53 protein-coding genes (2 of these 53 cut by a window edge) are annotated in these 57,671 nt (G+C 60.1%); 29 read left to right on the top strand and 24 right to left on the bottom strand.

What is annotated here, in order from left to right:
• Both HKD21_RS07625 and HKD21_RS07630 read right to left on the bottom strand, forming a co-directional pair.
• Positions 1-283: the start of a hypothetical protein gene (locus HKD21_RS07625; RefSeq protein ID WP_194255236.1), read on the bottom strand. The gene continues 656 nt to the left of window position 1, outside the view; 283 of the gene's 939 nt are visible here — the first part of the coding sequence; its start codon is at positions 281-283; the stop codon falls past the left edge of the window.
• The gene (locus HKD21_RS07630) at positions 276-1,241 is read right to left on the bottom strand and encodes a diacylglycerol/lipid kinase family protein (RefSeq protein WP_228121160.1); all 966 of its coding nucleotides are present in this window, start codon (positions 1,239-1,241) and stop codon (positions 276-278) included. Before HKD21_RS07630 ends, HKD21_RS07625 begins: the two co-directional genes overlap by 8 nt.
• A gap of 120 nt (positions 1,242-1,361) precedes the next feature.
• Here HKD21_RS07630 and HKD21_RS07635 point away from each other — a divergent pair, with 120 nt between their 5' ends.
• From HKD21_RS07635 to HKD21_RS07660, 6 genes are read left to right on the top strand one after another with little or no spacing between them, the layout of a single operon-like run.
• Positions 1,362-2,300: a metallophosphoesterase family protein gene (locus HKD21_RS07635; RefSeq protein WP_194255114.1), complete on the top strand. Its 939-nt coding sequence runs from the start codon at positions 1,362-1,364 to the stop codon at positions 2,298-2,300.
• A complete protein-coding gene (locus HKD21_RS07640; protein WP_194255116.1) occupies positions 2,297-3,451 on the top strand; it encodes an LptF/LptG family permease in 1,155 nt (384 codons plus the stop codon). Before HKD21_RS07635 ends, HKD21_RS07640 begins: the two co-directional genes overlap by 4 nt.
• Positions 3,448-4,557 carry an LptF/LptG family permease gene (locus HKD21_RS07645; RefSeq protein WP_194255118.1) on the top strand — a complete coding sequence of 370 codons (1,110 nt, stop codon included), beginning with the start codon at positions 3,448-3,450 and terminating at the stop codon, positions 4,555-4,557. The genes HKD21_RS07640 and HKD21_RS07645 overlap by 4 nt, the downstream gene beginning before the upstream one ends.
• On the top strand, positions 4,554-5,369 hold the full coding sequence (locus HKD21_RS07650) for a sterol desaturase family protein (RefSeq protein WP_194255119.1): 816 nt from the start codon (positions 4,554-4,556) through the stop codon (positions 5,367-5,369). Before HKD21_RS07645 ends, HKD21_RS07650 begins: the two co-directional genes overlap by 4 nt.
• Positions 5,366-6,121, top strand: coding sequence for a nucleotidyltransferase family protein (locus HKD21_RS07655; RefSeq protein WP_194255120.1), 756 nt, complete (start codon positions 5,366-5,368; stop codon positions 6,119-6,121). Before HKD21_RS07650 ends, HKD21_RS07655 begins: the two co-directional genes overlap by 4 nt.
• Positions 6,118-7,188, top strand: a complete 1,071-nt coding sequence (locus HKD21_RS07660; protein WP_194255121.1) for a glycosyltransferase — start codon at positions 6,118-6,120, stop codon at positions 7,186-7,188. The genes HKD21_RS07655 and HKD21_RS07660 overlap by 4 nt, the downstream gene beginning before the upstream one ends.
• A 19-nt stretch (positions 7,189-7,207) precedes the next feature.
• Here HKD21_RS07660 and HKD21_RS07665 read toward each other — a convergent pair whose 3' ends face one another.
• The gene (locus HKD21_RS07665) at positions 7,208-8,098 is read right to left on the bottom strand and encodes a glucosamine inositolphosphorylceramide transferase family protein (protein ID WP_194255122.1); all 891 of its coding nucleotides are present in this window, start codon (positions 8,096-8,098) and stop codon (positions 7,208-7,210) included.
• Between the two features lie 83 nt (positions 8,099-8,181).
• On the opposite strand from HKD21_RS07665, the gene HKD21_RS07670 reads away from it, so the two are divergent.
• The 3 genes from HKD21_RS07670 to HKD21_RS07680 all read left to right on the top strand — a co-directional run bounded on the left by HKD21_RS07670 (position 8,182) and on the right by HKD21_RS07680 (position 10,484).
• On the top strand, positions 8,182-8,721 hold the full coding sequence (locus tag HKD21_RS07670) for an MmcB family DNA repair protein (RefSeq protein ID WP_194255123.1): 540 nt from the start codon (positions 8,182-8,184) through the stop codon (positions 8,719-8,721).
• Between the two features lie 9 nt (positions 8,722-8,730).
• Complete coding sequence (locus HKD21_RS07675; RefSeq protein WP_194255124.1) at positions 8,731-9,519, top strand: inositol monophosphatase family protein; 789 nt, start codon at positions 8,731-8,733, stop codon at positions 9,517-9,519.
• A gap of 86 nt (positions 9,520-9,605) precedes the next feature.
• Entirely contained in the window at positions 9,606-10,484 is an 879-nt protein-coding gene (locus HKD21_RS07680; protein ID WP_194255125.1) for a lipid-binding SYLF domain-containing protein, read from the top strand.
• A gap of 34 nt (positions 10,485-10,518) precedes the next feature.
• Here the strand turns inward: HKD21_RS07680 and mltG are convergent, their stop codons facing one another.
• The 7 genes from mltG to HKD21_RS07720 all read right to left on the bottom strand — a co-directional run bounded on the left by mltG (position 10,519) and on the right by HKD21_RS07720 (position 16,909).
• Complete coding sequence (gene mltG / locus HKD21_RS07685; protein WP_194255126.1) at positions 10,519-11,568, bottom strand: endolytic transglycosylase MltG; 1,050 nt, start codon at positions 11,566-11,568, stop codon at positions 10,519-10,521.
• Positions 11,569-11,585: 17 nt separating this feature from the next.
• Positions 11,586-12,872 carry a beta-ketoacyl-ACP synthase II gene (gene fabF, locus HKD21_RS07690; protein ID WP_194255127.1) on the bottom strand — a complete coding sequence of 429 codons (1,287 nt, stop codon included), beginning with the start codon at positions 12,870-12,872 and terminating at the stop codon, positions 11,586-11,588.
• A gap of 134 nt (positions 12,873-13,006) precedes the next feature.
• Positions 13,007-13,246, bottom strand: a complete 240-nt coding sequence (locus HKD21_RS07695; RefSeq protein ID WP_011253554.1) for an acyl carrier protein — start codon at positions 13,244-13,246, stop codon at positions 13,007-13,009.
• Positions 13,247-13,468: 222 nt separating this feature from the next.
• Positions 13,469-14,209 (bottom strand): 3-oxoacyl-[acyl-carrier-protein] reductase, encoded by a 741-nt coding sequence (fabG, locus tag HKD21_RS07705; RefSeq protein ID WP_194255129.1) that lies wholly within the window; start codon positions 14,207-14,209, stop codon positions 13,469-13,471.
• A 12-nt stretch (positions 14,210-14,221) separates the two neighbouring features.
• Positions 14,222-15,166 carry an ACP S-malonyltransferase gene (fabD, locus tag HKD21_RS07710; RefSeq protein WP_194255130.1) on the bottom strand — a complete coding sequence of 315 codons (945 nt, stop codon included), beginning with the start codon at positions 15,164-15,166 and terminating at the stop codon, positions 14,222-14,224.
• Positions 15,167-15,238: 72 nt separating this feature from the next.
• Entirely contained in the window at positions 15,239-15,985 is a 747-nt protein-coding gene (locus HKD21_RS07715; protein WP_194255131.1) for a hypothetical protein, read from the bottom strand.
• Between the two features lie 45 nt (positions 15,986-16,030).
• The gene (locus HKD21_RS07720) at positions 16,031-16,909 is read right to left on the bottom strand and encodes a class I SAM-dependent methyltransferase (RefSeq protein ID WP_194255132.1); all 879 of its coding nucleotides are present in this window, start codon (positions 16,907-16,909) and stop codon (positions 16,031-16,033) included.
• A gap of 255 nt (positions 16,910-17,164) precedes the next feature.
• On the opposite strand from HKD21_RS07720, the gene HKD21_RS07725 reads away from it, so the two are divergent.
• Positions 17,165-17,944 carry an acetoin reductase gene (locus tag HKD21_RS07725; protein WP_194255133.1) on the top strand — a complete coding sequence of 260 codons (780 nt, stop codon included), beginning with the start codon at positions 17,165-17,167 and terminating at the stop codon, positions 17,942-17,944.
• A 40-nt stretch (positions 17,945-17,984) separates the two neighbouring features.
• Here the strand turns inward: HKD21_RS07725 and HKD21_RS07730 are convergent, their stop codons facing one another.
• The 4 genes from HKD21_RS07730 to HKD21_RS07745 all read right to left on the bottom strand — a co-directional run bounded on the left by HKD21_RS07730 (position 17,985) and on the right by HKD21_RS07745 (position 22,511).
• Entirely contained in the window at positions 17,985-18,710 is a 726-nt protein-coding gene (locus HKD21_RS07730) for a glycine betaine ABC transporter substrate-binding protein (protein WP_194255134.1), read from the bottom strand.
• Between the two features lie 74 nt (positions 18,711-18,784).
• Complete coding sequence (locus HKD21_RS07735; protein ID WP_194255135.1) at positions 18,785-20,881, bottom strand: M13 family metallopeptidase; 2,097 nt, start codon at positions 20,879-20,881, stop codon at positions 18,785-18,787.
• Between the two features lie 71 nt (positions 20,882-20,952).
• Entirely contained in the window at positions 20,953-21,588 is a 636-nt protein-coding gene (locus tag HKD21_RS07740; protein ID WP_194255136.1) for a Dabb family protein, read from the bottom strand.
• 101 nt (positions 21,589-21,689) lie between these two features.
• Positions 21,690-22,511, bottom strand: coding sequence for an acyl-ACP desaturase (locus tag HKD21_RS07745; protein ID WP_194255137.1), 822 nt, complete (start codon positions 22,509-22,511; stop codon positions 21,690-21,692).
• A 103-nt stretch (positions 22,512-22,614) separates the two neighbouring features.
• Here HKD21_RS07745 and bioB point away from each other — a divergent pair, with 103 nt between their 5' ends.
• The 4 genes from bioB to HKD21_RS07765 all read left to right on the top strand — a co-directional run bounded on the left by bioB (position 22,615) and on the right by HKD21_RS07765 (position 27,330).
• Positions 22,615-23,655 (top strand): biotin synthase BioB, encoded by a 1,041-nt coding sequence (gene bioB, locus HKD21_RS07750; protein ID WP_194255138.1) that lies wholly within the window; start codon positions 22,615-22,617, stop codon positions 23,653-23,655.
• A 124-nt stretch (positions 23,656-23,779) separates the two neighbouring features.
• Positions 23,780-25,081, top strand: coding sequence for an Hsp70 family protein (locus HKD21_RS07755; protein WP_194255139.1), 1,302 nt, complete (start codon positions 23,780-23,782; stop codon positions 25,079-25,081).
• Between the two features lie 258 nt (positions 25,082-25,339).
• A complete protein-coding gene (locus HKD21_RS07760; protein WP_407646549.1) occupies positions 25,340-26,890 on the top strand; it encodes a carbohydrate porin in 1,551 nt (516 codons plus the stop codon).
• Positions 26,891-27,039: 149 nt separating this feature from the next.
• A complete protein-coding gene (locus HKD21_RS07765) occupies positions 27,040-27,330 on the top strand; it encodes a hypothetical protein (protein ID WP_194255140.1) in 291 nt (96 codons plus the stop codon).
• A gap of 4 nt (positions 27,331-27,334) precedes the next feature.
• On the opposite strand, the gene HKD21_RS07770 is transcribed toward HKD21_RS07765, so the two are convergent.
• The 5 genes from HKD21_RS07770 to HKD21_RS07790 are packed head-to-tail and all read right to left on the bottom strand — an operon-like array spanning position 27,335 to position 33,188.
• Complete coding sequence (locus HKD21_RS07770; RefSeq protein WP_194255141.1) at positions 27,335-28,150, bottom strand: hypothetical protein; 816 nt, start codon at positions 28,148-28,150, stop codon at positions 27,335-27,337.
• Positions 28,147-29,103 carry an MlaD family protein gene (locus HKD21_RS07775; protein ID WP_194255142.1) on the bottom strand — a complete coding sequence of 319 codons (957 nt, stop codon included), beginning with the start codon at positions 29,101-29,103 and terminating at the stop codon, positions 28,147-28,149. Before HKD21_RS07775 ends, HKD21_RS07770 begins: the two co-directional genes overlap by 4 nt.
• Positions 29,103-29,822, bottom strand: coding sequence for a P-loop NTPase family protein (locus HKD21_RS07780; protein WP_194255143.1), 720 nt, complete (start codon positions 29,820-29,822; stop codon positions 29,103-29,105). The genes HKD21_RS07775 and HKD21_RS07780 overlap by 1 nt, the downstream gene beginning before the upstream one ends.
• A complete protein-coding gene (locus tag HKD21_RS07785) occupies positions 29,815-30,639 on the bottom strand; it encodes an MlaE family ABC transporter permease (protein ID WP_194255144.1) in 825 nt (274 codons plus the stop codon). The genes HKD21_RS07780 and HKD21_RS07785 overlap by 8 nt, the downstream gene beginning before the upstream one ends.
• A complete protein-coding gene (locus HKD21_RS07790) occupies positions 30,636-33,188 on the bottom strand; it encodes a cache domain-containing protein (protein ID WP_228121165.1) in 2,553 nt (850 codons plus the stop codon). The genes HKD21_RS07785 and HKD21_RS07790 overlap by 4 nt, the downstream gene beginning before the upstream one ends.
• Between HKD21_RS07790 and ygfZ the strand changes: the two genes are divergently transcribed.
• Positions 33,187-33,996 (top strand): CAF17-like 4Fe-4S cluster assembly/insertion protein YgfZ, encoded by an 810-nt coding sequence (ygfZ, locus tag HKD21_RS07795; RefSeq protein ID WP_194255145.1) that lies wholly within the window; start codon positions 33,187-33,189, stop codon positions 33,994-33,996. The genes HKD21_RS07790 and ygfZ overlap by 2 nt on opposite strands.
• 12 nt (positions 33,997-34,008) lie before the next feature.
• Complete coding sequence (gene hisI, locus HKD21_RS07800; RefSeq protein ID WP_194255146.1) at positions 34,009-34,419, top strand: phosphoribosyl-AMP cyclohydrolase; 411 nt, start codon at positions 34,009-34,011, stop codon at positions 34,417-34,419.
• Here the strand turns inward: hisI and HKD21_RS07805 are convergent.
• Genes HKD21_RS07805 through HKD21_RS07815 form a run of 3 tightly spaced genes read right to left on the bottom strand, consistent with a single transcriptional unit; the run spans position 34,407 to position 37,134 of the window.
• Complete coding sequence (locus tag HKD21_RS07805; RefSeq protein ID WP_194255147.1) at positions 34,407-35,171, bottom strand: ribonuclease T2 family protein; 765 nt, start codon at positions 35,169-35,171, stop codon at positions 34,407-34,409. The two genes, hisI and HKD21_RS07805, sit on opposite strands and share 13 nt — an antisense overlap.
• A complete protein-coding gene (gene fghA / locus HKD21_RS07810) occupies positions 35,168-36,016 on the bottom strand; it encodes an S-formylglutathione hydrolase (RefSeq protein WP_194255148.1) in 849 nt (282 codons plus the stop codon). Before fghA ends, HKD21_RS07805 begins: the two co-directional genes overlap by 4 nt.
• A gap of 2 nt (positions 36,017-36,018) precedes the next feature.
• Entirely contained in the window at positions 36,019-37,134 is a 1,116-nt protein-coding gene (locus HKD21_RS07815; RefSeq protein WP_194255149.1) for an S-(hydroxymethyl)glutathione dehydrogenase/class III alcohol dehydrogenase, read from the bottom strand.
• Positions 37,135-37,317: 183 nt separating this feature from the next.
• Between HKD21_RS07815 and HKD21_RS07820 the strand changes: the two genes are divergently transcribed.
• From HKD21_RS07820 to HKD21_RS07840, 5 genes are all read left to right on the top strand, one after another.
• On the top strand, positions 37,318-38,193 hold the full coding sequence (locus HKD21_RS07820) for a bestrophin family protein (RefSeq protein ID WP_194255150.1): 876 nt from the start codon (positions 37,318-37,320) through the stop codon (positions 38,191-38,193).
• Positions 38,194-38,281: 88 nt separating this feature from the next.
• Positions 38,282-38,869: a CarD family transcriptional regulator gene (locus tag HKD21_RS07825; RefSeq protein WP_194255151.1), complete on the top strand. Its 588-nt coding sequence runs from the start codon at positions 38,282-38,284 to the stop codon at positions 38,867-38,869.
• Positions 38,870-39,042: 173 nt separating this feature from the next.
• Positions 39,043-39,843, top strand: coding sequence for an SDR family NAD(P)-dependent oxidoreductase (locus HKD21_RS07830; RefSeq protein ID WP_194255152.1), 801 nt, complete (start codon positions 39,043-39,045; stop codon positions 39,841-39,843).
• A gap of 5 nt (positions 39,844-39,848) precedes the next feature.
• Positions 39,849-40,229 (top strand): response regulator, encoded by a 381-nt coding sequence (locus HKD21_RS07835; protein WP_194255153.1) that lies wholly within the window; start codon positions 39,849-39,851, stop codon positions 40,227-40,229.
• A 9-nt stretch (positions 40,230-40,238) separates the two neighbouring features.
• Positions 40,239-41,882, top strand: a complete 1,644-nt coding sequence (locus HKD21_RS07840) for a tetratricopeptide repeat protein (RefSeq protein WP_194255154.1) — start codon at positions 40,239-40,241, stop codon at positions 41,880-41,882.
• Here the strand turns inward: HKD21_RS07840 and HKD21_RS07845 are convergent.
• Together HKD21_RS07845 and HKD21_RS07850 are read right to left on the bottom strand one after the other, a co-directional pair.
• Entirely contained in the window at positions 41,876-46,021 is a 4,146-nt protein-coding gene (locus HKD21_RS07845) for a translocation/assembly module TamB domain-containing protein (RefSeq protein WP_194255155.1), read from the bottom strand. The genes HKD21_RS07840 and HKD21_RS07845 overlap by 7 nt on opposite strands.
• Positions 46,021-48,123, bottom strand: coding sequence for an autotransporter assembly complex protein TamA (locus HKD21_RS07850; protein WP_194255239.1), 2,103 nt, complete (start codon positions 48,121-48,123; stop codon positions 46,021-46,023). The genes HKD21_RS07845 and HKD21_RS07850 overlap by 1 nt, the downstream gene beginning before the upstream one ends.
• Positions 48,124-48,390: 267 nt before the next feature.
• Here HKD21_RS07850 and HKD21_RS07855 point away from each other — a divergent pair, with 267 nt between their 5' ends.
• From HKD21_RS07855 to HKD21_RS07890, 8 genes are all read left to right on the top strand, one after another.
• Positions 48,391-49,347 carry a lysophospholipid acyltransferase family protein gene (locus tag HKD21_RS07855; protein WP_194255156.1) on the top strand — a complete coding sequence of 319 codons (957 nt, stop codon included), beginning with the start codon at positions 48,391-48,393 and terminating at the stop codon, positions 49,345-49,347.
• A gap of 272 nt (positions 49,348-49,619) precedes the next feature.
• Positions 49,620-51,020, top strand: coding sequence for a tRNA (N6-isopentenyl adenosine(37)-C2)-methylthiotransferase MiaB (miaB, locus tag HKD21_RS07860; RefSeq protein WP_194255157.1), 1,401 nt, complete (start codon positions 49,620-49,622; stop codon positions 51,018-51,020).
• Positions 51,014-52,192, top strand: coding sequence for a PhoH family protein (locus HKD21_RS07865; protein WP_194255158.1), 1,179 nt, complete (start codon positions 51,014-51,016; stop codon positions 52,190-52,192). The genes miaB and HKD21_RS07865 overlap by 7 nt, the downstream gene beginning before the upstream one ends.
• On the top strand, positions 52,161-52,667 hold the full coding sequence (ybeY, locus tag HKD21_RS07870) for an rRNA maturation RNase YbeY (protein WP_062030263.1): 507 nt from the start codon (positions 52,161-52,163) through the stop codon (positions 52,665-52,667). Before HKD21_RS07865 ends, ybeY begins: the two co-directional genes overlap by 32 nt.
• The gene (locus HKD21_RS07875) at positions 52,664-53,611 is read left to right on the top strand and encodes a hemolysin family protein (RefSeq protein WP_194255159.1); all 948 of its coding nucleotides are present in this window, start codon (positions 52,664-52,666) and stop codon (positions 53,609-53,611) included. The genes ybeY and HKD21_RS07875 overlap by 4 nt, the downstream gene beginning before the upstream one ends.
• Before the next feature lie 56 nt (positions 53,612-53,667).
• Complete coding sequence (locus tag HKD21_RS07880) at positions 53,668-54,303, top strand: DsbA family protein (protein ID WP_194255240.1); 636 nt, start codon at positions 53,668-53,670, stop codon at positions 54,301-54,303.
• Positions 54,304-54,939 (top strand): thioredoxin domain-containing protein, encoded by a 636-nt coding sequence (locus HKD21_RS07885; RefSeq protein ID WP_194255160.1) that lies wholly within the window; start codon positions 54,304-54,306, stop codon positions 54,937-54,939.
• 34 nt (positions 54,940-54,973) lie between these two features.
• Positions 54,974-57,671, top strand: partial view of an AAA family ATPase gene (locus tag HKD21_RS07890; protein WP_194255161.1) — the 5' portion only. 1,838 nt of this gene lie beyond the right edge of the window; only the first 2,698 of its 4,536 coding nucleotides appear in the window; its start codon is at positions 54,974-54,976; the stop codon falls past the right edge of the window.

Raw genomic sequence — 57,671 nt, forward strand, 5'->3', positions numbered from 1 at the left:
CGCGGTCCTGATACCGGAATTCCGAATACCGAACATTGGGCGGCAACACGAGATTTCCGGTCCGGGCAATCAGTCCACCTGAAAAGCCTGCGGCATTTTCGGTGACGATATAGAAGTCAAGAATGCCGTCCGGATCGGACTTACGTAGCAACGAGCCGTAAAACAGCACACCAAGCGGCAGGACAGGGCAGGCTTGGGCCAAAGCATCGGCGAAAGCGCTGATACCGGGGTCGAGAGGAGTGGTCAGTTCGCCAATCAGCCGCCTTTCGAGCGCATCAGGCATGGAGGAACCGGAAGCTGGGCGCACGCTCCAGTCTCAGCACACCGTCCGGCGCAGCGCTGAAAACCTCTCCGTCGAGAACAAAGTCGCTTTCCGTCACCAGAGTCATGTCATCCGTACGGCCACTGACGTAATCGGGATGACGACGCAACCAGCGCGGCGCACGACCACACAGGAGTGCCCATGTGGCTCGCAGGAGATTTTCGGGCTGCGCGCTGACATCAAGGTAGCGAAGACCCTCAACATTGGGTTCAGCGTCCCAGAACGGCCAGATCCCACGTGACAGACATGACAGCCCCGTTGCAAGAAACATGAAGCTCTGCCCGTCATAAACATGCCCGCCCGTTTCGATCCGGAGCGGATCTCCCCGGAGCCACGCTTCGCGGCTTTTGCGGAACATGAGGCTGACGAACGTAGTGAGAAGGGTGATCCCTACGGCCAGATCATGCGGCGCAAAACGCAGGACCGTTGGCGAATGGGCGATGCGAACGGCCCGTGCAAATCCGGCACATCCCCCGAAAAGCCCAAGTACAGGCATGCGGTCGGTTCCGGGCCAGGACAGGCGGATCGGTGTGCGGATGCTGGAGCGCAGGGCGCCTGCCTTCAGGCGACGGATGGCTTCCATACCCCGCAGGCCAAACCCAACGTCACTGGCAATCAGGTTCGTATTACCCGACGCCAGAACCACAATATCAGGCAGACGGTCTGCGGGATAGGCGCGCGCGATCGCAGTCAGGGCCGTACTGACCGTTCCGTCTCCGCCATCAATGATGATGGTGTCGATACCTCGTTCGTAGAGCTGGCGAACATGAGCAGTGGTCCCTTCCCGACTGTCGGAGGGAACGAAATCCTTCCCCAGAAGGGCCTGGGCCTCGACAGCAAAACTGGAACCGTTCCGGCGGTTTTTCCGGCTACGGGCATTATGGATCAAGGCTATGCGCACTGGGGAGGCAATCTTCATATGGCGTTCGGCTATGCGGGCGGGTCTAGCACGGCTATGATGGAACTGCCAGAACGGCACATCCCGGCAGTCCCGGGCGCCGCTTCATGGCGTGGATACTGACAAGGCCTCTTTCTGATCATGACCCCTGACCTGCCCGCAGATCCCCTCTCGTCGCGGCACACGTCCCCTGTCACAACGCCTCATGTTACATTGGCCCATATTTCAGACCCGCACCTGCCTCCACCGCCAGTTCACTGGCGTGCGGCGCTCAACAAACGCGTCCTGAGCCTGCTGTCGTGGAAAAAACACCGCCAGTACGTCCACCTCGCTCAGACCTGTGCAGCATTGGTGAAGGATATCGGACGCGCAGGCGTGGATACCATCCTCGTAAGCGGGGATCTGACCAATTTTGGAACCCCGGACGAATTTTCAGAGGCCGCCCGCTGGCTTGAAGCTCTCCCCGCCCCGGCCCTCGTGATTCCCGGCAATCATGACTGCATGGTCCGGCAACCGGCTTCAGCCGGGCTCGAGCAGTGGGAACGCTGGTCCGCGCGGCAATATCCGTATGTCCGTATCCAAAACGGAACTGCGATCGTAGGTGTCAATTCCGGCATTCCCACAGCCCCCTTCATGGCATACGGCCGCGTTGGGCGCAGACAGCGGGAGCGGCTCGAAGCCCTGCTGACGCGCCTTGGAGAAGAAGGGCTGTGCCGGGTCGTGATGATCCATCATCCGCCGAAGCGCGGCCTCGTTCCCTGGCGCAAATCCCTGCTGGATCACCGCGAGTTTGCGGCCCTTCTACGACGGGCCGGAGCGGAAATCGTCCTGCACGGCCATTCCCATGACGCGACGCTGACCCATATCGCCGGAACGGACATTCCACTGCTGGGCGTTGCGTCGGCCTCTCTGACCGATGACCGCCCTCATCGACAGGCCTGCTGGAATCATCTGACGATCCACCCATATGAGGGGGGCTGGCACATTGATCTGGCCCGTCACCGGTTGGATGGTTCGGTCAGCGAGCGCGCTTCATGGAAGCGGGCCGGATGGAAGCACACTGGAAGGACAGACGCGTGAAACAGCGGGCCAATATTCTGGACCGCTATCTGCTGACGCAGATGGCGCCGCCATTTGCGATCGCGCTTCTGGCGATGCTGGTCGCCCTGCTTCTCGAGCGCCTCCTATCGCTTTTCGACTATCTCGCATCCGCAGGGAGTTCCCTTGCGACCTGCATCGCGCTCCTGACGGATCTGCTGCCTCATTATTTCGGCATCGCCCTGCCTGCGGCCTTGTGCATCGCGGTCTTCCTGACTGTTCGAGGCATGAGCGACAACAACGAGATTGACGCCCTTCAGGCCGGCCGGGTCTCGCTCATGCGGATCAGCCGCCCCTTCATGATCGTCGGCCTGCTTCTCGGTGCTGCAAGCGTGTTCCTGTACGGCTATATCCAGCCCGTGGCCCGGTACGACTATCGCGCAGGCTTCTATTTTGCCGAACATACCGGCTGGGCGCCCCATCTTCAGGCCGGGATGTTCGCCTCCACCTCCAGTAAGGCCGTCATGACCGCAGACAGCGTGAGCCATGCCGGAACCCGCCTCAAACGCGTTTTCATTCGTGAAGTCAGTGCAAATGGGGTGGCCCACATTATCACGGCCCAAACTGGCGCGCTGACCATTTCGGAAAAAACGCGCAGCACGCGCCTCGATCTGTGGAACGGAGAAATCGTGGACGATCCGTTTCAGGCCACCCACCCCCACAAGCCGACCGTCACGCATTTCGAACATGTCGTTCGCGTCATTGACCGGCCGGATAAGGAAACCGCTTTCCGAACACGCGGAGCCGACGAGCGTGAACTGACTCTGCTCGAACTCGCCCATGATCTGCGTTACGGCCTGCCGGGCATCGAATACCGTACACTTCGGGCTGAAATGGATTTCCGCATGGCGCGCGCCATCGCCATTCCCTTCATTCCCCCGCTCGCAGTCGCACTCGCCATCAGCGCGCGACGCCGGAAATCCGTCTGGGGTCTGATCGCCGTCGCCGTCATCCTGATCAGCTTTGACCAGACCCTGATGTTCGGGCACAGCCTGGCCTCAACAGGTCGTCTGCCAATCTGGCTGGCGATATGGGTGCCGGAAGCCATATTCTGCATAGGCTGTCTGGCGGCACTGCTGCGTCGGTCCCGCGGCTCATGGCGCCGCCGCTTGCTGAAGCGGGTTGCAGCATGAGCGACTCCCAATTTTCCATGCCGCGCTTCGTGCTGGTCAGAGCGCTCAACCGGGCCCTGCTGGGACGGTTTATGCTCTGCGGTGTCGTACTCGTCTCCCTGCTGGAAATTCTGGCACTCATGGAGAAGACAACACCGATCCTGAACCGGCACCTTGGTCTCCGCGGGATTCTGACCTTCGCCTTCCTGCACCTTCCGGCACTGAGCATCGACATCATGCCGCTGGCCTTCATGGTCGGGGCGCTCTTCCTCCTCACGCAGATGACGCTGTCGAGCGAGATCTCGGCCCTGCGTGCCGCCGGACTTTCAACAATCGCGCTATACCGCCTGCTTCTGCCCGCAGTCCTGATTGTTGGTATCGGCGGAACCTGTGCCCAGTACTGGCTTGTTCCTCCTTGCGAAAATGCCCTTACCACATGGTGGAACCGAACGGACCCTCTGGCTGGGCAGGCCGGGCAGCCAGAAGACGATATCCTCTGGTTTCGCGCGGGGCCCACACTCGTCCGGATCGGGCAGATCGCCCAGGGAGGATACTTCCTGCGGGACGTGACAATCTATCATCGTGACTCCACGGGGCTGCTGACAGGCACCGAGCACACGAATACGCTGACCTACGCACAGGATCAGTGGCACCCGGATGGGGCGCAGGACCTCTCCCTTTCCGAAGACAAGTCCTTCGTGAACGTCACAACGGGCGACAACACCTTTATTATTCCCGCCACCCCATCCACCATCATGACGCTGTCCCAGAGCGGGGCTTTTGTCACGCCAGGTCAGATCAGCGCCATTCTGCACAGAGGGGCTGCTGCAAGCCTGCCAAGGGCCACGTACCGTATGGCCCTCTTTGGCGGCATGATTTTACCGTTTGAAATTGCAGTAATGCTTCTATTGACGCTTCCGGTGATCTATATCCCTCCCCGTGCAGGACTTCGAAATCCTCTTCCGGTGTACGTTCTTGGCGCCGGAATGGGGTTCGTCATCCTGCAGGGAATGATTTCCGCACTTGGAAACGCAGGCACGCTGCCAGCCCCGCTGGCTGTCAGCGTCGGGCCACTGCTTGGCGCCCTCCTGGGTTTGACCTGGCTCCTGCGGATGGAGGAACGATGAGCATTTTCACTGCACCGTGGCGCAACATGTCCGCCATCCGGACAGGCCGCAGCTTTGATCTGGGAAAGATGAACCTCTCCCAGCTCTGGTTCGCCTATCTGACCTATCCGACGATCCTGCTTTATTTCGCCCTGATCGCAGGCGCGGCCTGGGCAGCCCTGCATTTCTCGGCCTCCCTATGGGTTACACTCCTCCCCGTCCCCGTCGTGATCATGGTTTATCCGCTGGCCTGGTATGCGATCCATCGCTTCATTCTTCACGGACGCTGGCTCTATCGCAACCATTGGACGGCCTCTCTCTGGAAGCGCATCCATTTCGACCATCATCAGGACCCGCATCTGCTAGACGTTCTGTTCGGCTCACCGCTGAACACGGTGCCGACGATGGCCATCATCACGATGCCGATCGGCGGTCTGATCGCAGGCTGGAGTGGCGCGTTCTGCGCCCTTTCGACTGCGCTGATCATGACCTGCATCTATGAATTCTTCCACTGCATCCAGCATCTGGCCTACAAGCCGCGCTGGAAATGGGTGGCGGACATCAAGCAGTTACACGTCCTGCATCATTTCCATGACGAAGACGGCAATTACGGCATCACAAACTATGTGCCGGACCGCCTGTTCAGCAGCTTCTACCGTGAAGCCCGCGACCGGCCCCGCAGCAAACACGTCTTCAATCTCGGCTATGATATTGAAGAAGCACGCCGCTATCCGTGGGTTATGGACCTGACCGGCTCACCGCCGAAAGATCGTCCCGATGGAGCCCGTCCAGCCGCCCCCCGCAAAACGCCAGACCGTAACCACGCGGCATGAGTCTTCCGGTTCTGGTGCTCGCAGGCTCCCGTGACGGGGAGAATGATGTTCTCGCAAAGCTTGGACAGGTTTCTCACAAAGCGCTCCTTCCCGTTGGTGGCCAGCCCATGCTGGCCCGTGTGCTGGACACCATTGCCCGCACGCCCGGCCTCGGGCCCGTCACGATCAGCATCGAAAACCCCGACTGCATCAAGGATCTCGCAGGCGACGCCACGATCCTGCACTCAGCCCCCTCTCCCAGCGAAAGCGTTGCCGAAGCCATCGACAGGATCGGCACGCCCTGTCTGGTGACAACGGCCGATCATGCACTCCTCCGCCCGAAATGGATTGAGGAGTTTCTGGCCAAAGCACAGGGCTGCGATCTGGCCGCCGGTGTGGCGTTACGTGCGACGGTTGAACGCGACGTTCCCAGCACGAAACGCACCTATATCCACCTGTCAGATATGAGCTTTTCAGGCTGTAACCTATTCCTGATCGGCAGCCCAAAAGGGCGGAACGTCATCGCGCTGTGGAAGCGCCTTCAGCAGAACCGCAAGCGCCCGCTCCGGATGGCATTGACGCTCGGCCTCGGCACGCTGCTGCGCGCCATAACGCGTACGCTGGATTCCAACGCTCTTTACGGCCGCATCCAGAAGCTCACCGGTGCGAACGTCCGGCTGGTGAAGCTGTCTGACGGCCGTGCAGCGGTCGATGTGGACAAGCCTTCCGACCTGACGCTGGCTGAACAGATTCTGGCGCGGACGACCCCATGAAAATCGCCTACATCATCAATTCGCTCGAATGCGGCGGCGCACAGCTTCCCATTCCAGACATTGTTTCCGTCATGCGCGCCCGAGGCGGGGACGTGACTGTCTTCGCGCTGGCCAGCAAGGACGGATTGGCCATTCCGTTGCTGGAAGCCGCAGGAATACCCGTGCGAGTGCGCGAAGGCACAACGCGTGACCATATCGCGGCCTATCGCTGGCTGAGGGATGAAATGGAGGCGTTCCAGCCAGATCTGATCTGGACATCGCTAAGCCGCGCCACGCTTCTGGGACAACTGATCGCACTACGTCGCAAGACCCCGACGGTTCACTGGCAGCATTGCGGACGTCTGAAAAAGGCCAACGCGTTCCTTCTCAGACTCTGCCGTCCCTACACCACGCTCTGGGTCGCTGACTCCCAGTCCGTCATCACCTTCGCCGCAAAAGAGCTCGGCCTCAGCGATAATTTCGTGGCGTGGCCCATTTTCCGCGCTAATCCTGACGCGCCCATCGCAACACCCTGGAAAGAGGGCGAGGTCGTTCGCGTCGGCTCTCTGGGACGGCTCAATCCGGTCAAGGCCTATGATATCCTCTGCGAGGCCGTGTCCCTCCTGAAGGATCATCCGGACCTGCCGCCGTTTCGTCTTCAAATTGCAGGCGACGGCCCTCTTCACGCGGCGCTTCAAGCCCGCATCACGGCCGGAAATCTGCCGATCGACCTTCCAGGCTATACGTCAAAGCCGATGGATTTCCTGAAAACCCTGCACCTCTACGTCCAGTCGTCGCACTGGGAGGGCATGTGCGTAGCAGGACATGAAGCCATGACCTGCGGGTTGCCTGTTGTCGCGACCCCGGCGGGAGAACTGCCGTCCAGCATCCTCGACGGCGAAACGGGTCGCATCGTACCATTCGACAATGCCCCCGCTCTTGCAGCCGCTCTGGCGGATCTGATCGGCAGACCCGCCGATTTGGCAGCAATGGGCGAACGCTCCCGCAAGCGGGTTATGGAGCGCTTCGGCCCAGAAGCCTTCACCCGTAACGGCAATGCCGTGCTGGACCGTATTCCGGGCTTCTGAAGGCCCGGAATACGCACTTTCAGGCTCCGAAGACCCGCCGCTTCACATTCAGCAGGTCCCGCTTCGGGCCAAGTCCGATTTTCTTGACATCAATCAGCGTCACCTGTCCGGCTGCGGAGAGCGTGTGCATTCCGTCCCCAAAACGCCGACGCAGGGATGCTGGAATGGAAATCGTCAGCCCGGGCGTGACTTTCGGTAGTTCACGTTCCAGCCCCTCAATTTCCAGCAGCCGGATGCCGCGTCCATAAGTGCCCTGGCAGTCCTGCGTCGGCAGAATGATCTTTCCATCCACAACAACCGGCGTTCCTGCCGGACGCGCACCTGCACGGTCGTTCAGGAAAAGCCCAAGATTCTTCCATGAGCCCGTCAGCGTATCAGCCACGGAAATGTTCAAGAGACTTTGCCGCTCGACCTTACTGCCCGCAGGAGTCCAGAACATCCACCAGCGATCGGCATGCTGGAAAGGTGTGGCATCGATTGCGGCTTCGGGAAAATCGAAAGCCTCGACGCGCTCCCATCCCCGGGGAAATGACGTCGCACGATAGAGCGAAAGACGCCCCGAGGCGCTCGCTTCGGGCAACAGGTAAACTTCGCCCTCATGCTCGAACACAAAGGGGTAAGACAGGTGCCAAGGCTCTTCCAGAACGCTCTCACGGGATAGCAGCCGCCCCGTACCATCATAGATCAGAACTTCGATCATGCCTTTCGGATGACGATAATCGAACGCTTCGGCAAAGACATACAGCTTTCCGTCTCGCCACAGGCCGAAAGGGTCCGCCAGAAAACGATGGTCCCCGATGTCGGGCAGCGTCGTGATAGGAAAACCGTTCAGACTGGCCGCATCGACGATCTCCGCCAGAGGCGCATGAACGATGGCGCATCGCCAGTGATCCGTCCGCAGAAATGGCATGAGGCACTCCTCCCGCAAAAATACAGCTTCAAAAAATATCTGCCGGGGCAGACGTAGAGCGCAGATCGGGGCAGGATGGAACCATGAGTGAGGCCCTTTCCGCAATTCCCGCAGACATCTCCTGCGGTCTGCCCGAAACGCAACTGGCCATCCGGCGCGCCGTTCTCGGCCTGTGCCGGACGATGAACTGGGCGGCCATCAATGAATTTTCCCTTCCCGCCGCGGGTCGTCGCGCAGACGTGATGGCGCTTCTGCCCGACCACTCCCTGACCTGCATCGAGATCAAGTCCGGCCTGCGCGATTTTCAGACCGATCAGAAATGGCCCGAATACCGTGACTGGTCCGACCGCCTGTTTTTCGCCGTGGATGACGCTTTTCCCGTAGACCTCATTCCGCCGGACGTGGGTCTGATCGTCGTCAGCGTCAGCGCCGTCCCCCCTGCCCTGCGCGAAGGCGTTCTGGCAGAATGCACGATCATCCGGGAACCCGCCCTCCACAGACTCGCCCCTGCCCGGAGGCGGACACTGGTGCATCTGTTCGCAACAACCGCAGCCAGCCGTCTCATGGGCCTTGAAGACCCCGCCATCACCTCATCCCTCCGCGCTGCACGACGCGCTGAATAGGACTGTTCCATGACCTTTGATCCAATCGCCGTCCGCCTCGAAGCCGCCCGCAGCGTCGTTCGCGACGCAGCCCAGCTGGCCCTCTCCCTGCGCCCGGCCCCCGGCGGCCCGAGCGGGACTCTCAAGGGACGTCAGGACTATCTGACCGAAGCGGACGGCGCTGTCGAAGCCCTCGTCAGCCGCCGCATTCAGGAGCTTTTTCCCGAAGACGGTTTTCAGGGCGAAGAAAACGGTACGACCCGTCAGGGCCGCTTCCGCTGGGTCGTGGACCCGATCGACGGCACCTCGAACTATGCGCGTGGCCGGGACCGCTGGTGCGTCTCCCTCGGCCTTCTGGAAGGCGACGAACCCGTCGCGGGCGTGATCGAGGCCCCGGCGCTGGGTGAAGTCTTCACGGCCAGCAAAGGCAAGGGCGCGTTCCTGAACGGCAAGCCCATCAAGGCCTCTCCCATCACCAACACGCAGGAGGCCATGATCGAAATGGGCTGGTCCTCCCGCGTCCCTGCCGAAACGTTCAACGAAAAGATCGCCGCCATCATGGCTCTGGGTGCCATGCCACGCTCGGGCGGGTCCGGCGCGCTGGCTTTGGCGGATGTGGCCTGTGGTCGCTCCGACGGCTATCTGGAAATTGTCATCCAGCTCTGGGATGTCGCCGCCGCACTGGCCATTCTCGCAGAGTCCGGCGCGGCCGTCTCGCCCTTCCTCCAGACGGGCGGTCTGACGGGCGGGGCGACAATCCTTGCAGCGGCTCCGGGCGTCGCAAAGGACCTCTCAGCCGCCGTCAACGTGGAAATCTGACATCTCCTTTCCCGCACTCGTGATTTGGCCGCATTTGGCGCATAGTGCGGGAAACGTCTTTTCGATGACTGCAGAAGGTATCTTCCATGACCCTGTCCGGTCTCCTGCGTACGACCACGCTCGTCGCTTCGGGCTGTATTGCCCTGTCGGCCTGCTCCGACGCACCCCAGACCACGGCCAGCCAGCAGCAGCTCGTGGTCGATCGCGCCACGCTGGCTGTTCAGGATCTCTTCGCGGGTACCACGCCCCAGTCGCGCTCGCAGAAGCTTCTGGCAGAAGCAAAAGCCGTCATGGTCTGTCCGTCCGTGCTGAACATGTCCTTCGGCATCGGCGGCTCTGGCGGGCGCTGCCTGCTGCTCAGTCGTGATGCGCGCGGATCCTGGTCTGATCCGGCATTCTATCGTCTGAGCACGGCCTCGCTGGGATTACAGGTTGGCGTCCAGAGCGCGGAAACCATTCTGTTCATCATGTCCCAGCGCGGCATTCAGGCCATTCTGGACAGTCAGTTCAAGTTTGACGCCTCTGCCTCTGCGTCCTTTGCCAGCATCGGTACGGGTGTCGAAAACAGCACGGCCGGCGCACACAACACCGATATCTATGCTGCCCAGAAAAACGAAGGTCTTTATGCCGGCGCCGCTCTGGGTGGCTCGAAACTGACCGTCGATAGCGGCGCGAACCGTGCCTATTACAACCAGACGGTCGGTCCTGAAGACATCGTCGTGACGATGCGCGTCAACAATCCGTCCGCTGATCCGCTGCGCCGCGCCCTGATGTCAGTCGCCCAGACACCAGCCGCTTCCACGGCTTCGAGACGCGTGACGCAGGCCGCCACCACGGCCCGTAACACAGCCGCACAGGATGTGGTCGGCAACAGTCCTTACCCGACGACCTACGATGCCTCTCGCCCCTACTCGGCACAGGCTGCAGGCGTCCAGAGTCAGAGCCTTGCTCCGCTGAAGCACTGAAAAACCGTCCCGCTCTTTTTCAAAGGGCGGGACATCAGTTCGGGTTTTGCGACGCCCCGGACAGATGCGCGCGATAGGCGCGGATATTTTTATCCTGATCGGCAAGGGTCTCGGCAAAATTATGCCCGCCCGTTCCTGTTGCCACGAAATACAACATTTTGCCTTCTGCCGGATGCGCTGCTGCGTCCAGAGAATTCTGCCCCGGTGAGCAGATTGGTCCAGGCGGCAGTCCCGCCTGAAGATAAGTATTGTACGGCCCCGGCGTTTGCAGATCCTCATGGGTCAGAGGCGCATCAAGCGTCCCGGCCCCGTTGCTGAGCCCGTAAATCACGCTCGGGTCCGTCTGTAGTCGCATTCCCAGCTTCAGACGGTTCAGGAACACACGCGCCACCATGGGACGCTCGGGCGGCACACCTGTTTCACGCTCGATCAGAGACGCCAGAACCAGCAACTCTTGCGGAGACTGGATCAATCCGTCCAGCGCCTCGACATTGCGCCCTTCCCACGCTGCGGCCAGCCTGGTCGTCATCATTTTCTGCAATTTTTCGGCCAAAGCCTGACGCGACGTGCCCCAGATATAGGAAACCGTCTGTGGAAAAATCGTCCCTTCCGCCAATGTCGGCAGATCACCGCTCAAGGCCGGGGCCTTGTCCAGAATGGCTGTGATTTTTAACGCAGTGAGCCCCTCAGGCACCGTCACCTGATGGGAAACAGGCTTGCCATGGCGCAGGATCTCAAGGACATGCGCGACCGAGACACGAGAAGGAAACTGAAGTTCCGCCGCATGGATCTGGCCATCGCGATGCGTCAGAAAAGCCGCAATCCGGAAAAAAGTACCGGAGGCCCATGTTGGCGACAGGATACCATCGTCCTGAAGGGCTTTCGTCACCCGAGCATTGTTACCGTGCGGGATGACGAAAATTTTCGCGTCCTGAAGCGGACCGGGATCGGTGTAATGGCCATATCCCGCAACCAGTCCTGCTATGAGCAGAAGTGGTGCTCCGAAGAGCGCCAGCTTCCGACCAGCCTTTGGAGGAAGAACGAGCTTCCGCGGCTCTTCGCCGTCAGACTGGCCTTCAGGCATGAAAAACGAACCCTTCCTCAGTCCTTGAAACGCTTGAGGATGATGCTCGCATTCGTCCCGCCGAAGCCAAAGCTGTTGGACAGGGCAACGTCGATCTTGCGCTGCTGAGCGACATGCGCCACGCGGTCGATCACGCTTTCACGCGCCGGATTGTCGAGGTTCAGGGTCGGCGGCACGATGCCGTCACGGATGGCCTGAAGGCAGAAAATCGCCTCAACCGCACCGGCCGCGCCCAGAAGATGGCCAATGGCCGACTTCGTGGAGGACATGACCAGACGCTTGGCGTCCTCGCCGAAGAAGCGCTCGACTGCATCAAGCTCAAGGTCATCCGCCATGGTGGAAGTTCCGTGGGCGTTGACATAGTCGATATCGGCCGTGGTCAGGCCACCACTGTTGCGCAGCGCGGCTTTCATGGCACGGAACGCACCCTCATGGCCTTCAGCCGGGGCCGTGATGTGATGGGCATCGCCGGACATGCCGTAGCCGCCGATTTCACCATAGATCTTCGCACCACGGCGCTTGGCGTGCTCAAGTTCCTCAAGCACGACCACACCGGCACCCTCACCCATGATGAAGCCGTCGCGGTCCTTGTCCCAAGGGCGCGAAGCCTTGGTTGGATCGTCGTTGGAAGCAGTGGACAAAGCACGGGCCGAGCAGAACCCGGCAATTCCAAGCGAGCAGATCGCAGCTTCCGCACCACCGGCAATCATCACGTCCGCATCGCCATACTGAATCAGGCGTGAGGCGTCGCCAATGGCGTGAACGCCTGTCGCGCAGGCCGTCACGACAGCATGGTTCGGTCCCTTGAAGCCGTAGCGGATCGAAAGGTGACCGGAAATCAGATTGATCAGGGCCGAAGGAATAAAGAACGGCGACAGACGGCGGGCTTTGCCGCTCGAAACCGTCAGGGAGCCGTCATAAATCGTCTGAAGACCGCCGATCCCCGAGCCGATCATGACGCCAGTGGCGCAGCGATCGTCCTCGTCCTCAGGCTTCCAGCCTGAATCCTCGACAGCTTGAATGGCTGCGGCAAGGCCCAGATGGATGAAGCGATCCATCTTCTTCTGGTCCTTGACCGGCACCCAGTCGGACAACGTGAGACCGCCTTCCGCCGTCGGGCCGTCCGGAACCTGTCCGGCGACCTGGGCAGGAAGGTCGGAGGGATCGAAATGCGTAATCCGGCCAATGCCGGACTGTCCTTCGATCAGCCGCTTCCAGGTCAGTTCCGCGCCCACAGCCAGTGGGCTGACAACACCGATACCGGTTACGACGACACGCCGCCCGTTAGTTGCAGTCCCGCTCATCGATGCCTCTTGTCTCACGTTATGTCCGGGTCTTGCAGCCGGGCCTCATGACAAGGCCTGACTGACCTCCCGCTCCATGGCGGAGCAGGAATCCGGAGCCGGAAAACCGGCCCCGGTCAGCTTGAGGACTGGCCTCAGGCTGCCTTCTGCTTTTCGATGTAGTCGATGGCATCCTTGACGGTTGCGATCTTCTCGGCTGCATCTTCCGGGATCTCGACGGAGAAGGCTTCTTCGAAAGCCATGACCAGCTCGACCGTGTCGAGGCTGTCTGCGCCCAGATCGTCGATGAACGACGCGTCCGGCGTTACCTTGCTTTCGTCCACACCGAGGTGCTCGACAACGATCTTCTTTACCTTGTCAGCAATGTCGCTCATCTGTTCGTTCCTTCTGCCCATCCGGGACCCTGTTGCCCGTCCGGTGCGTTACATCAAAACTCGTACTGCCGTCTGCCAGTCCGGAAGCCCAGTGGTTCCTCCAGAGCAGGGCCGCCCCCGTTGAAGGGGAGACGTTGCCGCCGGAAGAACCGGACATCAGCCTTCAGCAGGCCGGGCAAAGCAGCGCGCGATTAGCATGCTTTAACCAAAAAGGCCAAGCATTCACACCATCGCCATGCCACCATTGACATGCAGGGTCGTACCCGTGACCCATGCTGCCTCTTCGGAAGCCAGATATACCACTGCGGACGCCACGTCACCAGTATTCCCCATCCGACCGAGCGGAATAGAGCCGACCAGCTTTTCACGCACCGCGTCCGGCAGCACATCCGTCATCGGCGTTTCGATGAAACCGGGCGCCACGACATTGACCGTCACACCACGCGGACCGGCTTCCTGCGCCAGAGATTTGCTCATGCCCACGATGCCTGCCTTGGCGGCGGCATAGTTGGCCTGACCGGCATTGCCCGTCGTTCCCACCACGGAGGCGATCGAAATAATCCGCCCCGCACGACGGCGCAGCATCCCCTTGAGGGCTGCGCGCGCCAGACGGAACGGGCTTTCCAGATCCACGGTCAGAACCTGCGACCAGTCGCTGTCCTTCATGCGGATGGCGAGCGTATCGCGCGTCAGACCGGCATTGTTGACCAGAATGTCCAGCGGAGCACCCGCAGCGGCTTCGGCCTTCGCGACGAGGCCGTCAGCCTCGGCGGGGTCGGCCAGGTTGGCGACAGCGATATGGGCGCGTTCGCCGAGGCTGTCGGCCAGTTCCTGAAGGGCTGCTTCTCGGGTGCCGCTGAGCACGATGGTCGCGCCCTGAGCGTGAAGCTGGCGGGCGATGGCAGCGCCGATACCACCTGATGCGCCCGTCACGAGGGCCGTCTTGCCGGAAAGAGAAAACATGATCGGTTGTCCTTAAAGGGTCTTGAGCAGGGCTTCGATTTCGGCAGGCGTCCCGGCATTGCTGGTAGTCAGTTCTGGGGCAATACGACGCGCCAGACCGCACAGAACCTTGCCCGCACCAAGCTCATGCATGTTCGTCACGCCCATCGCCACCATGGCCTCCACACTTTCGCGCCAGCGCACCGTGCCCGTCACCTGCTTGACGAGCAGTTCGCGGATAACGGCAGGATCGGTCACCTTGGCAGCCGTAACATTCGCAATGACGGGAACGGACGGTGCGTTCAGTGTCACGGTCGCAAGTGCATCTTCCATTTCGCGGGCGGCCGGAGCCATCAGCGACGAATGAAACGGTGCAGAGACCGGCAGCTTCACGGCGCGCTTGATGCCATGCTCCTTGGCGACAACGATGGCGCGGTCAATGGCGCTCATCACGCCGGACACCACGATCTGCCCACCGCCATTATCGTTGGCGATTTCCAGCGTCTCGCCCTGAGAGGCTTCATCACAGATCGCACGGGCCTGAGACGCATCCACACCCAGAAGAGCCGCCATACCGCCCTCCCCGGTCGGGACAGCGCGCTGCATGGCCTGACCACGCAGGCGCAGCAGACGCGCACCTTCGGCAATCCCAAGCGTGCCAGCAGCGGCCAGCGCGGAATATTCACCTAGCGAATGCCCGGCCAGCAGGGTCGCCTTGTCCGCCAGTTTGAAACCGCCTTCGCTTTCCAGAGCGCGCACGGCGGCCAGCGAAACCGCGAACAGCGCGGGCTGGGCATTTTCCGTCCGTGTCAGTTCATCCGCATCACCAGTGAACATCAGGCGCGACAGATGATCGCCAAGCGCCTCATCAACTTCCTGAAAAACGGCGCGAGAGGATGCAAAAGCCTCGTGAAGGGCCTGTCCCATCCCGACGGACTGGCTCCCCTGTCCCGGAAAGACGAACGCGTGAACCGACATGGATCCCCCTGCTGGCAGTGAATTTAAGGTTTTGCGTGATGCGTCCTCACGATCCATCTGTCAAATCCCGCATCAGTTTTTGCGCTTGAGCGTGAAGAATTCATCCGTCGGAATTTTCACACGGATCATGGAAAACGGCCTGTCGGAGCGAAACACGGTTCCGTCCTGATAATCCTGAGGATGGAGAATGAATGTATAGGGCGCAGCACCCTGATTATCGACCAGAAGCCTCGGCGTTTCGTTTTCCACGGCTTCAAAACGCGCGCCGGGTGCGACATCGACTTTGAGTCGATGAGCGTCAGGGGCAAGAAAAGCGAGGATGACACCAAAGAAATCGCGAATGGCGGCATTGATCTCACCGAGCCATCCCTCGGACTGCTCTTTCGTAAAAGACGGTGCCGGAAGAGGGTCAACCTCGATCGCCAGCTCAAGCTGGACTTTTCTGTTGGGCGGCAGGGTCAGCAGAACGGGAGGGTTTTCTGCCAAAAGCGCCTCGGAACGGGGAAAGTGCATTTCCCGGTCCTCGCCAACGAAAAGGGGTATATCGCCCTCTTTGGTATGGAGTACGACCCGCGCCTCAGACGGCACGGCATGGTCAGGCAGAATATCGCCCAGAAAATGCAGCGACAGATTCTTCCCGGCTTTTTCCGGCAGACGGTCAAACCGGTCATAGACGCGGTAAATGCCTTTGTAGCTCCCGACACGTATGGCGTGCTGACCGGTGACGGTAACAGTTTCTTCTGGTTCGGCGGAAACACTGGAAAACGGCGCAATTAGCAGAACAGCAAGCAATCCCATGCTGATACAGGCTTTATTCAAAACCCTTTCCCTCCCGCTCCGTCACCGTGTCATGACAAAGAATGACTATCCGATCTTCTGCATTACAATCAGAACCTGTGGCAACCGCACAGGATTGTCCATGTATTCGATCAGGCGGAACAGGCCGCCCCATGCTTTGATGATGTAATTCCGCGGAATAATCGCCTCGCCATAATGCGACTGGGGCTGAGGCGGTTTTGAGGAGGCTGCATGAAGAAAGCGTCCGGCCTCGAACTCCGCATTCGCACGCGCCTCATCGGTGAAGCTGTCGGCACAGGCTTCGTGCCACGGATGCTCCAGACGGATGCCGGAGGCGCGCTTGAGCCTTTGCTCGGCGCAGAAGGCGATGAACCGGCGACTTTGTGTCGTCATGACCAGGATTCCACCCGGTTTGAGGAGTCGATGAAATTCCCTCACCCAGTGCCCCGCAAGAAATTCGTCCAGATGCGAAAACACTGACCATGACGTTATCAGGTCAAAGCTCTCAGACGTCAGGAGCATGGGCGGCACCAGATCGCAGCCCAGAAAATTCAGCGCAGGATTAGCCCGCCGCGCCGCCATAAGAAAACGATCCGTGGTTTCCGCGCCATACAGGTTGGACGGACGAATATCTTTCATGAACAGCCGGGCGATACGCCCCCAGCCACATCCGAAATCCAGCAATCGCGTCTCAGGACGGACCGGACGCCCGGCATAAGCGCAGTACGCCTTGATTTCCCGAAAAAAGACATGGGCTTCATGGATGGAAATTTCCCCATGATGGCCATGAATTTCCCGTTGCAGGTCGTCAGGGGGGAAAGATGGCATCATCACGCCCTGAATTTCAGGAATGCGCACGGACGACACCAGAACCTGAAGCCATTCTTCGTCACTGATACCATCAAAGGCATCAAAAACGGCGCTAATGCTTTCAGAATGGCTCATCAATTCCTGCCAGAGGCGTTTCGTAACGTTTATTTAACGCATTCTTGCAGCCCCGGAAACACATGACCAGAGCCACTTCAGGAAAATCGTAACCTTCGTTTCATCTGCGCTCTGTGTCGGATCCTCTTGACACAATTCCGTGTAACGTTTGGAAAACAGGCGGTTTTTTGTGGAATCCCAAAATTAAAGAAACGATGGTTTGGACCGTCATGGCATTCACATGCGGATGACGGACAATCGAAGGATCTTTTTTCAATGTCCCTTTCTGGAAAAGTAGCTGCCGTCACGGGCGCCGCCCAAGGCATCGGCAAGGCCATTGCCCTCCGTCTGGCCAAGGATGGCGCGGACATCATTCTGCTGGACGTCAAACAGGACATTCTGGCCCAGACCGCCAAAGAAGTTGAAGCGCTCGGACGGCGCGCAGTTGCGCTTACTGCTGATATCAGCAACCGCGACAAATTCGCCACGACCCTGCGCGAAGCTACGGAAAAGCTGGGCGGGCTGGACATCATGGTCAACAATGCCGGGATCTGTCAGGTCAAGCCGGTTCTGGAGATCGAGCCTGCGGAAATCGAAAAGATCTTCAGCATCAACGTGCAGGGCGTGCTGTGGGGCATTCAGGCCGCTGCAAAGATTTTCCAGGAAAAGGGCACGAAGGGCAAAATCATCAATGCCTGCTCTATTGCCGGACATGAAGGCTATCCGCTGCTGGGTGCCTATTCCGCCACCAAGTTCGCCGTCCGCGCCCTGACACAATCAGCCGCCAAGGAACTCGCTTCTTCAGGAATCACGGTCAATTCCTACTGCCCCGGCATCGTCGGAACGGATATGTGGGTCACGATCGACCAGCGCATGGCCGAAATTACCGGCACGGAAGTCGGCGCGACCTACAAGAAATATGTTGAGGGAATCGCTCTGGGGCGCGTGGAAACAGCCGATGACGTGGCGGGTTTCGTCGCCTATCTGTCCAGCAGCGACGCCGACTACATGACCGGTCAGTCCGTTCTGATCGACGGCGGCCTCGTCTTCCGCTGAGACCAAAAAAGGGGGCCGGTTTCCCGTGCCCCCTGACGTGTCAGCGCCCGATCAGACGGCCGCGCTGCCAGGCTTCGGCCGCTCCCTCAGGATCTTGTCCGTCAACGGAAATGACATAATCCAGGGCGCTCATGACCTTGTTGCCCAGCATCATTTCAGAAAGCTCGTCCAGCAGATCGCTGTCTGCCTGACGCGCCGCATCTTCACGCAGAATCATCCGGACAGACATTTCGCCTCCCAGAAGACGTGACGGATCTTCGAGCACGGTCAGCAGATCAGTATGAAACACCGCATGAGGTTGCGTTGCGACCACGAGCGGCTTCTCTCCGGCATCGCGCGCCTTTTCCAGACGCTCGATCAAAGCACCCTCACCGATGCTTTCAATAGAGAGAACCGAAAGCGCCGGAAGCTGCTTGAGGGCCACTTCCAGAGCCTGCCGACTGTCATCGGCAACGATAATCCGGTCCACGTCTGCCGAAGTCAGGGTTCCAATAGCGCCCAGCGGCGCCAGTGCAGCAAAACTGACGACCGGCTGATACAGGTCGCCCAGAACCCGAAATCCCGGCCCCGCCAGATGTTCATCCCGCGGGAACCAGGCGGAGACCAGAAGATCAACCTCTCCCTGCTCCAGGGCATCTTCGACATCATCGGGATCAAGATCGACATACTCGACCTCGACCTCATAGGCCTCAAGCACGCGCGCGACCGCGCTGGCACATCCCGCATGCAACGAGGTGTACAGATGGCCGATCGTCATTTGTGTCATGAGAATGGGTCCGTCAGGCAGAAAATTGAAACGTGAGACCGTGATTAGGCCCCACGTTCCAGTTTGTCACGACCTTACCAGATCTTTACGCGCTGATCCGGTGCCAGATAGAGCTTCTGGCCAGGTTTTACGTCAAACGCACCATACCAGGCATCAATGTTGTGAGCCGGGATGTTGACGCGGGTGACGGCAGGGGCGTGTTCGTTCGAAAGCACCTGCTGACGCAGCGCATCGGGACGGTCCTTCTCACGCCAGACCTGCGCCCAGCCAAAGAATACGCGCTGATCACCGGTCAGACCATGCACAACCGGCGCGGGCTGGCCGTGCAGCGAGTCATGATAAGCCTGAAGACCGAGGTTCAGACCACCGGAATCGGCGATGTTCTCGCCCATGGTCATCTTGCCGTTCACATACAGGCCCGGCAGGACTTCCTGTGCATCGTACTGCGCAGCCAGACGGTCGGCCAGCTTCTGGAAAGCCTCCGTGGACGCCTTGCTCCACCAGTCATTCAGACGGCCATGCTCGTCGTAGTGACGGCCCTGATCGTCGAAGCCGTGACTCATTTCATGGCCGATCACGCCGCCGATACCACCATAATTGACGGCGGCATCGCCCTTCGGATCGAAGAATGGCGGCTGAAGGATCGCAGCCGGGAACACGATCTCGTTCATGGTCGGATCGTTGTAGGCGTTCACCGTCTGCGGCGTCATGCCCCATTCGTCACGGTCAACCGGCTTGTCGAGCTTGTCCAGATCGTGCTGCCAGCTGAATGCCGCACCACGCACGGCATTGCCGTAAACGTCGCCCTTGCGGATATCGAGCTTGCTGTAATCCCACCACTTCTTCGGATAACCGACCTGAATGGCGAAATGATCCAGCTTGTTCAGAGCGGCCTTGCGGGTTGGCTCATCCATCCAGCTATTATGTTCCAGACGGTCATGGAAGGACGCCTTAACCTTCTGCACCAGATCCGTAATCTGTGCCTGTGCGGAAGGCGGGAAGTAGCGCGCGACATATTCGCGACCCAGTGCCCAACCCAATGCACCGTTCGTCACGCGCACAGCACGCTTCCAGCGCGGGGACTGCTGCGCTACGCCTGACAGCGTATGGCTGTTGAAGTCGAAGGACGCGTCATAGAAGTTGCTGGACAGATAACCGGCAGCATTGTCCCCGAGATGGAACGCCAGCCAGGCCCGCAGCGTCGCAGGATCAGCAGCCTTAAGAACGGCCGTCATCGCCTTAATTCCGGCGGGTTCGCGCACGTCGATTTTGCGGCTTTCGAGCCCTTCTGCCGGAAGACCGGCGCTGGTCAGGAACGTAACCCAGTCGAAGTCAGGCGCGAGCTTCTGAAGCTCGGACACCGGCATCGGGTTGTAGATCTTGAGCGGGTCGCGGGTCTGGTCGCGCGGCACTTCGACCTTGGCCAGAGCCGTTTCGAGATTGACCACGGCCTGCGCGTTCTTCGCAGCGTCCGGCCAGCCCTCAAGCGTCAGCATCTTGGCGATATAGGCCTGATAGGCCTTCTTCTTGTCCGCCAGCTTGGGGTTTGTGTAGTAGCTCGTGTCCGGCAGACCGAGGCCACCGCTCACGCCGATGCTCATGCCCTGATCGAGCATCAGCATGTAGCGCTCCGGGTCCTTCTGGTCCTGCTCCACGCCGATCTGGAACGTGGAGAACATCATGGATTTCAGGGACGCACCGAACGCCGCGGCAAGAGACTTGCCATCGTTAACATTACGAATTGTTTCAAGGTCGGCTGTGAGGGGCTTGCCACCCAGACGGTCGACGGCCTTCTGGTCAAGGAAGCTGGCGTAATAGGTGCCGATCTTGCCCATGTCGTCCGTAGGCTGTTCAGCAACCTTCTTCGCGGCTTCGTCGAGAATGGTCTTCTGACGCGCCAGGGAGAGTTCATACAGGATACGGAACGGGCCGTAGCTGCTCATGTCTCCGGGTATTTTGAGGTTCTTAAGGTAGGTACCGTTGGCGTATTCAAAGAAATTGTTGCCCGGCTGAACGGCGCGGTTCATTCCGGCTTCGTCAAAACCCCAACCTGCGTTGTAACCGGCGGCCTGCGCGCCGGAAACCATCAGGCCTCCAGCAAGAGCGAGAAGGCTGGCGCCATGTTTCAGAGCATGTCGTGACGTAAGGAATCGTTTCACAATGTACCTCATTCCAGAGTGGTGCCCCTAGAATGAGGTATAAAGTATCATTTCGTCAAAAGGACAAAATGTCCCTGCTTCGCTCAACGGGTTTTGCGGGCTTTTCGGGTTTTTGCACCCACACCTTCGGGCGCAACCACAGCCGCAACCGGGTAATCGAAAGCGACGACTTTTTCGAGGTACGGCGCAGCAAATTCCTTGAAGGCTTCATGCGCGGGGTCAATGAATGACACGTCGGTCACGACGGGTTTGCCAACATAATAATTCCGGTCCCCTTCGGAGCGGAACGTTACGAGGAATGCCTGCTGCAAGCCCGCATCGGCCCCTTCTCCGCTGTTCTGGAAGCCGGTTTCAATGCTTGCGACCACAGGCTTGCCATCCGAACGGCGACTATCCTGTGCAAGATGCAGGAAGCGCCCCGACACTTCAGCGCGCTGGGCCGTCGTGGAATCCTTGGTATAGCGGAACATGACCATGTGCCTGACCGGACCGACACGCCAGTCCGGGGCGGTGAAACGCGCGTAGCCGACCTGCCGGGCCAGTTGCTGCGCGGAAACTGTCGCAGGGCTCACTGTGTCGGTCTTCACCGGACCGGAGGACGCGATCGGCAGGGAATAAGGATCCGCTTTCGCTGTCGGAAACTGATACAGTCCGGCAGCGCAGAGGGTCAGGGTTGCGCCGTAGACGGCACGACGGGAGAAAATGGCGGAAACGGTCATCGAAATCTCCGGACGCAGGCGAAAGAAGCAGGCATCTTTCATGGCACAGACGCCCGGTTTCGTCTTCTGTTTTCCAGTTTCCGGATGTTGTGCAGATGCCCTCAGGCCTGAACCTGCTTTCTGAAGACTTTCCGGCGCCACTGGATCAGTCGATAGACCAGCGAGGATGCCAGTTTCTGTAAGCGCGAATGGGGCGTAAAGCCAATCGTCTTGAAAATCATCGCCGTCACACGGTCGATATGCCGGGGCTGGTAGAACCCCATCGCCTTGGACATATACGCCGCAATGCAGCGCTGATGATCATAGGCCATGCCCGGCGGCTCATTGGTCGTGTGATAGGCCGAGGCGAGTTCATCGTCCTCGCTCTCCGTTACACGGCCCAGCGCAATCCGCGTCCGTGCCCACACTCCGAGCTTTTCGCGCTTCAGATAGCGGCGCATGTGGTCATAGAACAGCTTAAAATGCCGGTATTCGTCGGCCGCGATCTGCTTGCAGATGGCCTTGAGCAACGGCTCCTCCGTCGCGTCGGCCAGTGCGGTATAGAAGGATGAAGTGCCTGTTTCGACCATACATCGCGCAATCAGCTCGCCGGTGCGGGAGCCGCGGATCGAGGCGTCCACATCGGCATCGATCTTGTACGATGCGCGATAGCGGTCGAAAGCCTGTTCATAGTTCCAGGACGGATCGGCCAGCATGGCCCAGCGACCGAGCGCGTCCCCATGCTGTACTTCCTCCACGGCCCAGTTCGCAGCGGCTGCGCTGAAATCCGGGTCTCCCACGAAGACGCGACGCAGATACTCGGCATAGTCGAGACCGTTCTTTTCCACCACGGAAGCGGCCTTCACGAGGGGGATGATCTCGGGGTCCACGCGGGACGGATCAAAGGAGTTCCAGTCCATCTGATCGATATGCCAGTGTTTCATTCTGCAACCTCGTCCGTTTTCCGGCTCACCAATAGTGACGATCAGATGACACGATGGGACAATTTTGGGTAGGTGTGATCCAGCAACCCTTGGAGATTGATCCGTGACGGCCACCCATATGCCCCACCCAGACGTCCGCCACGACTGGACCCGCGACGAAGTTGAAGCCCTTATCAGCCTGCCCTTCCCCGAGCTGATGTACCGCGCACAAACCCTGCACCGCCGCTATTTCGACCCCACAAAAGTGCAGATTTCCACGCTTCTTTCCATCAAGACGGGCGGCTGCCCGGAAGACTGTGCCTATTGTCCGCAGAGCGCGCTGCACGAAAAAAGCGTCAAGGCAGAGCGCCTGATGGCCGTGGAATCCGTCCTGAAGGAAGCACGCGCTGCCAAGAAGGCCGGTGCGGGCCGATTCTGCATGGGAGCGGCCTGGCGCACGCCGAAGGATCATGACCTTGATACCGTCTGTGAGATGATCGAAGGCGTGAAGTCGCTGGGGCTGGAAACCTGCGTGACGCTCGGCATGCTCGACGCGCAGCAGACGGAGCGCCTGAAGACGGCGGGGCTGGATTATTACAACCACAACCTCGATACGTCCGAAGAATTCTACGGCTCCATCATTTCCACCCGCACCTATCAGCAGCGTCTCGACACGCTTTCGAACGTGCGCGACGCGGGAATTAATGTCTGCTGTGGTGGAATCGTGGGCATGGGCGAAGACCTGTCCGACCGTGCCGGCCTGCTGATGACGCTTGCCAACCTGCCCAAACACCCCGAAAGCGTACCCATCAACCTGCTCGTCCGCGTCGAAGGCACGCCGCTGGGTGAGGCCGAGGCCGTCGATCCGATCACCTTCGTCCGCATCATCGCAACGGCGCGCATCATGATGCCGGAGAGCCATGTCCGCCTTGCCGCAGGCCGCGAGAACATGACCGATGAAGCCCACGCACTGTGCTTCCTCGCGGGTGCGAACTCGATCTTTTGCGGCGAAAAACTCCTGACCACGCCCAACCCGGCCGAACACCGCGACCGTCAGCTCCTGTCTGCACTTGGCATGTCGCCGATGGTGCAGTCCGAAGCCGAAATGGGTACGATGCGTCCTGCCGTGACGGAAGAAGCCGTCTGCGAGATGGCTGCGTCCTGATCTCAGCCGCTGCACGAGAAGGGGAAGCGTTCGTAAAGAGCGCTTCCCCTTTTTTATGCTTGGCGTGCGGCAGCTTCTTCCCTAAACCCACGCCCTTTGCCCATACCGGAAGAAAGCAGAACCGATGACGACGCCCGGACACAACCAGACCAAAATCCGCGTCGGAATTGACTTCGGCACCACCAACAGCGTGGTCGTGATTGCGGATGAGAATGGCAATACCCACCCTGCCCGCTTTGTCTTCACGGATCACGCCACCAGCGAAACCTGCCGTACGCTGCTCTGCCTGTGGATGGATCAGGACGGACGCCGCCGCGTCATGAAAGACGCGATCGGTCTGGACGCCATTGAGGCCTATCTGGACGATCCGGCCGAAAGCCGCCTCATCATGTCCATGAAGACCTACCTCGCGCAGGGATCCTTTCGTGAAACGCGAGTTTTCAGCAATGTCATGACACTCGAAGCCCTGATCGCACGCTTTCTGACGTCTCTCATGGACAAAGCCGGGCTGAACCCATCCGATGTGAGCGCCACGATCGGCCGCCCGGTGCGATTTGCGGGCGAACTGGCCGATGATTCGCTCGGTGTGGCCCGTCTGCGTGAAAGCTTTCTGGAAGCGGGCTTTCCCGAACCGAATATCGTCCTCGAACCCGAGGGCGCCGGCTGGCGCTTCATGCAGCGTCTGGACCGCCCGGCGACCGTTCTCGTTGGCGATTTCGGTGGCGGCACCAGCGATTTCTCGATCATGCGCTTTGATCCGCAGGCCAGCCAACGCGTCACAACGCTGGGCCATTCGGGCGTGGGCATCGCAGGCGACCAGTTCGACTATCGTATCATCAGCCATGCCGTCGCCCCGGCACTTGGGCGGGATGCGACCTATCGTGTCATGGGCGGACAGCCCCTGCCCGTCCCGGCTGAGTGGTTCGCAAGCCTCGGTCGCTGGCATCGCCTGTCGCTGATGCGCACGCCCCAAACCCTGCGCGATATTGCGGACGTCGCCAAGACATCGTCAGAGCCGGAAAAATTGCGGAGCCTGCTGCGCCTGATCGAAGATCAGGAAGGCCAGAATCTTTATCGCGCGGTTGGACAGGCCAAAAGCGACCTATCGCGCCAGGACAGCACCGTTCTGCGCTTCATCCATCGCGATCTGAAGATCGAAGAGACCATCACCCGCGCGGATTTTGAAAGCTGGATTTCCCCTGACCTGAGCCGCCTGGATGACGCGATCGAAGATGCCATGCGCCAGACCGGTCTGGGGCCAGACGACATCGACCGGGTCTTCCTGACAGGCGGTACATCGTTCGTCCCGGCGGTCCGTAACCTGTTTGACCGGCGTTTCGGTGCGGAACGCGTGGATGGCGGATCGGAGTTTGTGTCGGTCGCTGAAGGTCTGGCTCTGATAGAGCGCGAGCGTCATCTGGACTGAATCGGCCTCTATACTGTTAAAGAAAGCCCCCTGTCAGGAAGACACCAAAAATACCAAAGGCCAGATTAATATATTCTACTTTTTTATTTAGTGAAGAAAGTTCCGGATTATGTGATTGGGAATTTTCTTCATTACGGATTTTATCTTTCCTTGGAGAACCAGAAACGCGCCACGGGATTCCCTGAGCGTTCTGCTTTCACAGACCAGATTTACAGTCATGCATCATGCAGTCCATGATCGCAGGAAAGAAAAGCAGACATGTCTCGCCCGCGTTTTTTAAGAATATTCCTGCAACTCAATATTCTTTCAGTATTCAGCACGCTTCCCTTGGTCGCTCACGCACAAGATAACGCGCCAGTGCTTCAGAAAAATGTGCCTCAGCCAACGGTACGTCTGTTGCCTTCAACCGCATCGGCAATCTCACATCCGTCCAGCATGGCACAGCATAAGCATCCGCCCGCCCCTTCCGCCGATCATCTGGGGGCAATCTTTGACACTGAGAGCATTTCCTCGCTTCTTAACCGCAACAACGATGCCCTGCGCCGCAGCGATCTGACAGCGGGTTATTACGTGCCTGCCGAAGCCTTCGGTCATCTCGTGCCTCAGCTTTCGCCTTATCGGAACTGGCTGTCGGAACGGGGGTTCAGCTTTGAATTTTCCTATAAAGGAGAGTCCATGGCGAATGTCGGCGGCGGTATCAGTAAGGGCATGTCCTACGCTCATGAACTGACGTTCAACACACGCTGGGATCTGGGGCGGCTACTAGGACTGGATGGCTGGATCCTGCATGCCGTGATGATGGAACGTGCGGGCCGTCAGATCTCCTACGACCATGTCGGAGAACACCGCATCCTGTTGAGCGAAGTCTACAGCCTCTCGGGTCATGCGGCTGCGCATCTGGCAGATATCTATCTCGAAAAATCATTCTTCAATAATCGCGTTAACATCAATATTGGTCGCATCACGCTGACGCATACCTATGCAACGTCCGTGCTGCTCTGTACTTTTATGGTTCAGTGTTCTGCGCCTCCTGCAATCAAGGCTGACGAAGGCTGGAGCGTCTATCCAAAAGCCACATGGGGCGGCACGCTGCGTATCAAGCCCACACGTGACCTGACGCTGCGTACCGGCGTCTACAAAGTCGGTCCGCTAACGGACAATCCAAGCGGCTGGGCATGGGGCAGTGAAAGCTCCACGGGAGTCATGCTGCCCATCGAACTGACCTGGGAGCCCTTTATCGGTAAAGATAATCTGCCGGGCCATTACAAACTCGGCTTCGGCCACGATACATCTCCTTATGCCGACCGTCTGGGGACAATTCCGGCGATGTTCGCGCATAACGTTTTTCACGATTCCAACAAACCTCGGGACACGTTCTATATCGAGGCCGACCAGATGGTTTATCGCAAAGGCGGCCAGCACCAGATGGCGGGCGGATACATCCTTGCGGGCTATGTACATAATACGCCCAGCGTCTCAACATTTTCCGATCAGGTCTATGTCGGTGCGTCACTTCTGGGCATTATTCCGCGCAGACCGTTCGACCGTTTCGGCGTGATGTATTCCTATTACCAGATGAGCCCCGCCATTACGCTTGGGCAGCGACTGAGACAGCTTGCGGGGATGTCCATGGGGGCTTTTGTTAACGGTCCGCAGACCCATTCAGCCATTCTGGAAGCATATTATGGTATCCCCATCCATCCCGGCCTCGTTGTGCAGCCTGAGTTCGAATACATGATGCGCCCCGGCGAGACCTCTATTATTCCAAACGCGACGCTGATCGGACTCAAGGTTCTCGGAAATCTTTAAGAGAAAATCACAGGTAACCGATCCGTTACTTGAGATTTGACGGAAGTGTTATTTTTAAACGCTGGAATTACCTGTTCGTGATTGGAGTATAAATCTTTATTTACATAACCTCATGACAGACAAAGGATACCTGACAGAGGACTTTCCGCATGAAAACGATGTTCGCTTCTTTTCTGCTTCTTGGACTTATGGGCGGAACGGCACTCGCACAGGACCCGAAGGTTGAGAATGCCGCTGTCAGCGTCTCTTCAGACACGAAAGCGCAGATTACGCAGGTCGTTGACACAAAGAACAGCGAGACCTGCACGCAGGTCTGGGTCAATACCGTGACCCACATATATCATGTCCCGGGCAGCTTCTGGTATGGCGCTACGGCTCATGGGACGTATATGTGCGAGGACGACGCCAAACGGACCGGCAATACCCGCGGCCGCTTCTGAAATTTCAGGGCGCTTTTGCTAACCCCTTCTCTCCCGTCTGCCTAGCCTCCACCTGTCGGCTGGCGCTTTCCTGTTGCCGCAGGGCCTCAGCCTGACGCGAATGCCCTGCTGCTTCGGCTGCGTCAGCCGCCAGAATGAGCGCACGGCGCATTCCGCGATAATCCAGAGCATCACGACGGCTTTTCACAACCGAAAGTGCTTCGTCACAGGCCAGTTCAGGCTGGCCGCGCAACAGGTTCAGACGGGCCGCGAGCTCATGCCGATCGACAGTTGCACTGTTATCACCAAAAGCCGCCAGATCGTTCACGCGCTGCGTCAGAAGATCGCCCCGCTTCTGGTCAGCGGCAATCAGCCCGGAGAGAAAAAGCGCTCTTTCGCGGATGCCCTCATCCGAGGATTGCAACGCGCGTTGCACGGCCTGTGACGCAAACACCGTATCATGTAACCTGTACAGAGCAGCCGCACGGATCACTGCCAGATCGGACGTGTCGGAGACATTACGCAGGCTCAGCGCAGTTTCCGTTTCGCCAAGGCTCTGAAGGGCTTTTTGTGGCTCGTCCTGCGCGAGAAGCACTGTAGCGAGATTGAAACCGGATTCATGAATAGCGACCGCATCGTCCCGCATCAGCGCACGATCCATAGCCGTCCGGTACTGCGCCTCGGCCTGAGACGCCTGACCGATCTCATAGACGGTTTTGCCCGTATCCATGGCGTCTTCGTAAGGCTGATCGGGCTTTGGCCCCTTCGTTGGGGTTGAAGACGAACAACCGCTCAAAGTCAGAGCGATCAGAGCCGTGCAGACCAGAAAACCGTGCCTCATGGCCGCACCGCCTGCGCCGGAAGACGACGGGAAGGCTCCTGTTTTGCACCTCCGCCTCCCAGCAGCCACAGGCCCCGGAGCTGATCGGTCAGCTTGCGCAGACTGCTCGCGCTCGCTTCCGCCTGCGCCAGCAGGGCCGGAAGCTGGGCCGTGGCGGTATTGGCATGGCTGATGGTTTGCTGGATCTGGGGCATGCTCTGACGCAGACCCGCAGTCGCGGCCCGCGCGTTGTCCATCGTTCCGTCAGCCTTGGTCATGACCCCCCCGACCTGTTTTTCAATGGGCCTCAGATCCGCAATGACGGCATCAAGATGCGCCAGAGCCGCATTGGCCTTGTCCAGAACATCATCCTTCACCAGCAGACCGCCGATCGTGCCCTGCCCTTTGCGCATATCAGTCATCATGTCGTTCACCTGCGCCGTAATGAGCTGGACGTTGTTCATCGCCGGCACCAGCTTGGCGCGCAGATCCATAACGGTCTGAGTAATCACGTCCGCCGGGTTGGCTTCCACCGTCGCCTGAAGGACCGCATAGTCCCAGTCCAGCGGTTTGCCCTTGCCGCGCCCCAGTTCGATATAACTCGCGCCAGCCACGATCAGGCGATGGCGAATGACGGCCGTGCTGTCCTGACGGATGAAGTTTGCGAATTGCGGGTCCAGATCCCCTTCCGCATACATCCTCCCCGTCTCGTTAAGTTTGAGGCGACGGATTTCACCGGCATGGACGCCCATGACTTCTATATCGTTGCCGATCGCAAGCCCCGCCACACCGCTTTCGGGCAGAATGAAGTGAATCTTCTTTTCAGGCGTCAGCCACTGACGCAGGAACCCAGCTTCCACGACTGCCACCGCGAACATGACGATCGCAGCAAGGACAAGCAGCCCGACCCATTCATCCGCATAGCGGTTCTGAAAGAGCGGACGGGCAGTCTCGGTCTGGCGTAGGCGAAACATCAGGAACCTCGCATCGAAAACAGTCCATCATCATACAGTCTCAGACGAATGGTGGCATCGGACGCATAATCCCCCCATCCGCTTTCATCCGGAGCCATCCACACCACCGCGCAACCTCGATCCCGCAGATCGGTCACGAGAGACAGGAACGCATTCATCAGGCTGGCCGAAGCGCCTTCCATCGGGTGCTCCAGAAGCAGAAGCGCGGGCTCCCCCAACATGGCCCGTACACAGGCCGCGCGCTGCCGGTCCATCGCCGACAGGCGCCCCGGAGGCACCACGGGCAAGCCCGGCAGGCCCAGCATAACGGCCAGATGCACGGCCTGTGACTGAAGTTTTTCAATCGGAGTGCGTGTATGGTGAAGCTGTGGCCACAGGATGTTCATATGCGTCCCATACAGATCCACCCAGCCTCCCGTGACCACGATCCGCCCGATCCGGCCCCGCAAGGCATTACTGCGCCGTTCGTCCAGATCGGCCCAGTCCAGCCCCATGCAACGCACATGTCCGTCATCCAACGGAATAAGGCCCACACACATATCGGCAAACAGCCCCGCCTGCCCCATGTCTCGACACTCGATCAGCGCACATTCGCCGGGATTAAGCCGCAGGTTGTAGCGGCTCGATACCAGTCCGCTTTCATCAAAACGGGGACGTGCATCCACGAGTTCGAGCCGGGCTTCCAGCGCATCGGACAGGACGTCATCGTTTTCAGCCATCAAAACACACGCTGAACACGACGTTGATGATCATGATCGACAGCATTCCTCGTGCAAACCCGCGTGGAAGCATGCTCGCCAGATCGTCTTCGGTCGTCACATCCATGCCGGACAGGCAGGAACACACACCAACCGCATAACCGCTGAAAATGAATTTGGCCGGAATTACAAAATAATCGATTGGCTTCACGCTGCCTGCAACCTGATCCATGAATGCCCAGATCGGCATCGTGATCGCATCTTCCACACGGCAGACCGCATAACCCACGACAAGGGCCGCCAGACTGAAAATGATGCCGAGCGTAAAGCCGCTGATCGTCATGGCGAGGCTGCGCGGCACCAGAAACGAAATGAACGGATCGACCCCCATTCCCGTCAAGGCACGCATTTGGCCGCCCGTTGTCAGGGTTCCGAGTTCGGTCAGCATCAGCATCCCCGAACGCCCCAGCAGGATTACACCCACCAGAACCGGCGCGATTTCACGCACCAGAACCGTGGACAGGATGGAGCCTGTCATCTGCGCCATGCCGGCAAAACCGAGCCAGTACACGGTCTGCGCCACGATGCCAAAGCCCGTTAACGCCGCCGTCACGAGCGTACTCAGCAACCCACCGCCGACAGCCTGATGCAGAGACGTCCAGAATTCGATCCGTACTGTCCGGCGCCATGTGGTCAGCCGGGTGGCTTCCCGCATAATGCCCCATCCGGCCCCGATCATCAGCAGCGTGAAACGCATCTGCGTTCGGGAAAAATATCCCAGATGAACCAGCATGGTCCGGACCATCGTGATCCGGTCGAGATTGCGCAGCCCTTTCATCGACGACCCGCCAGAACGAAGCTGCGTGTAATGCCGCTATTGGGAAGATAGAACATCCCCCGTGCCCGAAAGAGGAAATGCTCTCGCAGGATCAGATAGGCCTGCTCGGAGACCTGAATCGTCCCCGCATCAGGTGCACTGCCGGTCAACAGTTCAGCTCCGTTGAGCGCATCGCCCCAAATATTGAAGACTGAAGGCGCCTCTCCGAGTTCGGACGCCATGACAGACCCCACATCCATCCCGATCCGGAACACGGGGTCCAGATCTGCTGCCGCCAGCGATGACAGACAGGCTTCACGGATCGACACCGCCGCATCCGCGAGACGCACAGCAGCAGACGGGTCCGGCGTCTGGGAGCAGCCACCAACGAGAACAAGTCTGTTGCTCACCACCTGTACGGAGAACAGCCCACTGTCACGTGCGATTTTCTGGATTTCCAGGCTGAGCGTGCGGATGACGGTCATGGCGCGCGCGATGCTGTCGCGATCCGGCGCATAAGGATCCACGAAGGAAATGACCATGACCGGAACCTGCGGATAGAACCCCGCCGCAACCGGTTCTCCCACTGTGGGCGATGGTTCCAGCAAAAAGCCTTCACCAAAGCGCGTCTCATATTTTTCGCCCGGAACCGCAAAGCCGGACGTCCCCTCGGCCGCCGCATCGAACGGCTTTGCAAAACGCAGCGCAACGACGGACCCGACAATGGCAATGATATGCTCCATCGTCTCCGGCTGCCCCGGATCTTCCAGCACGATGGCGCCGACCGTGCGGTGTGCATTACGGACTGGCTGGAACAGCAGCGTACTGGTGCCCGCGGCACGCATGATGACGCGCTGGAAATTCTGCGTCCGCTCATCCTGAGAAGCATCCGCGATCGACAGCGTATGCCCTTCATCCAGAGCCTCGAACAGCTTGCCGTTTTCGCGACGGCTGATCTCAACGCCCGTACTATGAACATCACGCGATGGATCGAACGCATCCTCACACAGCAGACGGTCACCATCCGGCAGGAGCCGCCACAAGCTGGCGCGACGCGCGCTGGTTCGTGCTGTCAGAACTTCCGTCAGGATCGGCGCTTCATGAGCAGGATCGAACAGATCCGGCGTGCTGGCGATTTCCAGAAGCGAGGCATTTTCCGCCCTGACCTGCTCGCGCCCACGCAGGAGGCGCTTTCGCAGACGTTCTACATGCCTCCCCTGCGCCACCAGCGCGAACGCCAGAAGGGACGCCAGCATGACGATCAGCAGTGAGAACCCAATATTCTGGCGCCGCGCCGTTTGTGCGAAATCTGCAAAATCGCTTTCGGGCGCATTCAGCAGCAGAACCCACTGCCGATGTACGAAAGGCAGTTCGGAGGCAATCGTGACGTAGTTCTTCCCGTGAGCCCGCACCGCACCCGTTCCCGGTCCCTCGATGCGATACCGGTTGAGGGCCTGCGTGAAGACCGGCTGCGTCTTGGGATCGAGGAAGACATTCCCCGGGTCGAAGGTTTTAGGGTCCTGTCCGGGGGCCATATTATGGCCAGCAATAATCTGGCCGTGCATGTTGACAATCACGGCCTGACCGCTGCGTCCGACCTGAAGTTTGTTGAGAAACGACGTCAGCTGATTCAGCGAAACATTGATCGCAAAAACCGATTTGTGCCCGTCATGCCCATCATAGGCGAGAGACGCTGTGATGATGAACTGATGCGTGGAAACGAAGGCATAAGGGTCGGTCCAGTGGAGCTGGCGGCCCGGATCGTTCTGATGTTTGACGGCTTTGGCGAACCACGGACGTACCACAACATTGTAGCCATCAGCGGGGTCCGCGGCCTCTCCCGTAATATTCCCCTCATGATCCGTATAGACGTGATGATAGACCTGTTTGCCGTCGTCGGTCTGGAAATGGGTCTGCTCGAAACCGTCCTTTCCATGTCGCGTGATCATCCAGAACTGGCCCTGATCATTCGCAATATAGAAACTGTCCACCTGAGGCGCATGGGCCAGAATGGAGCGTCCGTAGAGCATGAACGTGGCGGGGGTGGCGTTGGTCAACGGATCGCGGAACATGTCCCTCGCGATCATGGCGCCGACAGAGGCCGGGGCCAGATAGTCGCTCACTTCCTGCGTCACATAGCGCTGCTGGCTGCGCAGGAGATCGTTGGACAGCGCAATCGCGCCTCTGCGCGTCGTCTGGTAATTGTGAAGACTGATGCCCGTGATCGCGGCAATAACCAACAGAACGCCCACGAACGGTCCCAGGATCTGAAAGATCCGGCGACGGTCGCTGGCGGGGCTCTGCGTAGGGTCCACGATCTCTGCGGCTGACAACGTCTTCTCTCTCCGGACAGGCACGGGGTCGCGGAACAGGGCCATACTGCCGCGGTAGGTTAATATCCTCCGAGTATTGCGAGACTGCAACCCGCCGTCACGGACTGAAACAACCCTGCGTCCGAAAATACTCTCAACGTTCCCGAACTGGCGGTCTGCAGGGTTCGTCGTTATGGTCAGACGTTTTTCCGGCAGGATGGTTTTGCTGGACGCTGTCGGAATTGCGGTCTCTCCCATGAATCAACATCTTTCCCACCGCGCCGTCCTCTCATTCACAGGCGCGGACCGGACCAGCTTTCTTCAGGGCCTCATCACCAATGACGCTCAGGGCCTCACGTCCGCGACCTCTGTGTGGAGCGCGCTTTTGACGCCGCAGGGCCGCTGGCTGAGCGAATTTTTCCTGTATGACGTATCCGACCGCATCCTGATGGATTGCGCGGCCGACCATGCCGACATGCTGGTCAAACGCCTCTCCCGCTTCCGCCTTCGTGCAGATGTACAGATCGAAAAAACGGACCTGCGCGTCATCACTGGCGCAGAGAGCGGACCTGTTCCGCCCGATACGATCACACATGCCCCGGACCCACGCTGCGATGGCCCGGGCTGGCGGGCCATCGTGACCGGAACCGAGCAAGGTGGTGAAACGCCGGAAGAATTTCTGGAACGCCGCCTCACGCTAGGCCTGCCAGATGTCATGGATTTCGAAAGCGAGCAGACACTAGCGCTTGAAGCCGACATGGACCTGTTGCACGGCGTCTCATGGAAAAAAGGCTGCTATATGGGGCAGGAACTGACAGCCCGCACCCATTACCGCGGCCTTGTCAAACGCCGCCTCCTGCCCGTTGTGCTGTCTGACGAGACGTTTCCCGATGAAGGCGGCATCATCGTAGCGGGAGACCGCGAGGTTGGAGACATCCGCTCCCGCAGCGGTAACCGCGCCATCGCCATGCTGCGGCGGGACGCCTGGTCTTCCCCCGAACTGACCTGCAACGGGCAACCGCTTTCTGTCGTCTGGCCCGCTTGGTTCCCCCCGGAAATGCGTTGAGGAGATGCGTTCGTGATCTATACCCCCCCGTCTCCAGCGATTGTCGATGACATCATCGCTCAGGGGAAATTCGATGCGAACGGCCTGATTTCAGCCCTCGCGCAGGCACCTGACGGCATGGTGCTGATGCTGGCATGGATGAATGCGGATGCTTTGCGCGAAACGCTTCTGACCGGTCGTGTCTGTTACTGGTCCCGCAGCCGCCAGAAGCTCTGGCGCAAGGGCGAGACCTCGGGCCAGCAGCAGAAACTCATCGAAGCGCGGCTCGATTGTGATATGGACGCCGTTCTCATGATCGTGGATCAGACCGGCGTAGCCTGTCATACGGGCCGCCGGAGCTGTTTCTATCATGGCGTAACACCAGACGGGCTGCGCGATACCGCACAGCCCGAAATCAGCGCCGAAGAGCTTTACGGAAGCTGAGCAGCCTGACCCGGCATGGTCCAGCCCGGTACGAGGAACGTGGCCGGGCAGTCATTCTGGTCGTCCGGTGAGGACAGATAAGCCCCTTCATACGGGAAGCGTGACAGCTTCTTTGGGTCCAGCGTGAACCAGAGCTGCGTCAGGACCATCTGCCCGTTATGGGCAGGTTCGCAACGGATCTGAAGCGCACGGTCGTCATGCACGTTCATCAGGCGGGCGAACATGGCGAGAAGATCGTCACGTTTGACCTGAAAGCCCGTCTGCTGTGACAACCATAGTCCAAAAGCGGATGCCGCAAGCCGGTCCCGCATTTGCATGGATGTGACGAAAAAGCTGTCCGCATTATAGCCGAAGCAGCGAGCGTGCTTGGTGTACTCGTGCACATAAAGCGGCTTTTTCAGATGCGGCACAACGCCTCGCAACGCCTCGACTGTCGTCGGCAGAAGCTGCGGCGGCGTATCGTCATGGTCGTAAAGATCGCACCCCTTCGACCACCATTCCTGCACCGGCACACCCTGCGCCTCCAGCGCATGCGGTTCCGACGCCCAAAGTCCGTGCAGACCAATCGAGATCCGATGCGTCTGGTCCCACTCGCACCCACCGCCCGTCGCGCAGAACCCTGGCTGCCAGGTCAGCGCCAGCGTATCGTGCCGGAAATCGGTATGGGCCGTGGGCGTGAGCGAAGGCCCTGTCGGAGCCTGCGAGACGCAGCCTGCCATCAGAAGGAAAGCAGCAAGAACGGAACGCTTCACGCAAAAAGCCCTTTGGCATGATGGGTCAGGTGGTCGGCAATAAAGCTCTGCACAAACCAATAGGAATGGTCATAGGTGGTATGACGACGCAGTTCGAGCGCCTGTTTGCCCTCTTTTGCCGCCGCCTCCAGGGCGTCAGGGCACAGATCCGCCAGATACTGGTCCATCAGCCCCTGATCCACGAGGATGGTGGAGGGATGCGTGTGCCCTGACCGTAGAAGCAGCGTGGGATCGCAGCTCTGCCATTTCGCCGGATCACCGCCAAAATACGCATCGAATGCCTTCTGGCCCCACGGAACCGTGCTCGGATGGCAGATCGGCGCAAAAGCCGAGACCGTCTTCCAGCGATCAGGATATTTCAGGGCCTGTATCAGAGCGCCCATGCCGCCCATGGAATGTCCCATGATGCCACGCCGGGTGCCATTCAGCGGATAGAGCCGTTCCGTCAGGGCCGGAAGCTCCTCCCCGACATAGGTTTCCATGCGGTAGTGGCTGCTCCACGGCGCGGACGTCGCGTCAATATAGAACCCGGCCCCCGATCCCAGATCATAGGCGTCATCTTCACCTTTAATTCCTGTATGCCGCGGAGAGGTGTCGGGCGCGACCAGTGCGATGCCATGTTCGGCCGCAAAGCGCAGGGCATTGGCCTTGATAAGGAAGGTTTCCTGCGTCGCAGTCAGTCCGGCGAGCAGATGAATGACCGGAACCTTCTGCCCTGCCAACGCCTCTTTCGGCAGAAACACGCCGAAAGTTGCGGGAACGCCGAGCGCCTCTGACTGATGGCGCACGAACCGCAATGAGCCGTCGAAACAGGCGTGGTGGGCCAGAACCTCGATATCCGACATGCTCAGTACTCCACGACGGTACGGATGCTTTCGCCGCGGCTCATCATATCAAAGCCCAGATTGATATCCGCCAGCTTCAGCTTGTGCGTAATCAGGGAGTCGATATCGATCCGGCCCTCCATGTACCAGTCCACGATTTTCGGGACATCGGTCCGGCCGCGCGCACCTCCGAAAGCCGATCCGATCCAGCGTCGTCCCGTCACGAGCTGGAACGGCCGTGTGCTGATTTCCTGTCCGGCTCCGGCAACACCAATGACGCAGGATACACCCCAACCGCGATGCGCACTCTCCAGCGCCTGACGCATCAGGGTCGGATTGCCGACACACTCGAATGTGTAGTCCAAACCGCCTCCCGTCATCTCGATCAGATGTCCGACGAGGTCTCCATTCGGCCCCAATTCCTTCGGATTCACGAAATCCGTCATGCCGAATTGGCGCGCAATCGCCTCGCGCTCGGGATTGATGTCGATGCCGATGATCCGGTTCGCCCCGACCATTTTCGCACCCTGAATGACATTAAGCCCGATGCCACCGAGTCCGAAAACGCCAACCGTCGCTCCGGCCTCGACCTGAGCCGTGAACAGCACGGCCCCGATACCCGTCGTCACGCCGCATCCAATATAACAGACCTTGTCGAATGGCGCGTCAGAACGGATTTTCGCCAGCGCGATTTCCGGCAGCACCGTAAAATTCGCGAAGGTCGAACAGCCCATATAATGATGGATCGGCTGGCCTTTGTAAGAGAAACGGGACGTGCCATCCGGCATCAGCCCCTTACCCTGCGTACTGCGAATGGCCGTGCACAGATTGGTTTTGCGTGACAGACAGGACGGACATTCCCGACATTCGGGCGTGTAGAGCGGAATGACATGGTCGCCGGGCTTGAGGTGCTTCACCCCGGCGCCGACCTCACGAACGATCCCAGCCCCTTCATGGCCGAGAATGGCCGGGAACAGGCCTTCAGGGTCCTGACCGGAGAGTGTGTACTTGTCGGTATGACACAGCCCGGTGGCCATGATCTCGACCAGAACTTCCCCGTCTCGCGGGCCTTCAAGCTGAACCGTGTCGATTTCCAGCGGCCTGCCGGCCTCAAACGCAATGGCAGCGATCACGTCCATAACATCACTCTCCTCTGAAACGGTGATAACAGGGTGTCGTATCGGAGGGCATGGCGGCAAGAGGCGCTGCTGCAAAAGAAAGTAAAAAGACAGACACCCTTTGCTGTTGGCCGGGAACAGAGTTCGCCGCTACGCTAGTCTGGGACTTGTCTGCGTATACCGCCCATCCGAGGAGACAGCCGTTTGATCGTCAACCGTCCACATGGACTGGCAATCCTTTTCCGGGAATCCCTGCCCCCGCTGTTCATCCTGACATTATGGGATTTCGTGGTCGTCATCCTGTTCCAGATCTATCATCAGAACTGGATGGAACAGCCCTCTCTGCCGATTTCCCTGATGGGAACGGCGCTGGCCATCTTCCTGAGCATGCGCAACAACGCAGCTTATAACCGCTGGTGGGAAGGGCGTACCCTTTGGGGGGCCATCACCAACAACTGCCGGTCTTTCGGACGTGAAGCCGCAACCCTTCTGGGTGGACGCCCGGATCTGGCCCGCGCCATGGCCGCGTATCCGCATGTCCTGCGCGCCGCCCTCAGAGGCGACCCACCCAATGAAGACGCCAAAAGACTCCTGACGCCTGACATGTACGAAAAGGTCTTTTCCTGCTCGAACACCGCTAACATGCTGCTCTACCAGATCGGTCTCGGCGTACGGGAAGAGGTCGAACTCAAGGGAATTGACGGCGCCGTTCACGGTACGGTGGACCGTATCCTGTCAGATATCGCAAACGCACAGGGCGGCCTTGAGCGTATCAAGAACACTCCACTTCCTGTTCAGTATTCGATGCTGCCAGAACTCGCGACACATCTGTTCTGCATCATTCTCCCGCTCTCGGCCGTGCAGACCCTTGGCTGGATCACGCCGCTGGGGTCAAGCATCATCGGCATGCTGTTCCAGATGCTCGACCGAAGCGGTCGTGACCTTCAGGAGCCGTTTACGAAGAGTCTCCACGCGCTTCCCATGTTGACTATGGCCCGCACGATCGAGCGCGATCTGCTCCAGCCGATCGGCGATACGCCCCTTCCGGCCATTCAGGCCAGCAATGGTGTACAGCCCTGACGCATCGTTAAAAAAGTCCCACCGCAAAAAGAATACCTCTTGCGATCAGACAAGACAGCAAGGGGTTTTTCTGCTATGAACCGGGCCTATGAACACGTTCAAAAGCCCCCAGAAGGGCGGCATGACAGATGAAATGGCTCGTGTCGCAGCCAACAACACGGCCCGTCAGACCGATCCCGAGCACGATGCGGATCCTTTCCACGAAGGTGACTCCATTGTCTACGCCGCTCATGGCGTTGGCCGCGTGGAAAAGATCGGCATGGTCGATGTCGCCGACACCGTGATCGAGATGATCCAGATCTCCTTCCCCGGCAACCAGATGATGCTGCGGATCCCGCTGGCCAAAGCTCGCAAGGCCGGCCTGCGCAAGATCGTCACACGCGATATCGTCGACAAGGCGATGACCGTCATCAAAGGCAAGCCGCATGTCAGCAAAGGCATGTGGGCACGGCGCGCGGTGGCTTATCAGGAAAAGATCAACTCCGGGGACCTGATCCAGATTGCCGAAGTGCTGCGCGATCTGCGCCGCAATGTTGACAGCCTGGATGGCAGCTTCTCGGAGCGCAAGCTGTTTGAAGCCGCGCAGGAACGCTTCGTGGCCGAGGTCGCGGTGCTGGAAAACGTCGATCCTGCACAGGTTCTCGAAAACCTGACCAAGACGATGAAAGCCGCCTGACAAACGGTCTGGAGCACGGTTTGAAAAACCTGCATGTCTCCAATATGGATCAGGATGTGGTTTTCTTCGCATCCCGGACGGGGTTTCTCGCGTTGGCGACACGAGCAACCTTTTCCGTGATGTGTTTTCAGTCACGGTTTCACACCTGCATTCCAAAGGAGAGGTGAGGCCCCATGCCTGCCCCTTACAAAGACCGTTTTGCCGGCAAGAAAGTCCTCGTCACCGGGGCATCCCAGGGAATTGGCGAGGCCACCGCGCTTCGCTTTGCCGAAGAAGGCGCGCAGGTCGCTCTCAACGGCCGCAAGGAAGACAAGCTGATCGCTGTGCGCGAAAAGCTGCCTAAGGTCTCTGGTGGAGAGCACGCACTCGCCACGGGTGACATTTCCAAGGAAGACGACGTCAAACGTCTGGTTGCTGACAGCATCAAGGCCATGGGCGGTCTGGACATTCTGGTGTGCAATGCGGGCTATCAGATTCCGTCTCCATCAGAAGACATCAAACTCGAAGATTTCGAAGGTGTGATGGCGGTCAACGTCACGGGCGTGATGCTGCCCTGCCGGGAAGTCCTGCGCTACTGGCTGGAAAACGGTATCAAGGGCGCGATTATCGTGAACTCCTCCGTTCACCAGACCATCCCCAAACCGCATTATCTTGGCTACTCCGCTTCCAAGGGCGCAGTTGGCAATATCGTTCGAACGCTGGCGCTGGAATATGCCGGTCGCGGCATCCGGGTGAATGCTGTGGCACCGGGCGCCATTGTGACGCCAATCAACATGTCCTGGGTCGACGATCCTGAGCAGTACAAAGCCGTTTCGAGCCATATCCCGATGAAGCGCCCTGGTGAAAGCCGCGAAATCGCGGACGCCGTCACCTTTCTTGCCGCTGAGGACAGCACCTACATTACGGGTCAGACCCTGTATGTCGATGGCGGTCTGACCCTCTACGGCGACTTTGAAAAGAACTGGTCCTCATAATCCAGATGCCCCCATCCCTGACCGTTCTGCTGATCGAAGATGATTTCCTCATTCGGACCTGTCTGGCGGAATTCCTGCTGGACAACGGCCTGACAGTCAGGGAAGCGGATCACTGCGCCGAGGCCCGCGCCATCATTGCGGCAGAGCCGAAGCTCGATGCCCTTGTGGCCGACATGACCCTTCCCGACGGGGATGGCATGACGCTTATCCATCCGGCCCGTGAACGCTGGCCGGACCTTCCGGTCATCTATATCAGCGGTCACGGCGACATGCGTCGGAACGAGACCTCCGGCGATCCGGCACGGGATCGTTTCATCTCGAAGCCTTATACGTTAGCAAGCATTCTAGAGGCTCTCGTGGATATGACATCAGTGGCCTCGGATTAGGAGATCCGTATGTCCGACAGTCTGGACAGACCCGCCCTCGACAATCCGGCCCCGATGATCGAGGAGAGTCAGTCCAGCCCGTCAGACCGCCTGATCAAAGCCCAAGAGGCCATGACCCGCGGCGCGCCCGAAGAAGCTTTGGCTATCGCGTATCTTCCCTCCGATGGCGCAGCCGAAATTCCGGCACTGCATTATGTACGGGCACGGGCACAGTTCCATCTGCGCCGTTATCAGGACTGTGCGGTAGAGCTTGAACAGGCCAGCGCCAACGCGGGGCCTCACGCCATCTCCCTTCTGATGGACGAAGCCGTTGCCATGCGACGGAGAGACGACCTCCTTCCGCTTCTGAAAATCTGCCGTAAACGGAAACCAGACGACTTCCGCCTGATGAACGCCGGAGCCGCCGTCCTGATCCAGCTTGCGCGGTTCGATGAGGCTGAACTTCTCCTGCGGCTGAGCCTGCAAAGATGCCCCAATGATCCCGGTGCTCTCAATCTTCTTGCTTTACTCCTGACGGAAACCGGCCGATTCGACAGCGCGCTTTCGGTCATGGCCCGTCTGCGGGACGCGGACCCGGAGGACTGGGAGCCGCTCTGCAACATGGCCTGCATCCTCAGCAGCATGGGTCGAATGGAGGAAGCAGCCAATCTTTATCGGGAAGCGGTCCCGATGGCGCCCCAGGATCCACGCCTGCGTCTGAACCATTCCATCACCATGCTCAAAAGCGGACGCATGGCACAAGGCTGGATCGAGCATGAATGGCGCTTTGGCCTTCCCGGCCATACCAGCATACCGCTGGATCGCCTGCTGCCCAACATTTCTCCGTCGCTGGACCTGAGGGGCAAGCGCGTTCTCATCACGCAGGAAGAGGGCTTAGGCGATACGCTCATGTATCTGCGCTACATCCCGCCCCTCGCCCGCACGGGCGCCATTATCCATATCTGGGGCACGGAAACGCTCGCTGCGATCTGCGAGCGTGTGGCTGGGGTCTCGGAAGTGCAGTTCGGGGGTGAGACGCCCGAGTATGACTATCACTGTCCGTTCATCAGCCTGCCCCGTGCCTTTTCGGGAACGCCGGACGCCATGGGCGCGCCCGTCCCGTATCTCAGTGCCGATCGGCAGAAAGCCGAGGCGTGGCGTCAGCGGTTTCAGGACGATCACAAGCTGAGAGTTGGACTGGTCTGGGCTGGTGCGGCACGGCCCGAAGATACGGCGGCGCTTATGGTGGATCGCCAGCGCTCAATGCCGCTCTCGGAGCTTGCGCCTTTGGCAGGGATTGAAGGTGTGAGCTTCTATTCCCTTCAGAAAGATACCCCTGCCGAACAGATCCCGGATTTTCCGGGGTCGCTGGTGAATGTCATGCCCGAATGTCACACGATGGATGACACGGCGGCCCTGATGGTGAACCTCGACATCATCGTCTCGGTTGATACCTCAGCCGTTCATCTGGCGGGGGGTTTGGGCAAACCCGTCATTATGATGGACCGCATCAACAACTGCTGGCGCTGGCTGCACGGGCGAGACGATACCCCCTGGTATCCGCAGATGCGGATCGTCCGCCAGACCCGCTTTCAGGACTGGTCGGACGTTGTAGAGCGGGTCAAACGGCTTCTTGAAGACGCCGTTTCTACCCGGAAACCCGGACCTCAGTAGCTGTAGCCGTAGGACAGGCCGATGCTCGACCCGGGATCGTTCTCCGGCGTCGTGAATCCCGTGACCTGACCACCCGTTCCAACCGTCGTGTTGAATTTCAGCCGTTTCGTCAGGTCGATCTGTACCTGAGCCTGCGTGCCCGAACCGGATGTCGCCTGCTTGGCGCCGACATAGACTCCCTTCATCACGTATTTTCCGGCCTCGACACTGGTGCCCCCGTTATCGACACCGCTGCCGCCACCAACAGCCAGACGATCCAGTCCCAGCAGGTTCTGAACCTTGGCCAGCGGGTCGAAAGCCGAGCCGCCCGCAAGCTGAACCACCGCCGCGCCCAGTTCCGCAAGCTGCGTGGTGGAGAGCGAATGAGTGTCCGTTCCGAACAGCAGAATGGACAGAACCTGATCGCGCGGCAGACTAGGCGAAGAAACAAAATCCAGTTTCGGCGCGCTGGCATACCCTGTGACCAGAAGGCTTGCGAGCGTGCCGCTGGCATTGCGGTCTGCCCGGAAATTCAGCGTCGGATCAAGCTTGTGGTTCACGCCCGAGCCGTTGAACGCCACACGACCGTTCGTGAAATTAAGGTTGATGCCGCCCAGATTGAAATTGCCGCGCTTGAGATCAAAACCACCATTGATCAGAGGTTCCGCACTTGTGCCACGCACCCGCAGACGCCCCTGCATTTCGGCGAACACGCCATGTCCGCGTACGAAGAACTCACCGGGCGAAATCACGTCCACGCCCAGTCCGATGATCAGGCTCGATCCCGTCCCGGACGCTGGCTTCTGCCCCGGACGGATCACGTCAAGCTGCGGCACGGAGGCGGGCATGGAATTCGGAATATTGACGGTCGCGTTGGGAATATTGACCTTCCCGTCCACATCAAGCCGCGTCGTGGCCTGACCATGGATGTGCAGATCGGTATTGATCGTCGCGGTCAGCAACTCGCTGGATACAGGACGGGCCTTGTCGGAGGTAATGTGAAGATCGACGGGCAGATCGGGCCGGAAAGCACCGACAGTGCCGTCCAGCGTGATCGTTCCGGGGCCTGCATGGGCGATGATGTGATTGACGTTGATCGTATCACCGGCAGCAACGAGTGCCCCGTTGATCCGGCTGAGATGCACGCCTTGCGCGTAGTTGTCGAACGAGGCGTTCTCCAGCGCAATTTGACCTGACGCCCGGGGCTGCGAGGCTGTCCCCGCAACATTGAGGTTAATGCCGATTTTTCCAGCCGCAGCCATACCGTTCGCGCCCAGAACAGCATTTCCGACCGACAGATCGACATGCCCTGTGGTGGCAAGGGCGATCGCGCCCGTTTTGGAGAGCGGTGCGGTTCCGCGGACCGCCAGCGCGACGGACGGGCCTGCGCCAAACGTTGCATCCACCTTTGCGGACTGTCCCGCAAGCCCAATATTCGCCAGAATCTGCGCCGCTGGAAGAGATGCCGCCGGACCGGTCTTCATTCGCAGATCACGGCCATTCAGCAAGACCGTTCCGGTTGGTGCGTTCAGCGTACCGCCGAGTTTTGCGTTCAGAGAGATCGTACCCGTTGCCGACAGATCCGGCGCAAAAGGTTTTGCGATGGCAGGCGTGATGTGATCCAGACGCGCTGTGAGCGCGAGTGCGGGTTTGAGTGTTCCCGCAATATCGACCGTGGCAGGTGCCACACCCTGCGGCGCGAGGGTCGCCACCAGATGATCCACGCCCATCCTGTCCCCGAACGACACGACCGCGGGGCGGCTCAGACGCAGGCTCTCCCCCTTGACCAGAGCCGTCAGTTGCCCAAGGTGCACGGTCTTTTCAGGGACATTCAGAACAAGTGCGGTATCGATATTGGCCGGGGCGTCCATGACGTTCTGGAAGGCCGCGTTCAGCGCGATCGCCATCGCGGTCTGGGGTCCCTTGATCGTGGCGTGCGCCCTGCCCGTCATAGCCTGATAGCGCAGTCCAGCGAGATACAGCACCAAGGACGGTTCGGGGGCGTCGATCGGGTTTGCGATGGTCCCGCTGACCTTAAGAGACTGGACGGCGGCATCCGCCATCGCCAGCATTCCGTCCAGCCCGACCTTCACGACAGGCGGCGCGCCTTCTGTCTCCGTCGTGTGTAGTCCCAGCGTCAGATGACCGGAAATCGCCTGTCCGATCAGACGGCGGAAATCGCCCAGATTGCGGATCGAGACATCCAGATCCCCGAGCGGCACCTTCGCCCCTTTGGGGAGACGGAGTTTGCCTTTGCCGCTCAGGCTGTTCCAGTCCAGCGTGTTGAGATCCAGATGATAGGCCCCTGCGTCGTCCTGCTGAAACGCGGTATCCAGCACCAGCGGCGCATGATCCAGCGTCCCCTTGGCCGTCAGCACGCCTGCCGGATGAGACGGCAGATGCTGGACGTCGGCATGGAGCGCCACGGGACCTTTCGCCACGTCTTTCGTGCCGAACTCTCCGCTCAGATCAGCTTTGACCGTCAGATCGTCGGTCGGGCCATCGGCGGTCGCTGTCAGTGTCGTATTGCCAAGGATGGCCGGGCTGGCCTTTGCAAGATCCGGAAGCTGGACGGAGGCCTTCGTCTGCATCCGGTTGCCATGCGCCATGTCGATCACGGACGACGCCAGCATGTGCAGAACCGCACCATCCAGCGCAAAGCTCTTCAGCGTCAGAATGTTTTCCGGAGATTTCGCCAGATCAAGCGAGAATGTGCCTCTTCTGCCGATCAGGTTCAGGGCCTGCGGCTGGCCGCCAGTGATCGCAAGCGTTCCTGTGCTTTTCAGCGTCAGGTCATCCTGTTTCGTCACCGGCATGGCAAAATCGGCATGCAGTCCGGCTGTGCCGCTCAGATCCGTGCTGCCCATTGCCGCCAGCGGGTGCAGATCCGGCAAAGCAAGGTCGAACTGAGCTTTCGGGGCAGGCTTTAGATCCGCCGTTGCGGCGGCGTGCAGAAGGGGATGATCCAGCTTGGCCACAACAGGGACCGAGGCCGCCAGCGGATGCGCCAGAACATCCAGCGTCAGCGGCGCGGCCGCCAGAAGTGTGGGCTGCGACCCGGGAATACGCAGACCATCCAGCACAGCCGCCAGATGAGCGGTCGTGTCCTCAGGGCGTGCGCCTTCCACACCGTCAAACCGGGCATGCAGGTGCCCGATCCCGGTTCCTGCGGCGGTCAAGGCATCGATATCCAGCACGCCCTGACCGTTCGGCGCCATGAGCGGGCCATGCAGATCCGTGTCCAGCGCGATGCTGTTCCATGCAATGCCCGGACGCAGCGTCATGGACGGCGCATCCGCCTTCACATGCAGGTCCGCGGTCATGCTCAAAAGGTTCATCGTCCCGCTGGCGACAGCCTTCACCGGCCCCGCACCCAGACCGAAATCCAGCACCGCCGCCGTGCGCGGCCCATTGAGATTCAGGTGCAGATCCAGCGGATCAAGCTGCGGCATCTGGCCCAGCGTGGTGGCGAAGCCGTTTTCGCCTTCCTGATACCGCACGCCCACCGCGATGCGGTTTTTGGGCGTCTGGACATTGAGGGCCAGATTCGCCGACTGATCCAGTCGCTTCAGGGCCAGTGCGATGTCCATGACCGGAAGCGTACGCATCGTCACGCCGTCCAGAAATGGCGCGATGCTGTGGATATGGGCGTGTCCGTCCGCTGAAAAGACGGCCGGGGTGACGGTATAATCCGGGCTGACTTCCAGCCGCCCGACATGCAGCGATGCCAGATCGACCCGCAGATGCAGCTTTGACGGCGCGGTACTGGCGGGTGTCGGCTGCGCGGGCGTGGTGTCCGGAGCAGACACCATTTTGCGCAAAACGGCCACACGTGACGCGCTCAGATTTGTAATCTTTGCATCCAGATGCAGCAGCGACAGCGGCGACCAGCGCAGATCCGCATTGTCCAGTTCGATCCAGGGGCCTTTCTCATCCTTGATGAGGAGTTTCGTCACCGCCAGATGTTGCGGTATAAAACCCGAAAGCCCGGAAATCTCGACCATGCCGCCTGTCAGCGGACCAATTTTCTGCTCGATCAGCCGCTGGCCAGCAGGCAGGTTGATCCCGATCAGAACTCCCGTAACCGCCACGACCACCAGCCCGGCAGGGACGATGACCAAGCCGGCCGCGACGCGGAGAAGAACCTTGCGAACCCGCATCAGAACGTCTCCCCGAGGCCAAAATAAAGTTCCCATTTATCGCCCTGCGGCGGGCGGTTCATCGGCAGTGCCACGTCCACGCGGATTGGCCCGATCGGCGTGAAATACCGCACGCCACCACCATATCCGACCCGGAGCGTTCCCTGCCCTGGCCGCGATCCCGTCCCGACCTGGCCGGCATCCACGAACCCAGCGACCCCAAGATTCATCGGTAGACGCTGGCGGAACTCGACGCTCCCCGCATCCATGGACGTCCCGCCTATTGCATATTTCGTTCGACCATATTGCGGCCCAACGCCCTGATAGCGGAAGCCGCGCACCGTCGCCGGGCCACCAGCATAGAGCCGCTGATCAGGCGGGATCTGATAGGTGGATGCGCCCTGCACGGAGCCGACGATGCCTCTGACCGCGATCACGCTGCGGCCGGGGCGGGAAATCCCGAGATGGTGCAGATCGAAATAGGTCGAGGCCTGCGCGGAGAGAAGCGTGAAGAACGTCGAGCCGCTTTCCAGCGATTCCGAGGGCGTGATGGACAGCGATGCCCGCACGCCATGGGTTGCCGGGTCGATCGGATTGGTGAGGCGCGTGTTGTCGAATGTCGCGTTCAGGGGTGCTGCAACGATGAAATAACTGCGTGTGTCACCGAACTGTTTGATCTGTTCCTGCTCGCCCATCAGACTGCCCGAGAGGTTCCAGTACTTCCCAACATGACGGTTCAGCCCCGCTCGCGCGATGATAGCGGTCTGGTGGTACGAATAGAGAAGCTGGCGCACCCCTTCGAGGCGCACGCTCAGATTCTGCCCCTTGGACAGGAAATCCGGCTTCATGAAATCCGCATACACATCATAGCCCAGACCCTGCTGCGCGGAGCCGCCAAGCCCTGTAACCAGAGCCGTCAGTTTTAGCTGCTCGGCATTTCCGAACAGATTATGATGCGTCCAGCTTGCACCCAGACGGCCACCGAGATCGGTCGAATATCCAACTTCGGCTGACAATGTACGCCGTTTGGCTTCCTTGAAGCTGAAATCAATCGGCATCGCCTGAAGAATGCCGGGCATCAGGGTGCGGCTGGGCGGAAGGGTAATGATTGGCGGGGCATTGCTGACCTGTACGGACGCAAACACGCCCGTACTTGCCAGATCCTGCCGCGCTGCCTCGATCCGGGACGGGCGATAAAGCTCCCCTTCCCGCAGTTCCAGGCGGTTGCGCAGAAAGCTCTGGTTGGTATGAACCAGACCCGTCATTCCGATCGGGCCGATCACGACCTTCGGCCCACGCTGCACGCGGAACACGATGTCGAGCTTCTGTGCCTGGGGTTCTAGATACGCCAGCGGCGTCGAGACACTTGCAGTCGCATAGCCGTTTTCCTGAAGCTGGTTGAGCAGTGTGTTCTGTGCGGCCAGAACGGTTTCCGCCACCGCAGGCTGCCCCGCAGACAGTGGAAACGCCTTGCGCTCATCCAGCGTGAGCGTGACGGGCTGGGACTGCGCAACTGCCTGCGCGAATGTCACCGGAGCGGCAGTCGCAGGATCTGCCTCCGTCGGGGTTTTGGCTTTTGACGCGGAAGTCTTCGCAACAGGTGCTTTCGCTACCGGAGCACCTGTTGCGGGGGTCGGCACTGCAGCTTTCTCGGGTGGTGCAAGCAGCGCGATGCTTCCAAGACTGAAACGCGGCCCGAGCGTGGTGGAAATCGTGATGGCGACTTTCTGGTTCTTCCTAAGAGCCTTGAGAATATCAGGCAGGGACGGGTTTTTTCCGTCCACGTCCTGTGCCCCGACCTTGACGCTGATCTGCACGGAACCCGCATAATAGCCCTGCGATTCCAGAGCGATATTCACCCGGTCGTAATCGCCGCGGATCCGCCCGGCGAGCGCATACGCCCCGACGGCATGAGATGTCTGGAGCGACTGAAGCTGGGACGATGCGCTGATTGCGGCATCCAGCTCCGGATGCTTCGTCGGGGTCAGTGTCACGGTATAGGGGATGGCGGGGTCGGAGGTGCCATCTGAAACCGGCTGAGCGGGCGTCGCCGCTTTGGATGCCTTCGCATGCAGGGGCAACGGCGCGCAGAACACCGTTACGACGCCCAGCATGCAGGACATCGACACGACTGACACAGAATAAGAAACTGAGCGGCGGCCTGACTTCACCGTGCGTCCTGAAAATCTGTCTTGAGGGCATTTCCGACCTGTGAAAGCCGGATACGGGCGCGCAGACCGAAGGACAGGACTGCATAGTCCGAGGAACCTTGCACGGCGCTCCCTGTCAAGCCCTCCCGGGCAGAGACAGCCCGGAAAAACGCTCTGTATGGAGGCGTGGAAACAAACAAGATTGTGTCGTCCCTGCGAAAACCGTATCACTCAGCACCCATGTCCCATCGTGATGCCAAGACCCCGAAGAGCCGACGCGGTCACAACCGTCCCGTCGTGGATGAAAATGCCGCCTTTCCGGCTTTTCAGTCGACGACGTCCACGTCCTTCTACAGCCGCCTGCGCTGTGCGCTCCGCCTGTCTCTCGTCCTGATCTGGACGTTCTGGGCATGCAGCTTTCAGGCCATTCTGGTGCGTCTGCCCGGACGGCTGAAGATCATGATGCCGCGTGTCTTCTGGAGAGGCGTGTGCCGGATTCTGGGCATCAGGATAAAAGTCCTCGGCCAAAGCGCGGGGGGTGTACGGACGGCAAAGGATGTCCGTAACGGCAAGCGTCCGGTGGTCTTCGTCGCCAATCATTGCTCCTGGTTGGACATCGCTATTATCGGCAGCGAGCTTCCGGTCGTGTTCGTCGCCAAAGGCGAAGTCGGCAAGTGGCCCCTCATCGGCACGGCATCTCGTCTGGCCCGCACCATTTTCGTCAGCCGCAACCGTCAGGACACTGGTCGCGAACTTCAGGAAATGGCCGCGCATCTGTGGGACGGGGACGATATTGTTCTGTTCCCCGAAGGCACTTCATCGGACGGCTCACGCGTTCTGCCCTTCCTGTCGTCGTTCTTCGCGGTCGCCAAACCCGGGCGTCTGGAGAAAGTCGGCCTGCCCAAAGCGCCGCCCGTCCTGATCCAGCCCGTTTCCGTCGTCTATGACAGTCTTGAGGGGCTGCCTGTCGGGCGAAGCCGCCGGAACGTGTTTTCATGGTATGGTGACATGGATCTTGCGCCACATCTCTGGTCTTTCGGGCAATGGCGGACCATGGGGGCGTCCCTGATGCTGCATGAACCGATCACGCCAGATGAGTTCCTCTCCCGCAAAGACCTGTCGCGCGCGACGTACGAGGCCGTTAATACCGGCGCAGCAGACCTCCGCCGTGCCCGCCCCAAAGCTGCCGGAGCCTGAAATGCGCTCCACAGTCGGATCTGTCATCAGGTTTGTCTTGACTTGAAGCCTGCCTCCAAGCCACTTTCGGATCATGACACGGTGGCGACCCAGCTTTCGTGTCCGGAGGTGGTATTACCCATTCAGGCCCGTCTGATCATCCGTCGGCTCGTTGCGCCCGGCCTGCCGTTCCCCGGAACAGGCTTGACCCCGAGGTTGTCTGCCCCGATGTGTGTGCCTGATTCTGCCATTCCCGGACCGAGACCTTGACCACCACCCCGAATTCCCTAGCCATGCCCGCTTCTTCCGACCCCGTGCCCGCCGTACAGGCTCCGCGTGGCCTTCATGTCATTACATGGGGCTGCCAGATGAACGTGTATGACAGCGCGCGCATGGCCGATGTCCTGCGTCCGCTGGGATACGGCCCGGTCGAGCGCCCCGAAGATGCGGACATGGTCATCCTCAACACCTGTCACATCCGCGAACGTGCGACCGAAAAAGTCTTTTCCGAACTCGGGCGCCTGCGCAAGATCCGAGACGAGCGGATCGGCAACGGGCAGGATCGCACCATCATCGCGGTGGCAGGCTGTGTTGCGCAGGCCGAGGGCGAGGTCATTCTCTCCCGCGCGCCTTATGTCGATCTGGTTCTCGGCCCGCAAACCTATCACAAACTGCCCGAAATGGTGGCCCGTGCAGCCCGTGCGGGTGGCGCTGTGATCGAGACGGATTTTCCGGTCGAGCAGAAATTCGATTTCCTGCCAACAGATGCCGCCCCGCAGACGCAGGGCAATCTCACGGCGTTCCTCACCATTCAGGAAGGCTGTGACAAGTTCTGCTCCTTCTGCGTCGTGCCCTACACCCGTGGCGCAGAAACGAGCCGTCCGGTGGCCTCTGTTCTGGCCGAAGCACGGCGGATGGCAGAGAGCGGGGTGCGGGAAATTACGCTGCTCGGGCAGAACGTGAACGCCTATCACGGCGATGACGGCAACGGCGAAAGTGCGACACTGGCGGGGCTGGTCAAGCAACTCGCGCAGATACCCGGTCTGGGCCGCATCCGTTACATGACGTCCCATCCCCGCGACGTGGATCAGAGCCTGATCGACGCTCACCGGGACAATCCGGCGCTCATGCCGTTCCTGCATCTGCCGGTGCAGAGCGGCTCGGACCGGATCCTCAAGGCCATGAACCGTGGTCACACGACGGATGAATACCGCGAGAGCGTCCGCAAGCTGCGCGAAGCCCGCCCTGATCTGGCCCTGTCTTCCGATTTCATTGTCGGTCATCCTGGCGAGACGGAAGAGGATTTTGAAGCGACCATGCAGCTCGTGCGCGATATCGGTTTCGCCATGGCCTACAGCTTCACCTATTCCCCCCGTCCCGGCACGCCTGCCGCAGGCCAGCCGATGCAGGTGCCTGAGGACGTAAAGAACCGTCGTCTGGCTGAATTGCAGGCACTTCTGCGTGAACAGCAGGATGCCTTCAATGCCGACATGGTCGGGACGGTGCAGGAAGTCCTGGTGACGAACCGGGGCCGCAAGCCGGGGCAGATCGCCGGACGTTCGCCTTACCTCCAGCCCGTTCACTTCGACGGCCCCGACCATCTGATCGGCTCCACCGTCAAGGTCGCCATCACCACACGCCGCACCAATTCTCTGGGCGGCACCCTGATCCGGGAGACAGCCTCCGCTTGCTGACAACGCACCCGACCCGTCCCGTCGCCACCAGCAGTGGCTCCGAAGGCAACCGCACCGTTGCCTTGCGTTTCAACGACAACATCCTGCTCCAGCGCCTGCTGGGAGACCATGACCGGCATCTCGTCCGGCTGGAGGAAGGGTTCAACGTCAAGCTGTCCTGTCGTGGCAACAAGATTGCCATTTCCGGCGAAACAGACACGGTCGGGCGCGCGCAGGCGGCCATCATCGCGCTGTACAACCAGCTCGAACAGGGCGGTACGATCGATGCCTCTCAGGTCGATGGCGTCATTCGTCTGACGGCCCTCCCAAGCCGCGCCGAACGGCCGGTCGATACACGACAGGCGCGTCCAGCTGCGCAGGAGCACCCGCGCGGCAACGCGCCCCGCCGTCCGGAAAAAACCAACGGTAAACCGCAGAATATGCCCGCCACTCCGTTCGGGGATCTGCCCGCCATCCGGACCAAACGTGGCGTGATCGCGCCGCGCTCGCACGGTCAAGCCGCCTATATGGAAATGCTGGCCAATACCGACATGGTGTTCGGGATCGGTCCGGCGGGCACGGGCAAGACCTATCTCGCAGTCGCACAGGCCGTTGGCATGCTGCTCGCGGGACAGGTGGACCGGATTGTGCTGTCCCGCCCGGCCGTCGAAGCTGGTGAGCGCCTCGGCTTCCTGCCCGGCGACATGCGTGAAAAAATCGACCCCTATCTGCGCCCGCTCTATGACGCCCTGCATGACATGATGCCGGGCGATCAGGTGGTACGCCGCATGGGGACGGGTGAGATCGAAGTGGCCCCCCTCGCCTTCATGCGCGGACGCACACTCGCTCATTCCTACGTCATTCTGGACGAAGCCCAGAATACGACCGCAGCCCAGATGAAGATGTTCCTCACCCGCATGGGCGAAGGCACACGCATGGCCATTACCGGCGATCTGAGTCAGATCGATCTGCCGAATGGTGTATCATCCGGTCTGCGCGAAGCGGTCGAGACCCTCGAAGGCATCAAGGGAATCGGCATAACGCGTTTTTCTTCCGAAGATGTGGTGCGCCATCCGCTGGTTGCCCGTATCGTCGATGCTTATGAACAGAAAGCGCCAGCCCCCCGGGACCTGTTCCGGAACAGGCTGCGCCGGGAAAACAATGGAACCTCCAAGTCGACACGCCGGCACTGACATCATTATCGAGGACGCGCGCTGGCGCGCCTCGGTGCCGGGAACGGAGCGCGCAATCCGGCGCGCCCTCGTCGCGGTCGCCCGTCAGGGTGGCCCCGATTTCACGCAGTCTCCGGCCCCTTCGATCCTTCTGGCAACAGACAGGATCGTCAAGCGCCTCAATGCGCGCTTCCGGGACAAGAACAAGCCCACGAATGTCCTGACGTTCGAGCCGCTTTCGCCGGAGCATGGCGGAGACATCGTGCTGGGCTATGAGACCGTCCGACGCGAAGCAGATGCCGCACGACGCTCACTGAAGGCGCATCTGTCGCATCTTGTGGTGCATGGCGCCTTGCATCTCGCCGGTTACGACCATCACCATCCCGGTGAAGCCCGGGAGATGGAAGGGATCGAGACCCGGACGTTACGCTCCCTCGGCTTTGGTGATCCATGGCAGCAGGGCAATGGGCAGATGGCGGGGAGTGTCCGGATATGAGTGACGATACAAACGACCGCTCATCGGAAGAGTCGGGAAAAAGCCGCTCCTCACGCGGAATTTTCGGACTGTTTAACCGCCGCAACCGCGATCAGGGCCTGCGCGAATCCATCGCGACGCTTGTTCATGAAGCCAGCCAGCCGACTGAGGATTCCAGCGACGAGCCCGAACTCGACCGGCAGGAACGTGCCCTCATCATGAACGTGCTGCGTCTGCGCGACATCACGGCGGATGACGTCATGATCCCGCGTGCAGACATCATTGCCATGCCCGAGGCCCTGCCTTTTCAAGAAGCGCTGGATCTGATGCGCCGGGAAAACCACTCCCGCCTTCCGGTCTATCGCGACCAGCTCGACGATATCGCGGGCATGATCCATGTGAAGGACCTGATCGCCTATGTCGGCGAGCCGGACGCCTTCGACATCCGTCCGCTGCTCCGTCAGCCACTAATGATCGCGCCCACGATCCCCGTGCTGGACCTGCTGCTCCAGATGCGTCAGCGTCAGATGCATATGGCGCTCGTCATTGACGAATATGGCAGCATCGACGGCCTCGTGACGATCGAAGATCTGATTGAGACCATCGTGGGCGATATTTCGGACGAACATGACGACCCGGTGACGACCATGTGGGTTGAGCGTCCGGACGGGTCCTTCGATATCGACGCCCGCCTTCCCGTGCGGCAACTTGAGGAGCGGCTCGGCGCTGTCCTGACGGATGCCGAACGCGAAGCCGAGATCGAAACGGTGGGCGGGCTGGTGTTCCGTCTGGCCGAACATGTCCCGGCCCGGGACGAGGTTCTGACCCATGAAAGCGGCCTCGAATTCCGCGTTCTGGACGCTGATGCACGACATATCCGCGCCCTAAGGATGCGGGTTCCGGAAGGCTGGGAAAACAAGCCGCTTCCTACCATCAAGACTCAGGAAGACGACCGGGGCTCTTGACGGAGCCGCGTGTTCGTCGTTCGAGTATCACCATCGATTTCAGCGGAGCCCCGTCCATGCCTGCCGCCCAGCTTCTCGGCCGCCGTACCCTCCTCGCCTCCGGAATGGCCCTCGCGGCCGCTGCGGCAGCACCGTTCGCACGGGCGGACGATGTGCCCGCCAGCGACCCGCGCATGGGACCACGCGTTATCGGCTCGCCGGATGCGAAGATCATCGTGGACGAGTGGTTCTCCCTGACATGTTCGCACTGCGCCCATTTTTCGAAAGAAATCTTTCCGCAGATCCGTAAGAATCTGATCGACACAGGAAAGATCCGTTACCGCTTTCATGATTTCCCGATCGATCAGGTCGCCCTGCTGGCCGCTATGGTCGCCCGCTCCCTGCCAGTGGATCGCTACGAAGCCTTCGTGACGGATCTGCTGGACCATCTGGACGAGTGGGCGTTCGCACAGAATATCGATCCAGTTGCCGAACTGAAGAAACGCGCTGCCCTGTTCGGGGTGAATTCTGCGGAATTTGACCGGATTAACGCAGATAATGCCCTGCGCGAGGCCATTATCAACAAGCAGGATCACGACGGCGCTTTCCTCCAGATCCAGGGCACGCCATATTTCCGCATCAATGATGTTCCCGCGCCCGACGTGGTCGGGAGTTATGATGATTTCGCAAAAGCAGTCGCAAAGGCTTCCTGAATGACCCGTCTTTCCCTTTCCCGCCGCTTTTTCGTCTCCGCCGCTCCGGCTCTTGCTGTTGCGGGAACCGCTGTTGGTAAGGCCCACGCCGCCGATGCAAGCTCCACCGACGCCCGGCTGAGCCCGCGCATTCTCGGCAACCCGAATGCCAAGGTTCTGGTGCAGGAATGGTTCTCGCTGACCTGCACGCATTGTGCGCATTTCGCGACGGAAGAGTTCCCCAAAATTAAGGAAAAGCTGATCGATACGGGAAAGATCCGCTATCAGTTTCATGATTTCTGCGGTGATCGTGTTGGCCTGACAGCGGCCATGGTGGCCCGCTCTCTGCCGGAAGAACGCTACGTTCCGTTCATTGAGGCCCTGTTCTCCAGCCAGATGCAGTGGGCTTTCGCCGCAGGTGGCGATCCGATGCAGCGCCTTCAGCAGATGTCTGCTCTCGCAGGCGTCTCCGCAGCCCAGTTCGATGCCATCAGCAAGGACAATGCTTTCGCCGAAGCCCTGTTCGATCAGGTCAAGAAGGACGCGGACACCTACAACATTCAAGGCACCCCATATTTCCGCTTCAACAATACGCACTACGATCAGGACCCGGAAACCTACGAAAAATTCGCCGATCTCGTCGCCAAGGCGTCCTGATCCACTCCTCTAGGACCGGTATTTCACTCCCCTGATGTCGAGCCGCACCACGACGATCGACCGCCTGAGCATTGGCGGTTTCAAGAGTTTCGCCGATGAGGTGCGTCTCGATATCCTTCCGGGTCTGACGGGGATCATCGGGCCAAACGGCTGCGGCAAATCCAATGTCGTCGAGGGCCTTCGTTGGGCGATGGGCGAAACCTCTGCTCGTGCGCTGCGCGGCGGAGAGCTCGATGATCTAATTTTCGCGGGGACGGGCGCACGCTCGGCCCGCAACATCGCGCAGGTCACGCTGCATCTCAGCAATGCGGCAGGTCTGGCGCCCTCGCCGTTTCAGGACGCGGAGGAACTGGAAATCAGCCGCCGGGCCGAACGCGGATCGGGCAGCGAATACCGCATCAACGGCCGCGTCATGCGCGCGCGTGACGTTCAGACCCTATTTGCCGATCTGGCGTCCGGCGCACGCAGCTCCGCCATCATCAGCCAGAACCGCGTTGGCCAGCTCATCGCCGCAAAGCCCGAGGAACGGCGGCTGCTGCTCGAAGAGGCTGCCGGCATCACCGGCCTACATGCCCGCCGCCACGACGCCGAACTCAAGCTTCGCCAGACCGAAACCAATCTCTCCCGCGCCGAAGATCTGCGTTTGCAGCTTGAGGAACGGCTTGCGAGCCTCGAAGGCCAGACGGTTCAGGCCCGGAAATACCGTGAGCTTTCCGAAAAGATCCGCGAGACGGAAACCGCGCTCCATGCTCTGCTCCATGCCCGCGCCAATCTGACTGTGCAACGCAGCCGGGACGATCTGGCCAAGGCGCGCGAGGATCTGAAAAAAGCCGAACGCGCCGCCGAAACCGCGGCCATCGTCGAGTTCGAAGCCCGCATGGCTGCCCCACAGGCGCGCGAGGAAACGGACCGCCTCCGCAGCATGCTGGAGCGCCTGAAAGTGCAGTCCGAGACCCTGAAGCAGGATCTCGACCGCGCTCGGCAGACCGAATCCGAAACGCGCCTGCGCCTCGAACAGGCGGAGGGGGATCTGGCCCGAAGCCATGCCAGTCTGACGGCGGACCGGGCGACACAGGAAACGACTGCCGCAGACTGTGAGGCGCTTGAAGCCGAAATGGATGCGCTCCCGCAACTCCGCTCGGCCTGCAGCGCCGAATGCGAGCGCCTTGATGCGCTCGAAAAGGAGCAGACGCTTGCGCTGGAAGACGCAACCCGTCTGCGGGATGCCGAAGCCATCCGCAGGGATGCGATGATGGAAGGGCTCGATGCCCTGACGCTGCGGCTCGATGCTGAAGCCAGCGCACTCGACGCGATTCAGGCGGAAATCGCTGCGCTGGACGCAACCACGCCTGATGATGCGACGCTAAATGCGCTGCGCCGGAATGCGTCGTCGATGCAGGAACAATCAGAATCCGACAGCCTCAGGGAACAGGACTGCATAACGGCCCTGCAGGACGCGCGCCTGAAAGCAGAGCTGGCCGGACAGGCGTTCACGGATGGCAAAAAACGCCTTCAGGCGCTGGAAGCCACGGAAGCCGATCTGGACAGACGTTTGCAAACGACACAGGCCCAGATCACGCAAGATCGGGCAACGCGTGAGACTGCCCAAGCCGGGCTCCTGACCGAAGCAGCCCGAGCGGATCTTGAAAAAACCCGCGCCGTCACCGCACAGGTCCAGAGCGACGCCCACGCTCAGGAAGCGCAGGCAAGGCAGGAGCAGGAACGCCTCGGCACGATCTGGCTGGAAGCCCGTGCGGCAGCCGAGGAAGGCATGCAGCGTCATAAAACGCTGCTGCGGGCTGTCGAACAGAGCCGCCATGCGCGCGATCAGGCACGCCAGAAAGTGCAGCTCGCCGCAACGGCGGAGGCGACGGCCCGGAGCACTCTCGTTCCGGAACAAACGGTTCAGGAAGCCCGCAATACCGTCGCACAGAGCGAAAATCGCCTGAAAACTCTTCAGCAGGCTCTGGCGGACGCAGATCTCAGCCTCACGACGGCCCGTGAGCGAGAAACAGAAGCCCGGCAAGCACTCTCCGCGCTGGAAACGCTGATCCTACGCACACAGGGCGAATGCGAGGGGCTGGAGCAAAGCCTTAATGCCGTTGTCGCGCAGCCCGATCCGCTCGAAGATGTCCTCGACCTTCCGCCAGACATGGCACGGGCCGTCGCGGCGATTCTAGTCGACGGGCTGGATGCTTCCCTTGCTCCAGACAATATTCCTGCCGATCGGCGCTGGCGCTCTCTGGAACCACTTATCCCCGCAAAGCTGCAAGACTGCGTTCGGCTTTCGACACTTGTGCAGGCTCCTGAAGCGCTGCAGCGCTGTCTAGACGCCGCATTCCTGCTGGATGACGACGCTGCCGGGCCCGAACTGCAAAAAAACCTTCAGCCGGGACAGGTTCTGGTCTGCCGCAGCGGGGCGCTCTGGCGCTGGGACGGCTTTACGCGCTCGGCAGACGCGCCGGATGCCGGTGCGGCCCGACTGGAGCAGCGTCGCCGTCTGACGGACGCCCGCGCGCTTCTTCAGTCTCATCTTGCCTCACAGCCCGCACTGGAAGAATGTTGTGCCGCAGCCTTACAGGCTCGCGAGCAGGCCGAAGCAGCCCTGACCACTCTGCGACAGGAACGCGCGACACTCGAACCCCAACTGGCCGAAGCCCGGACCGTCTCGTCACGGATTGAGCAGAAAGCGGCCCTTGCTCTTACGCATTGGGAGCAGGCCAGCGAACGTC

Source organism: Gluconobacter cerevisiae, assembly GCF_015244675.1.
Lineage (GTDB): Bacteria > Pseudomonadota > Alphaproteobacteria > Acetobacterales > Acetobacteraceae > Gluconobacter > Gluconobacter cerevisiae.

Bases quoted from the DNA above. Each gene is read 5' to 3' on its own strand.
- HKD21_RS07630 (WP_228121160.1), bottom strand. From the start codon at position 1,241: ATGAAGATTGCCTCCCCAGTGCGCATAGCCTTGATCCATAATGCCCGT.
- HKD21_RS07635 (WP_194255114.1), top strand. From the start codon at position 1,362: ATGACCCCTGACCTGCCCGCAGATCCCCTCTCGTCGCGGCACACGTCC.
- HKD21_RS07645 (WP_194255118.1), top strand. From the start codon at position 3,448: ATGAGCGACTCCCAATTTTCCATGCCGCGCTTCGTGCTGGTCAGAGCG.
- HKD21_RS07650 (WP_194255119.1), top strand. From the start codon at position 4,554: ATGAGCATTTTCACTGCACCGTGGCGCAACATGTCCGCCATCCGGACA.
- HKD21_RS07655 (WP_194255120.1), top strand. From the start codon at position 5,366: ATGAGTCTTCCGGTTCTGGTGCTCGCAGGCTCCCGTGACGGGGAGAAT.
- HKD21_RS07660 (WP_194255121.1), top strand. From the start codon at position 6,118: ATGAAAATCGCCTACATCATCAATTCGCTCGAATGCGGCGGCGCACAG.
- HKD21_RS07665 (WP_194255122.1), bottom strand. From the start codon at position 8,098: ATGCCATTTCTGCGGACGGATCACTGGCGATGCGCCATCGTTCATGCG.
- HKD21_RS07670 (WP_194255123.1), top strand. From the start codon at position 8,182: ATGAGTGAGGCCCTTTCCGCAATTCCCGCAGACATCTCCTGCGGTCTG.
- HKD21_RS07675 (WP_194255124.1), top strand. From the start codon at position 8,731: ATGACCTTTGATCCAATCGCCGTCCGCCTCGAAGCCGCCCGCAGCGTC.
- HKD21_RS07680 (WP_194255125.1), top strand. From the start codon at position 9,606: ATGACCCTGTCCGGTCTCCTGCGTACGACCACGCTCGTCGCTTCGGGC.
- mltG (WP_194255126.1), bottom strand. From the start codon at position 11,568: ATGCCTGAAGGCCAGTCTGACGGCGAAGAGCCGCGGAAGCTCGTTCTT.
- fabF (WP_194255127.1), bottom strand. From the start codon at position 12,872: ATGAGCGGGACTGCAACTAACGGGCGGCGTGTCGTCGTAACCGGTATC.
- HKD21_RS07695 (WP_011253554.1), bottom strand. From the start codon at position 13,246: ATGAGCGACATTGCTGACAAGGTAAAGAAGATCGTTGTCGAGCACCTC.
- fabG (WP_194255129.1), bottom strand. From the start codon at position 14,209: ATGTTTTCTCTTTCCGGCAAGACGGCCCTCGTGACGGGCGCATCAGGT.
- fabD (WP_194255130.1), bottom strand. From the start codon at position 15,166: ATGTCGGTTCACGCGTTCGTCTTTCCGGGACAGGGGAGCCAGTCCGTC.
- HKD21_RS07720 (WP_194255132.1), bottom strand. From the start codon at position 16,909: ATGAGCCATTCTGAAAGCATTAGCGCCGTTTTTGATGCCTTTGATGGT.
- HKD21_RS07725 (WP_194255133.1), top strand. From the start codon at position 17,165: ATGTCCCTTTCTGGAAAAGTAGCTGCCGTCACGGGCGCCGCCCAAGGC.
- HKD21_RS07730 (WP_194255134.1), bottom strand. From the start codon at position 18,710: ATGACACAAATGACGATCGGCCATCTGTACACCTCGTTGCATGCGGGA.
- HKD21_RS07735 (WP_194255135.1), bottom strand. From the start codon at position 20,881: ATGAGGTACATTGTGAAACGATTCCTTACGTCACGACATGCTCTGAAA.
- HKD21_RS07740 (WP_194255136.1), bottom strand. From the start codon at position 21,588: ATGACCGTTTCCGCCATTTTCTCCCGTCGTGCCGTCTACGGCGCAACC.
- HKD21_RS07745 (WP_194255137.1), bottom strand. From the start codon at position 22,511: ATGAAACACTGGCATATCGATCAGATGGACTGGAACTCCTTTGATCCG.
- HKD21_RS07755 (WP_194255139.1), top strand. From the start codon at position 23,780: ATGACGACGCCCGGACACAACCAGACCAAAATCCGCGTCGGAATTGAC.
- HKD21_RS07760 (WP_407646549.1), top strand. From the start codon at position 25,340: ATGTCTCGCCCGCGTTTTTTAAGAATATTCCTGCAACTCAATATTCTT.
- HKD21_RS07765 (WP_194255140.1), top strand. From the start codon at position 27,040: ATGAAAACGATGTTCGCTTCTTTTCTGCTTCTTGGACTTATGGGCGGA.
- HKD21_RS07770 (WP_194255141.1), bottom strand. From the start codon at position 28,150: ATGAGGCACGGTTTTCTGGTCTGCACGGCTCTGATCGCTCTGACTTTG.
- HKD21_RS07775 (WP_194255142.1), bottom strand. From the start codon at position 29,103: ATGTTTCGCCTACGCCAGACCGAGACTGCCCGTCCGCTCTTTCAGAAC.
- HKD21_RS07780 (WP_194255143.1), bottom strand. From the start codon at position 29,822: ATGGCTGAAAACGATGACGTCCTGTCCGATGCGCTGGAAGCCCGGCTC.
- HKD21_RS07785 (WP_194255144.1), bottom strand. From the start codon at position 30,639: ATGAAAGGGCTGCGCAATCTCGACCGGATCACGATGGTCCGGACCATG.
- ygfZ (WP_194255145.1), top strand. From the start codon at position 33,187: ATGAATCAACATCTTTCCCACCGCGCCGTCCTCTCATTCACAGGCGCG.
- HKD21_RS07790 (WP_228121165.1), bottom strand. From the start codon at position 33,188: ATGGGAGAGACCGCAATTCCGACAGCGTCCAGCAAAACCATCCTGCCG.
- fghA (WP_194255148.1), bottom strand. From the start codon at position 36,016: ATGTCGGATATCGAGGTTCTGGCCCACCACGCCTGTTTCGACGGCTCA.
- HKD21_RS07815 (WP_194255149.1), bottom strand. From the start codon at position 37,134: ATGGACGTGATCGCTGCCATTGCGTTTGAGGCCGGCAGGCCGCTGGAA.
- HKD21_RS07825 (WP_194255151.1), top strand. From the start codon at position 38,282: ATGAACACGTTCAAAAGCCCCCAGAAGGGCGGCATGACAGATGAAATG.
- HKD21_RS07830 (WP_194255152.1), top strand. From the start codon at position 39,043: ATGCCTGCCCCTTACAAAGACCGTTTTGCCGGCAAGAAAGTCCTCGTC.
- HKD21_RS07835 (WP_194255153.1), top strand. From the start codon at position 39,849: ATGCCCCCATCCCTGACCGTTCTGCTGATCGAAGATGATTTCCTCATT.
- HKD21_RS07840 (WP_194255154.1), top strand. From the start codon at position 40,239: ATGTCCGACAGTCTGGACAGACCCGCCCTCGACAATCCGGCCCCGATG.
- HKD21_RS07845 (WP_194255155.1), bottom strand. From the start codon at position 46,021: ATGCGGGTTCGCAAGGTTCTTCTCCGCGTCGCGGCCGGCTTGGTCATC.
- HKD21_RS07850 (WP_194255239.1), bottom strand. From the start codon at position 48,123: ATGTCCTGCATGCTGGGCGTCGTAACGGTGTTCTGCGCGCCGTTGCCC.
- HKD21_RS07855 (WP_194255156.1), top strand. From the start codon at position 48,391: ATGTCCCATCGTGATGCCAAGACCCCGAAGAGCCGACGCGGTCACAAC.
- miaB (WP_194255157.1), top strand. From the start codon at position 49,620: ATGCCCGCTTCTTCCGACCCCGTGCCCGCCGTACAGGCTCCGCGTGGC.
- ybeY (WP_062030263.1), top strand. From the start codon at position 52,161: ATGGAACCTCCAAGTCGACACGCCGGCACTGACATCATTATCGAGGAC.
- HKD21_RS07875 (WP_194255159.1), top strand. From the start codon at position 52,664: ATGAGTGACGATACAAACGACCGCTCATCGGAAGAGTCGGGAAAAAGC.
- HKD21_RS07880 (WP_194255240.1), top strand. From the start codon at position 53,668: ATGCCTGCCGCCCAGCTTCTCGGCCGCCGTACCCTCCTCGCCTCCGGA.
- HKD21_RS07885 (WP_194255160.1), top strand. From the start codon at position 54,304: ATGACCCGTCTTTCCCTTTCCCGCCGCTTTTTCGTCTCCGCCGCTCCG.